The sequence below is a fragment of the Duganella flavida genome (assembly GCF_009857445.1).
GTDB lineage: Bacteria > Pseudomonadota > Gammaproteobacteria > Burkholderiales > Burkholderiaceae_D > Rugamonas > Rugamonas flavida.
Map to the genome: position 1 here is coordinate 1 of NZ_WWCN01000007.1, position 57,671 is coordinate 57,671.

Below are 57,671 nucleotides of genomic sequence, written 5' to 3' on the forward strand. Positions count from 1 at the left end.
AGTACATCCGCTATTACAATTACGACCGTATTAAGATGAAACTAAAAGGGCTGAGTCCTGTGCAATACAGAACTCAGCCCTTGCATGCCTAGCAAACTAAACCGTCCAACTATTTGGGGTCAGTTCACTAGGCAGCGGTTTTTACTTTTACCAACCCTTGAAGGCGTAGCCGATGCTGACGTTCACTGCCAGCGGATCCAGGCGTACTTCCTGGGTCTGGCCGGTCGAGTAGTGAGCCGTGGTTTTCAGCTTGGTCTTGATGACCGACGCATCCACGAACCATTTGTCGTTGATCTTCACCGTGCCGCCGATCTGGAAGCTGGCGGTCAGCTTGTCATCCAGCTTGAACGTTGCTGGCTGGCCGCCGGTGTTCAGCACTGCCGTCAGCTGGGCCGAACCACGTTCCTTCTGGAACATGGCGTAGGTCAGGCCCAGGCCGACGTATGGACGCACCATCGAGTCAGCCTTCAGGAAGCGGTACTGGATGAAAGCGGTCGGCGGCAGCACTTCTGCCGTCGCCAGCTTGCCGGTGCCGTTGATGGCGCCGGCGCCGGTCAGCTCGTGCTTGTACGGCAGGCCCAAATCCAGCTCGGCCGAAATGTTATCGGTCACCATGTAGCCAATCGTGAAGCGTGGCTTGGTGTCCGAACCGACGTCGGTCTTGGTGTGCGGCAGCGCTGGCGCCGACACGTCGCCCGAATCCACTTTTGGGGTGATCTTGTTGACGCCCAGCGTACCCAGCCAGGTGCCAGCCTCTTGTTGTGCCGAGGCTGCCGAAGCTACCGTCATTGCGGCGACCAGCGCCAGCAGTTTTACCGTGTTCTTCATATTGTCTCCGAATTGTGATGTGTGATTACAGCCAACCTTTGGTCACCAGCGCCATCGACACATAGCGTGCCAGCAGCAGGTTGTTGTATGGGGTTGGGTGCACATCGTCCGCGAAGGACCAGTGGCTGACATCGCCCGACTTCAGATTGCTGGCATTGCACACCAGCGAGCTACCCAGTGGGTTCTTGGCGGTGGTCAGGTCGCAAGCGGTTTCAGACACGTTGGTCAGGCCGTATGGCGCTGGGTTGGTGGCCTGGTCGTGGCTCACTGCAAACACGTCCACCAGCACCACTTTCGACTCGCCGGACAGACCGGTGCTCAGGGCGGTGTTGAAGGCGGTAACCATGGCGTTGATCAGGGCCTGGGTCGATGCATCCTTGGAACGGCCCGCTGGGGTGGTAGCCACATCCGGCAGGTTGTTCACCACCACGTAGTTGGCGCCGTTGGCGATCAGCTGGCTTTTCACCAGTGCCACCAGTTCAGTGCCGGCCTGGCCCATCGCGGTCACCAGATCGGTGCCGTGAGCAGCGGCATAGTCAGCACCGGCTTTGGCGCCGGCGGTGGTGGCAGTGGTCTTGGCGGTAGCGACGATAGGACCGTAGACAGTTGGATCAGCAACGCTCGAAGCGCCCGGCTGGATGGCGGTAGCGCCGATGGCCACCAGGGTAATGCTTTCCTGGGTGCTGCCAGTGCGTGCGGCTTCAACGCCAACGGCAGCGGTAATGGCGGCGGCAGCGGTGGCTGGGTTGGTGGCCTTGGCGGCCAACTGGCTGACCAGGCTTTGGACGTAGGCTTGACCGCCAGCGGTGGTGCCGGCTGCGGTGGCTGCCGCGCTCAATGCGCCCAGCTGGAACAGGGCGTCGTTACCGCCGGCCATCACCAGCACCAGCTCGTCGCCCTTGAATTTGCCGCCAACGGCTTTCAGGTGGTTGGCGATCTGGGTCGCGACCGGGTAGGTCAGCGCGCCCAGCGCGCTACCGGTCAGTTTGTTGCTCGGGCCGACCGGATTGGTCACGCGCGAACCGCCCATGGCGTAGCCGTAGCAGCCGGCGTGCGCCGTTGCTGGTACGGAGAAGCCTTTGGTGGCGTCGCCATCAAGGCCGGTCACGGCGGCGCATGGTGCGGCCGCACCGATCTGGGCGGCCAGCAGCTCAGTCCAGTTCTTGCCAGTGAAGGTGGAATTGACGGCGGTATTGTCGCCGTTGATGGTGAATTTACCGCCTTTCAGTGCGGCAACGGTGCCGACGGCGTAGGAACCGACGTCGGACAGGCTATCGCCAAACGACACCTGCGCGCTGTATTTGACTTTAACGGATTGATTGCCGGGTGCTGGGTCGGTACCACCACAACCCGCAAGGACGGCCAGGGCCATTGCAGCGAGTGCAAGTTTCGTGTGACGCATGTTGTCTCCTCAAGATATTTTTGGCTAGTGTTACGAACGGCCGTGCTATTCGCAACCCAACTAATATGCCAGTCTTGACAACACTTGTATAGAGGAACGCCACTAAAAACCGGGGTTTGTGAGCAAAAAAGAACGCTTGCTCGGCGGATATTAATCTATATCAAACATCCACTCACCGCGATGCTGCAGAATCAAAGAAGGTACGCGTCTCGCGCAGGCAGAACGGCGCCACCAAACCGGCGTGGTAGGAGTCTTTCACGGACTGGTCAGCTTCGGCCGCAGTGTTGCCCCGCTCCAGCGCAATGCGCCGCACCAGTGCCTTGGCAGTGGCAAATTCCGCCCGCGTGGTGCGGAAGGGACCGAGCAGCGAAGTGTCATCCACATTCAGCACCGTCAACTGCAAGCTGCTACTGCCCTGGGCGCGGAAATAATCGGCAGTGGCGGTCGTGTTGTTATATGGCACCAGCGGATCGGCGTCGCCGCCGCACAGGAATAGCGGCGCGGTCGGCGTGTAGGTACGCAAATCGTTTTTCACCAGCCACTTGCGCAGCGCTTGCCCCGGCGTGCAGCTGAGTGGCTTGGCGCTGCTGGCATTGCACGGATTGGCCTTGAGGTCAGCCAGGTAGGTGTCGCGGTAGCTGGTCTTGATCAGATGGTCGGGACCGAAGAAGCTGCCGTAGCCGGCCGCCTGCGGCAGCGAATCGGCAGCAAACAGCACATCATCCGGTAGCTTGCCTGCCGTCACCAGCTCACCCAGGCTTTGCGTGCCCGGCAACAGGTTCTCGATGCCGCCGGCGTACTTGCTTTCGTAGACGTCGGCAGTGCTGGTGTACAGCGCCGCGCTGGCGCGCTGGCCGGCGTTGATCAGCATGGGAATAAAGCCGGCCGAGCCGGTGGTCGGCGCGCCGCCGAAGATGCCGTCGCCGAACTGGCTCAGCGCATATGGCCCGGACAGCGGCGCCGCCGCCGTCACCGTGAATTCCGACGCGTACTTGGTTTGCATGGCGCGCTGCGTGGCCAACGCCACGAAGCCGCCCTGCGAGTAGCCGGTCACCATCAGCCGCGATGAGGCGCTGGCGCCGATGCCGCTGAAAGCGCTGCGGGCGGCGCGCAAGGCGTCGACCATGTCGGCCGATTGCTGCTCGGCGTCCAGGTAAGGGTGGTAGCCGGCGGTGGAGCCGGCGTAACCCACGTAGTTCGGCGCCACCACGATGTAGCCTTGCGCGGCAAACATGCCGGCGATCAGGCGCGTTTCGCTGGCGGACAGGTTGGCCATGTCGGTACTCTTCTGTACCGAGGTACCGTGCGCATACAGCATGACCGGACGGCTGCCCTGGCAAACGGCATTGCCGCCCGACGGAACGTAGATGGCGGCGCCGGCTGGCGTGTCGGCAGCCAGCGAATCGATGGTGTGGTATTTGATCGAATAGACCGTGATGGAGCAATTCGGGTTGCCGGTGACGGCGGTGCCGTAGTCGGTCTGCATGTCGAGCAGGGTCTTGAAGGCGGCCGAATCCAGGGTGTTGACCGTGACGCCGCTGCTGACCGTGATCGGTGCCACGGTGGCGCTGCCGATCAGCTGGCCACGCAGCGACACCGGCGTTGGCGGCGTGACCACCACGGCGTCGGTCTGGTTGCCGGAACTGCCGCCTCCACCACCACAGGAAGCCAACGTGAAAACCAGTGGAATCAGGGCCAAACGAGCGTCGCGCATAATGCATCCTTGCAAGATGGCCGGGCGAGATTTTCGGCCGGCAACGAAGTCATCTTATCAGGAAAGCAATGAGAGAACGACCGCTCGCGCTGCAACAATAAAAACTTATTTTTGCAGCAGCTGCTCGACGATGCCGGCCGAGCCGAACACCGAGCGGCGCAGGCGGTCATTGACGCCCAGCCAGGCGCTGTCTTGCGGCGGCGTTTCGACCAGAATCAGGTCAGAGCCGGTCTGGTCCATGTCGCGCAGGGCGGCGTACAGGCCGTAAGCGTAGCCGGCCGGGTCGGCTGGCAGTTGGCGCTGGGCCTTGGCCGGCGCGTCCAGCGCATGGCTGATCAGCGCCACTTTGACGCCCTTGGCTTGCAGCTTGGCCAGTGCGTCCAGCAGAGCCTCAGCGGCCAGCATGGTGACTGGGGTGCGCGGCGCGTAGTGCGATTCCAGTGTGCCGGAGGCGCGCGGTGCGGCTTGGTCCGGTGCGGCCGGCAACATGCCGATCACGTCGGCAATCTGCTGCGCGCTGATGTGTCCGGGACGCAGCAGCACCGGGCCGTGGGTGGTCAGGCGCGACATGTCGACAATCGTGGATTCGATGCCAACCTGGCTGGCGCCGCCTTCCAGCACCACGCTGAGCGCGGAAGCCGAGCAGGCGGCGTCGCCGTTGAGGGCGCCGTCGTCATGGGCGTCGAGGCCGAACTCGTCGCGCACGTGCTGCGCGGTGGTCGGGCTGACGTTGCCGAATTTGTTGGCCGACGGTGCGGCCACGCCGCCCTTGCCACCCTTGAAGGCGCTCAGCAAGGCGATCGCCACCGGATGCGACGGGCAGCGGATGCCAACCGAATCCTGCCCCGCCGAGACGGCATCAGGAATTTGCGGATGGCGTTTCAGGATCAGCGTGAGCGGACCGGGCCAGAAGGCTTGCACCAGCTTGCGTGCTGCTTCCGGCACATCGGTGACCCAGTAGTCGAGATCGGCGCCGGGCGCGACGTGCACGATCACTGGATGGTCATGCGGACGGCCCTTGGCTTCATAGATGCGCGCCACGGCAGCCGGGTTTTCCGCATCCGCACCGAGGCCGTAGACGGTCTCGGTCGGGAAAGCGACCAGACCGCCCTCTTCCAGCACGGCTGCCGCTTCAGCGATGGCCGCTTGATCGGCTACGGTGGCGGATGGCTGCTTCACGGTGCAATACCCAAAATCACGCAAGCGGCGTTGAGCTGCTGCTGCGCTTGTGCCAGCGTCGGCGCGATGAAGGTCAGGTGACCCATCTTGCGGGCGCGGCGTGGATCATCCTTGCCGTACAGATGCAGGTTGGCGCCTGGCAGCGCCAGCACTTGATCCCATGCCGGTTCACGCGCAGTCTCGCCTTCAACCGCACTATCGCCTTCGAACCAGACGTCGCCCAGAATATTGAGCATGACGGCCGGCGAATGCTGGCGCACATCGCCCAGCGGCAGGCGCGCCATGGCACGCACTTGCTGCGCGAACTGGCTGGTGACGCAAGCGTCCATGGTGTAGTGACCGCTGTTGTGCGGACGCGGCGCCATTTCGTTGACCACCAGCGAACCGTCGGTCAGCACGAAGAACTCGATGCACAGCACGCCCACGTAGCCCAGCTCGGCCACGATGGCTTGCGCCGCCTGCTGCGCTTTCAGGGCACTCTCGTCGGACACGTTCGGGCCCGGCACGGTGGTGGTGAACAGGATGCCGTCACGGTGGACGTTTTCAGCGATCGGGTAGACCACCGATTCGCCGTCATGGCCGCGCGCGGTCAGGACGGACACCTCGTAGGCCAGCGGCAGCATTTTCTCCAGCAGGCAGGTGACTTTGCCCATGGATTCAAACGCGGCCTGCACGTCGGCGCGCGATGTCACGCGTACCTGGCCCTTGCCGTCGTAGCCCATGCGTACGGTTTTCAGGATGCCCGGCAGCAGCTTGTCATCGATGGCGTCGATGTCTTCCTGCGAGGCGATCACCTTGTGCGGCGCCGGCATGACGCCAGATTTGTCCGCGCAGCCAACGAAGAAGCTCTTCTCGGCAATGCGGTCCTGCGCTACCGACACACCATGCGCGTTCGGCGCCACGAACACCGATTGCGCCAGGCGCGACAGGCTGTCCGCAGGGACGTTTTCAAATTCGGTGGTCACGGCGGCGCATTGGGCGGCCAGTGCGTCGAGGCCGGCGGCGTCGCTGTAGCCAGCGTTGACCAAGCGCTGCGCAACCTGGCCGGCAGGACAGGCGTCCGCCGGCTCCAGCACAGCAACCTGATAGCCCATGGCTTGTGCGGCTTGGGCAAACATGCGGCCCAGCTGGCCGCCACCCATCACGCCCAGCCAGGCTGGGGGATTGGCGGCAGGCAGGATGGACGTGTACTTCGGATCAGTCATCTTATTCCAGCGGCAGTTTCATGGCCTTGGCGGCCTCGGTTTGCGATACGCGGAAGGCTTCCAGCTTGTCGGCCAGGGCGTCATCAGTCGATGCAATCATGGCGACGGCGGTCAGCGCTGCATTGGCGGCGCCCGCCTCGCCGATGGCGAAGGTCGACACCGGCACGCCTTTTGGCATTTGCAGGATGGACAGCATGGAGTCTTCGCCGCGCAGGTATTTGGACGGCACAGGCACGCCCAGCACCGGCACGATGGTCATGGCAGCCACCATGCCCGGCAAGTGCGCCGCACCGCCGGCACCGGCGATGATGGCGCGCAGGCCGCGCGCACGGGCGCTCTTGGCGTAAGCGTACATCTCGTCCGGCATGCGGTGGGCCGAAATCACTTGCGCTTCAAACGGCACGCCGAACTGCTTGAGGATGTTGACCGCGTTTTGCATCACGTCCCAGTCCGAGGACGAGCCCATGATGACACCCACCAGAGGTTTGTTCTGATCAGTCATCGCTTAAACCTTCAGCTTTTCGCCGGTCAGGCGTTCGATGGCTTCGAAGTACTTGGCTTGGGTTTTCTCGATGACTTCCGCCGGCAGCGCAGGCGCTGGTGCGGTTTTGCCCCAAGTCAGGGTTTCCAGGTAGTCGCGCACGAATTGCTTGTCGAACGATGGCGGGGAGATGCCGGTAGCGTACGAGTCAGCAGGCCAGAAGCGCGAGGAGTCGGCGGTCAGCACTTCATCCATCAGGTGCATGACGCCGTTTTCGTCCAGGCCGAATTCGAACTTGGTGTCAGCGATAATGATGCCGCGGGTGGCAGCGTATTCCGAGGCTTCGGTGTACAGCTGGATGGCGACGTCGCGCATTTTGGCAGCCAGTTCGGCGCCGATGCGGGTTTCCATTTCAGCGAAGCTGATGTTCTCGTCGTGCTCGCCCAGGTCGGCCTTGGCGGCTGGCGTGAAGATAGGCTGTGGCAGCTTTTCAGCTTGTTGCAGGCCTTCCGGCAGCTTGATGCCGCAGATCGAGCCGGTGTCCTGGTAGTCTTTCCAGCCCGAACCGATGATGTAGCCACGTACCACGGCTTCCACCATGATCGGCTTCAGGCGCTTGGCCACCACGGCGCGGCCTTTGACCTGCTCCACTTCGTCAGCGGCAACCACGGACTCTGGCGCGACGCCGGTCAGGTGGTTAGGGACGATGTGGCCCAGTTTCGAGAACCAGAAATCGGTCATCTGGTTCAGTACCTTGCCCTTGCCGGGAATCGGTTCATTCATGACAACATCGAAAGCCGACAGGCGGTCGGAGGTGACGATGAGGATTTTGTCATCGCCGACAGCGTAGTTGTCGCGGACTTTGCCGTGGCCGAGGAGTGGCAGGGACTTGATGGAAGACTGGTAGAGGCTGTTCATAGCAGGGAATGTAATGAAAAAGCAAAAAACCGGCGGTGAGGAGTTCCCTCGTTCGCCGGTTGAAGAGTCGAGGTTAATCCAAAAGGACTAACCCGTTATTTTACTTCACAATCTGGGCCAACTCGCCGGCGGCGTAACGCGCAGCCATTTTTTCCAGCGGGATGACCTTGATTTTCGACGCCTGGCCTTCGCAGCCGAATGCCTGGAAGCGGGCGCGCACGATCTGCTCGGCGGCAGCGCGGGCTGGCTTCAGGAAGTCGCGTGGGTCGAATTTCGATGGGTTTTCGAACAGGAATTGTCGGGTCGCAGCAGTCATCGCCAGACGGATGTCGGTGTCGATGTTGATCTTGCGCACGCCATGACGGATGCCTTCTTGAATTTCTTCAACTGGCACACCATAGGTTTCCTTCATGTCGCCGCCGAATTCGCGGATGATGGCCAGCAGTTCTTGCGGCACCGACGACGAACCGTGCATCACCAGGTGGGTGTTAGGGATGCGGGCGTGGATTTCCTTGATGCGGTCGATGGCCAGGATGTCGCCGGTTGGCTTGCGGGTGAACTTGTAAGCGCCGTGCGAGGTGCCGATGGCGATCGCCAGCGCGTCGCACTGGGTGCGTTGCACGAAGTCAGCGGCTTGCGCGACGTCGGTCAGCAGCTGTTCGCGGGTCATCAGGCCGTCGGCGCCGTGGCCGTCTTCCTTATCGCCCTTCATGGTTTCCAGCGAACCGAGCACTCCCAGTTCGGCTTCCACCGTCACGCCGATGGCGTGCGAGAACTTCACCACTTCTTTCGACACGTCGACGTTGTACTCGTACGAAGCGACCGATTTGCCGTCGGCTTCCAGCGAGCCGTCCATCATCACCGAGGTGAAGCCGGAGCGGATAGCCGCCTGGCAGACTGCCGGCGACTGGCCGTGATCCTGGTGCATGACGACCGGGATGTGCGGATACGCTTCGATAGCGGCGTCGATCAGGTGGCGCAGGAAGGCTTCACCGGCGTACTTACGCGCGCCAGCCGAAGCTTGCATGATCACCGGTGCGTTCAGCGCATCGGCAGCGGCCATGATGGCCTGCACTTGTTCCAGATTGTTGACGTTGAACGCAGGGATGCCATAGCCGTTTTCAGCAGCATGGTCCAGCAGTTGGCGCATGGATACGAGGGACATGGTAATACTCCAAACAATAAAAAAACCTGTCACGCCGTCGCCCCGGCGCAAGCCGGGGCCCATACTTCAGCTGCCATTCCGGCGCAGCATAGGTTCCCGCTTTCGCGGGAACGACGACGGCTTAACTAAATTCGCCGACCTTGACGATACGCAGTGCGTTGGTGCCGCCCACCTGGCCCATCGGCGAGCCCCAGGTGACCACGATGGTGTCGCCCTTCTTGACGATACCCTTGGCTTCCAACAGTTGCTCGGCCTGCTTCAGCACGGCAGCGCTGCTACCCTCCTGCGCCAGATTGTAGCCCTGGACGTTGCGGTACAGCGCTACCTTGCGCAGCGTCGTGGTCGACGGCGTCAGCGCGAAAATCGGCGTGTCGATGTTGTGGCGGCTCATCCAGAGTGCGGTCGAACCGGACTCGGTCAACGCCACAATCGCCTTCACATCCAAGTGGTGCGCGGTGAACAGCGCCGCGTAGGCGATCGACTGGTCGATACGGCTGAAGGTCACATTCACGAAGTCGGCGTCGAGCTTGTTGTACTCGGACTGCTCGGCTTCCACGCAAATGGCGGCCATCATTTCTACAGTTTCAATCGGGTAGCGGCCCGACGCGGTTTCGGCCGACGTCATCACGGCGTCGGTGCCGTCCAGCACGGCGTTGGCCACGTCCGATACTTCGGCGCGGGTCGGCACGGCGTTGAAGATCATCGACTCCATCATCTGGGTCGCGGTGATCGCCAGCTTGTTCGACTCGCGCGCCATGCGGATCATGCGTTTTTGCAGCGCCGGCACGGCGGCATTGCCCACTTCCACTGCCAGGTCGCCACGGGCCACCATGATGCCGTCGGATGCGTCGAGGATCTCCTGCAGCAGCGGGATCGCTTCGGCACGCTCGATCTTGGCGATCATCAGCGGCTTGTGGCCGAATGGCTCGCCGGCGATGTTGGCCAGCTGGCGCGCCATTTCCATATCGGTTGCGCTTTTCGGGAACGAGATTGCCAGGTAATCGCACTGGAAACTCATTGCCGTCTTGATGTCTTCCATGTCCTTGGCGGTCAGCGCCGGTGCGGTCAGGCCGCCCCCCAGGCGATTGATGCCCTTGTTGTTGGACAGTTCGCCACCGATTTTCACGGTGGTGTAAATCTCGCTACCAATCACTTTGTCGACCACCAGCACGATCAGGCCATCATTCAGCAGCAGCTGGTCGTCCGGGCGCACGTCTTGCGGCAGCGCCTTGTAGTCGAGGCCGACGCGTTCCTGGTTGCCCAGTTCGCCGTTCTCGCCCCACTTCGAATCGAGGATGAAATTGTCACCCTTGGTCAGCTCGATCTTACCATTCTCGAATTTGCCGACGCGGATTTTCGGGCCCTGCATGTCCGCCATGATCGCCACTTCGCGGCCGCATTCGGCGGCGGCTTCGCGTACCAGCTTGGCGCGGTCGATGTGATCCTGTGCCTTGCCATGCGAAAAGTTCAGGCGCACGACGTTCACACCGGCACGGATCATTTTGACCAGTACGTTGAAGTCGGTAGAAGCTGGGCCGATCGTGGCGACAATTTTGGTGCTACGAGACATAGTATTCCTTAGCGGTAGGTCATGCGAACAGTTTCCACAGAGTGGAAACCCGGGAGATGCATTCGTTGTGATTTAGTCATCAAATCTGTAGATTTGCTACAGATTTGATGCTCTTCACAGGCATAACACGGATTCTACTGTTAATTTGCTACAAAGCACGACCGTACTATTTACCAGGCTTTACTTCGCTGCGGCGCGTTGGGTCAGGATCTCGACCGCTGGCAGGATTTTGCCTTCCAGGAACTCCAGGAAAGCGCCGCCGCCGGTGGAGATGTAGCCCACTTGCTCGCCGATGTTGTACTTGGCAATGGCAGCCAGGGTGTCGCCACCACCGGCGATCGAAAACGCCTTCGACTGGGCGATGGCCAGCGCCAGCGTCTTGGTGCCTTCAGCGAACTGGTCGAATTCGAACACGCCTACCGGACCATTCCACACGATGGTGCCGGCAGCAGCGATTTGCTGCGCCAGCAGGGCTGCGGTTTTAGGACCAATATCGAGAATCATGTCGTCATCTGCGACATCTTTGACTTCTTTTACGGTGGCAGCGGCGGTCGGCGAGAATTCCTTGGCGCAGACCACGTCCACTGGAATCGGCACTTGCGCGCCGCGTGCGGCCATGATGTCGATGATGGCTTTGGCTTCGTCAACCAGATCGTTTTCCACCAGCGACTTGCCAATGTTCAGGCCGACGGCCTTCATGAAGGTGTTGGCAATGCCGCCACCAACGATCAGGTTATCGACCTTGTCAGCCAGTGCTTTCAAGATCGACAGTTTGGAGGAAACTTTCGAGCCGGCCACGATGGCCAGCAGCGGACGGGCTGGTGCGCCCAGCGCCTTGCCCAGTGCGTCCAGTTCGGCCGCCAGCAGCGGACCAGCGGCTGCGATGGGCGCGAACTTGGCGATGCCGTGGGTCGAGGCTTCTGCGCGGTGGGCGGTGCCGAAAGCATCATTGACGTAAATGTCGCACAAAGCGGCCATTTTCTGCGCCAGTTCGTCGCTGTTCTTCTTCTCGCCCTTGTTCACACGGACGTTTTCCAGCAGCACAACCTGACCAGCTTGCAGGCCTTCCAGGCCAGCGCCGTCTACCCAGTTCTGCTTCAGTTCAACCGGCTGGCCCAGCAGCTCGGACAGGCGCTGGGCGACCGGCGCCAGGCTGTCTTCCGGCTTGAACTCGCCTTCGGTTGGACGGCCCAGGTGGGACGTGACCATGACCTTGGCGCCGGCGGCAACTGCTGCCTTAATGGCGGGAACCGAAGCGCGAACGCGCGTATCTTCGGTGATATTGCCGGCATCGTCCTGCGGCACGTTCAGGTCGGCGCGGATGAAAACGCGCTTGCCTTGCAGTGCGTTTTGATCGATAAGGTCTTGCAGACGGATGAAGTTCAGAACAGCGGACATGGCTACCCAAGGTCGAGTTGTAGGAAGAGCGCTATTTTACCGCAAGCCCGGGGTGATTTTTCTGTTATTAAGTTACATGCATCAGTCGTAATGCAGTGAAGAAAGCCATGCCGAAGACGATGGTCTCCAACATATTGCGTCGCAGCAAATAATAGATCGTCGCCACAATGCCGGATACCAGTTTCAGGTTGCTGACATCCAGCACTGGCTGGCCGTTCGCGGCGAGAATCAGGTCCGGCGCCACAATGGCGGCCAGCGCGCAGGCTGGCGCAAAGCGCAGCATTTCCTGCACCCGTTTCGGAATATTGATGTGCTGGCCCACCAGCCAGAACGAACTGCGCGTGCAGGCAGTGGCCAGCGCCAGCACCAGGATCACTAGCCAGATTTCCCAATCAGCCACGCTTGTTTCTCCATTTTTCAGCGGTTTCTTCAATGACCATCGCGCTTAGCATGCCGACCAGCACTGCCAGCAGCAAGCCCAGTTTGTACGGCAAACCAGCCGCCAGCACCGACACGGCACCAGCCACCAGCACGCCGCATAGCGCCGGACGGCCGACCATCAGCGGGATCATCACGCAAATGATGGCCAAGGTGCCGGCAAAACTCAGGCCCCACTCCGGCGGCACTGTGCTGCCGAGGAAGATACCGGCAATCGAGCCGATCTGCCACGAGGCCCAGTTGGGGTACAGCAAACCTTTGAGATACGATAATTTGCCGACTTGCGGCGCTTCGGATGGGTACTTTTGCAGGAACAAGGCCACCGTCATGTCACCAGCCACGTAGCCCAGCGTCAGGCGCTGGCGCCACGGCAAATGGGAAAAATGTGGGGCCAGCAAGGCGGAAAAGATCACAAAACGCAGATTCACCACCAGTGCGGTGGCAAATATCACCCAAATTGGGGCATCTGCGGCGATCAGCGGCAAAGCGGCCAGTTGGGCGGAGCCGGCAAACACGACCAAGGTCATGCCCAGCGCCTGCGGAATGGTGAGCCCGGACTTGACCATCGCAATGCCGACCACCAAACCCCATGCGCCAATGCCAAACAGCGACGGCAGGCCGGTTTTGACGCCTTCGCGCCAGGAGGGTTCGTGGTGGGCCGCGACACAGGGAACGCTGGCGGTGCTGCTCGATTCAGTCATGGATAGCGTGTGGCATTCCTGCCACAGGAGGGGCGGCGCCGGGGTTGTGGAGGCGCTATTTTACCGACGATTTTTGCTCGGTGCGCGAATCCGTTAAAATCGTGGTTTTCTCTCAGCCATCCGGAGCCACCAGAATGACCACCCCTAACACCGCCGCCGCTGTTGAACTCGATGGCAAAGACCTGCCGGCCCACTGCCCTAACCCAGCCATGCCGCTGTGGTCGTCGCACCCGCGCGTGTTCCTCGAATTCAACCACGGCGAAGCCAAGTGCCCATATTGCGGCACCGCCTACCGCCTGAAGCCGGGCACCGTGGTCGGCCACCACTAAGCCACCGCCACGTACCGGACGCCACCATGCCAGCCAAGAAAGCGCACTACGGCAGCGCCGCTGAAACTGAAGCGGCTTTCTACGATGCGCTCAACCGGGCTGACCTGGAGGCGCTGATGGCCCTGTGGGCCGATGACGACGAGATCGTCTGCGTACATCCGGGCGGGCCGCGCCTGATCGGGCACGCGGCGATCCGCTCCTCGTGGTCCGCCATCCTTGAGCATGGCGGCCTGCACATCCTGCCGTCGCAACTGCACGAAACCCATACCTTGATGAGCTCGGTCCATACCGTGATCGAGGGCAGCACCGCTGCCACCGGCGAGCCGGCGCATCTGGTTGCCACCAATGTGTATGCGAAAACGCCACGCGGCTGGCGCATCGTGCTGCATCATGTCTCGATCGCCCCCGGTCCTGCGCCGGTTGATACGAGCACGCCTATCCTGCACTGATATCTGTATTCATAAACTGCCGTGAAGTACACCGCACCGTTCTGGCTGCCTAGCGGCCATTTGCAAACCATTTATCCGGCGATTGCGATCACCAAGCCGGCGGTCACCTTTCGCCGCGAGCGCTGGGATACACCGGACGGCGACTTCATCGATGTCGACTTTGTCGACGGCCAACCGGGCAAACCATTCGTGGTGCTGTTCCACGGCCTGGAAGGCTCGTCCGACAGCCACTACGCGCGCGCCCTGATGGCCGACGTGCAGGCACGCGGCTGGTCCGGCGCCGTGCCGCACTTCCGCGGCTGCTCTGACGAGCCGAACCGCGCGCCGCGCTTCTACCATTCCGGCGACGCGGCCGAAATCGACTGGATCATTCGCCGCCTGCACGCCCAGCGTGAACAGACGGCACACGACAACGGCAAGTTCTACGCCACCGGCGTCTCGTTGGGCGGCAACGCCTTGCTGCGCTGGCTGGGCGAATCGCAGCACCGCGCCGATTTTGTCAATGCGGCCTGCGCCGTCTCCGCGCCGCTGGACTTGGCGCAAGGCGGCGTGTCGCTGTCGAGCGGTTTCAACATGATTTACACGCGCATGTTCCTGCAAACGCTGAAGCCAAAGTGCGTAGCCAAACTACAGCAGTTCCCCGGCCTGTTCGATCTGGACGCCCTGCACGCGGCGCGCGACCTGTATGCCTTCGACAACGTAGTCACCGCGCCGCTGCACGGCTACCGCGATACCGACGACTACTGGCACCGCGCCAGCGCCAAGCACGTGTTGACCGACATTACGGTGCCGACGCTGGTATTGAACGCAAAAAACGATCCCTTCCTGCCGGGCCGCCACCTGCCGCAACGTGCGTCGTCGCGCGTGGTGTTGGATTATCCTGAGCATGGCGGCCATGTTGGCTTTGCTGTCGGCGGGCCGCCGGGCCGCCTCAACTGGCTGCCCAAAAAGCTGCTTACTTTTCTCGAACAACATGGATGACATCGTCAAACAAGCATTGGCCAAGTGGCCTAATGTGCCGCACTGCTACGGCTGGCTGGCGCTCGACGCGCGCGGCAACTGGCGCATGCGCGACGAACGCGCCCAGCACTTCAACCTGCCCGGCGACAAGCTGAACAACGCGGCGCTGGTCAGCTTCATTACGCGCAATTACGCGGTGAATGAGCGCGGCTGCTGGTATTTTCAGAACGGTCCGCAGCGGGTGTTTGTGCAGCTGGAAGCCACGCCCTACATCGTGCGCACGGATCCAGCAGCTGGCTGGCTGCTGCACACCGGCGCGCCGCTGGGGACGCCAGAGGCAGTCATACTGACCGACACTGGCGCGCTGATCCTGCAGCGCGGCGAGGTGGTGGCGCAACTCGACGACCGCGATTTCGCCGACGTGCTGCCACGCCTGCGCCTCAACGGCGCAGCAGTGGAAGATGAAGTTTTGCTGGAGTGGATCGAAGGCCGTGTGCGAGGCGCGCTGACGCTGGACGACGTGGCCGTCGAGCGCATCGGCGCCGACCAGTTGGCGGCGCGTTACGGCTTCGTCAGCGTACCATCGGCGCCGGTCGAGCCCTGACGGAAACGGTCGAGCGGGCTGGCAAACGGATTGTTGCTGCTGTTCTTGGCTTCCGTGCCTGACTTCAGCTCGGCCTTGAAGGCCGGGCGCGATTCCGCCATATCTTTCTTGCCCTTGTCGCCCATCTCTTCACGGCGACGCGCTTGCAATTCGCGTTCGCGCGCATCGATCAGCGACTGGTCGTAGAACGACGCATCCGGCGATTTGCGCGCGTAGTTCAGCTGATCCAGCGCCGACATGGTGCCACCCTGCAGCGCGTACGACTCAGCCAGCGCAAGGTGCTGCAAGGCCAGCTTGCCCTGCTGCGAATACACGCGCGCCAGAATGTCGTAGACCTCGATATCTTCACGGTACAGCTGCGCCTGATCGCGCAAATACACCCCAGCTTCTTCCAGCTGGCCGGCCGCCAGCATCGCCTCGCCATACTGATGCGCGATGCCGCGCGACAGTGGGAATTTCAGGTGCGCCGCTTCCGCCTCTTTCACGGCCTTGGCCAGCACCGTCTTGTTATCTGGCTGCGCCAGCTTGATCTCGATCGAGGTGGCGGCAAAAATCGTTTCCGCCTTGTCGCGACGGACAACGCCCAGCACACCGGCAGGCGGCGGACGGTTGACCGTTTCCAGCGCTTTGTCCAGCCAGCTCTGCGCAGCCACCGTGTCGCCCTGCTTCATGCTCAGGAAGGCCATGCCATACTGGCCGGCCGCCTTCTGCTGCCAGCTCTCCTGCAGAATCTGGGCCTGGAAGAACAACTTGGCTTCGTTATAGCCGTTGGAAGTCTGGTCCTGCAGCACACGGGCGCGCGAACGCACCAGGAAAAAGTCCAGGCTGTCGGAGCGCTGCTTGTACGGCTGCTCGCGGATGCGGGCCTGGATGTCGGCGATACGTTCCGAGGTCAACGGGTGGGTCAGCAGCCATGCGGGCACCAGGTCGCTATAGTTGCGGGTCGACGCCTGCATCTGCTGGAAAAAGGCCACCATGCCCGAGGTATCAAAACCGGCCTCGCCCATGATCTGGAAACCGATGCGGTCGGCTTCGCGCTCAGCGTCGCGGCCAAAGTTCAGCTGACGCTGGATGGCCAGGCCCTGGCCGCCGAGGAATACACCGATCGCCGCGTCACCGCCCTGGCGCGACGCCAGCGCTGCGAGGATCATGGCGGCCAGCGGAATCAGCGCATCCTGCTTCTGCTGGCCGATGGAGCGGGCGATGTGCCGTTGCACCACATGGCCGATCTCGTGGCCCAGTACCGAAGCCAACTCGGATTCAGTCTGCGCCTGCAACAGCAGCGCCGAGTGCACGGCGATGAAGCCGCCCGGCAGCGCAAATGCATTCAGCTGCGGATCGCGCACCACAAAGAAAAAGTAATCATACTTGGCCTCGCCGCGCGCGCCGGGACGGGCGTCCACCAGCGCGTTACCGAAGGTGTTCATGTACTCAAGGATGGGGCCGTCGTCGAGATAATCGCGGTCGCGGCGGATATCACGCATGATCTCCTCGCCCAGCTTGCGCTCCATCAGCGGCGACAAATCCTGGCTTTCGGTGCCGCCGAGGGCTGGCAGGTTGGGAATCTTGGCCGGTGCGAGCACGTTTTGCGCCATCGCCATCGGCATGGCGAGCAGCAGGGCAGCGGCGACCGCGCGCAGGCGGAGTGGGTAGGAGGATTTTGCTTTCACAGTGATATGATATCCGCAACAGGGTTGCTAAAGCTTAGCGCCAGATTATGACTCATTTTACGCCGCCACCATGACCACCGAACACCTGACCCACTTTGACGCCACCGGACAAGCCCATATGGTGGACGTCGGCGCCAAAGCGGAGACCCACCGCATCGCCCTCGCCACCGGCTCGATCCGCATGAAGCCGGAGACGCTGGCCCTGATCCTGAGCGGCAACGCCAAGAAAGGCGACGTGCTGGGCATCGCCCGCATCGCCGCCATCATGGCCTCCAAGCGCACCAGTGATTTGATCCCCCTGTGCCACCCGCTGGCCCTGACCCGCGTGACGGTGGATTTCGACACCGATGTCGAAAATTCCAGCGTCCACTGCAAAGCCCAGGTCGAAACCTACGGCAAAACCGGCGTCGAAATGGAAGCCCTGACCGCCGTGCAGGTCGGCCTGCTGACCGTTTATGACATGGTGAAAGCCGTCGACCGCGGCATGGTCATGTCCAATATCCGCGTGATGGAAAAGCACGGCGGTAAATCGGGCGACTGGAGTGCAACCAGCTAGTTAACTAATTGTATTGTCTGATTGTTACCCAAACTTGGCGGGTATATAATTAATGCCGCAGGGACAATTTTTTCACCGAGAAAGAGCTGAATGAGTAGCAACCCTCCGCCAAGCGAAGCCAAGACTCAGGAATACGAGTTCGAGCAAATGAACCTGCAAGTAGGCGGCAGGATACAGTTCATCACTCACCGCACCATGAAGCCGATCCAGCATTTCTCCACCTTGATCGGCTGGGTCAAGGACGAGTACATGATCGTCAAGGTGCCGTTCGAAAACAACGCTCCGATCGCACTCAATGAAGGCGACAAGCTGACTATCCGCGTGTTTTCCGGCGTCAACGTGTGCTCGTTCTCCTGCGTGGTGCAGCGCGTGTTCGCGCGGCCGCTGTTCTATGTGCACCTGAGTTTCCCGGTATCGATCCAGGGCACCAGCTTGCGCGCGGCAATGCGGGTCAAGGTCGATATCCCGGCGCAGGTGACCAGCGCCTCCGGCGCCGCCACCTCGGTATTCCTGGTCAACCTTAGCGTATCCGGCGCGCTGATCGAGTCGCCCAAGCAGCTGACCGAGGGCGATGCTCAAGTTGGGCTATCGTTCTACCTGATCGCCCAGCCCGGCAACCGCCAGGTGCGCGTCAATCCGAATGCCACCATCCGCAACATCAACGTGGTCAAGCCGGCCGCCGGCGACAAGCCGGAAGTGTTCACCTACGGCGTGCAGTTCATCGACCTCGATCCGGTCCACTACACCATGCTGCAAAACCTGACGTATGAAGCATTGATCGCCGACCGCCAGAAAATCGTCTGATCCAATGAAAAAAGCCCGGCATTTGCCGGGCTTTTGCGATACAGGCTAAACGCTAGCCTTAGATGCTGTTTTTGGTGATGGCAGCTGCAGCAGCGGTGTTGGCGACATCGGTCGTGATGGTCCAGGTAAGCGACGAACCGCCCGCAGCCAGGTTTGGTTTGAAGGTGATGGTTTTGCCATCCACGCCCGAAGCCACGCCGGTGGACTGGAAGGTCAAGATGATCACGCCAGCCGAGGTAGCTGCTTTCGCCACTTCCTTGGTTGCGGTGAAATCGGTGTCTTTCGGTACGCCATTAGTACCCGAGGTGCAGCCGCTGACGTCGCCACCAGCTTCCTGGGCGCACAGCGCTACAGCAGTTTTCAGCGAATCAACAGCCGACATGGCGTTCGCCACTTTGGCCTTGGCGGTGTAGTCGCTGTAAGCAGGAATCGCTACTGCGGCCAGGATACCGATAATCGCCACGACGATCATCAGTTCAATCAGGGTGAAGCCGGCCTGGGCTTGTTTCTTCATCATTTTCATGGATTTCATTTTGCGGCTCCTTGGGGTTTAAACACATTGTTGGGTGGTACACCTTCCATAGTGCAATTGGTGTGCCAGCCTGTTTTCGCCTAAAATTTCAGCAAAATACCCTCAAAAGTGCCATTTTTTGTCAGTCCGGACCGCCGCAATTTGTCATATCCCGCCCGGCTGACAATTATTGTCAGGCGATTCGGAATGCCATTTCTGTCCCGCTGAGGTCGATCACGTCGCCGTGGTTCAAGCGTTCGGCCGTTTGCGCATCCAGCGCCACCCCATTCAGCAGCGGCGCGACCTCGCCCTCGGTGTGGGTAATGGTGTAAAAGTCCGGCTGGCGATGGATCACCACCACCTGTACGCCGGCGCGGCCCAGCGTGGTCTGCGGCTTGGTCAGTGCCACGTGTTTGCCAGCGTTGTTGCCATTCAGGATAGAAATCTCGGCCAGCACTGGCTGCGCTGCCGCCAGCGGGCGGATGCCGTCGGCCACAAAGGTCAGCTCGAACTTGGCCATCTTGATGGCGTCCTGGTGCTGCAGGAAGTGCTTGCCGATGCGGTGGCCATTCACAAAAGTACCGTTGGTGCTGTGCAGGTCTTCCAGGAAGGAATCGTCGAGGATGGTGACAATCGCCGCATGCTCGCCACTCACGGCCGGATGCGTCAGCACGATGTCGTTGCGCGGGTGACGGCCCAGCGTCATGCGCTCTTTGCTCAATTGTATTTGCTGTTCTACTTGTCCGTTGCGCGAGATGATGAGCTTGGCCAAACCGTATTCTCCAAAAAATAAAGGGGAGCACGAGGCTCCCCTTTATTATTCCACAACCGAAATTACAGCATTGCTTTCAGCAGGCGTGCCATTTCCGATGGGTTTTTGGTGGCTTTGATGCCGCACTCTTCCATGATGTCCAGCTTGGCTTGCGCGGTGTCAGCGCCGCCCGAGATCAGCGCGCCGGCGTGGCCCATGCGCTTGCCTGGAGGAGCGGTAACGCCGGCGATGAAGCCAACAACCGGTTTCTTCATGTTGTCTTTAACCCAACGTGCAGCATTGGCTTCGTCTGGACCGCCAATTTCGCCAATCATGATGACCGCGTCGGTCTCAGGATCTTCGTTGAACATGCGCATCACGTCGATGTGCTTCAGACCGTTGATTGGGTCGCCGCCGATACCAACTGCCGACGATTGGCCCAGGCCCAGTGCGGTCAGCTGACCCACTGCTTCATAGGTCAGGGTGCCCGAACGCGACACCACGCCGATGCGGCCCTTACGGTGAATGTGACCTGGCATGATGCCGATCTTGATTTCGTCAGGGGTGATCAGGCCTGGGCAGTTAGGGCCCAGCAGCAGGGTTTTCGAACCAGCTTTAGCCATGCGATCCTTCAGGGCCATCATGTCACGGACAGGAATGCCTTCGGTGATGCAAATTGCCAGTTCCAGTTCAGCTTCAACAGCTTCCCAGATGGCGGCAGCGGCGCCTGCTGGCGGCACGTAGATCACCGACACGGTGGCGCCGGTGTTCGATGCAGCTTCTTTCACCGAACCGAAAATTGGAATGCCTTCGAAGTCTTCGCCGGCTTTCTTCGGGTTCACGCCTGCTACGAAGGCGTTTTTGCCGTTCGCGTATTCGCGGCACATACGGGTGTGGAACTGACCGGTTTTGCCGGTGATACCCTGGGTGATGACTTTGGTGTCTTTGTTGATCAGAATAGACATATCGGTTCCTTAATTATTTACCAGCAGCGGCTGCAACAACGCTCTTAGCTGCATCTTCCATGGTGTCAGCGGCGATGATTGGCAGGCCGGAGTCAGCCAGCATTTTCTTGCCCAGATCTTCGTTGGTGCCCTTCATGCGGACTACCAGCGGTACTTGCAGCGAAACTGCTTTCGATGCGGTGATCACGCCTTCGGCGATCACGTCGCAACGCATGATGCCGCCGAAGATGTTGACCAGGATGGCTTTCAGGCCTGGGTTTTTCAACATGATCTTGAAGGCTTCGGTTACTTTCTCAGCAGTAGCGCCACCGCCTACGTCCAGGAAGTTGGCTGGCTCGCCGCCGAACAGTTTGATGGTGTCCATGGTTGCCATGGCCAGACCAGCGCCGTTCACCAGGCAGCCGATGTTGCCGTCCAGCGAGATGTAAGCCAGGTCGAATTTCGATGCTTCAACTTCAGCTGGATCTTCTTCGTCCAGATCGCGGTAAGCGACGATTTCTGGTTGACGGAACAGTGCGTTGGCGTCGAAGTTGAATTTCGCGTCCAGCGCGATGATCTTGCCCGAACCGGTCACGATCAGTGGGTTGATTTCAGCCAGCGACGAGTCGGTTTCCCAGTAGGCTTTGTACAGGCCTTGCAGGTTGGTGACAGCGTCAGGGATCGAACCTGCTGGTACGCCGATTTTCGCAGCGATGTCAGCGGCTTCAGCATCGGTCAGGCCAACCACTGGATCGATAGCGATCGAGTGGATTTTTTCTGGGTGGGACTCAGCAACTTCTTCGATGTCCATGCCGCCTTCCGACGAGGCCATCAGCACAACGCGCTGGGTCACGCGGTCGGTAACCAGCGATACGTACAGTTCTTGCTTGATGTCCGCGCCTTCTTCGATCAGCAGGCGACGTACTTTTTGGCCTTCTGGACCGGTCTGGTGGGTGATCAGCTGCATGCCCAGGATCTGGTCAGCGTATTCTTTAACTTGTTCCAGCGACTTGGCAACTTTCACGCCGCCGCCTTTACCACGGCCACCGGCGTGGATTTGAGCTTTTACAACCCAGACTGGGCCGCCCAAGGTTTCAGCAGCTTTCACTGCTTCTTCTACGGACAGGCACGGAATGCCGCGCGGTACCGTCACTCCGTATTTTCGGAGGATTTCTTTGCCTTGATACTCATGGATTTTCATGCTGGCTTCCCTTCTGATGCTGATGTGTATAAATCGGTTGAATGATTAAGCAGATAAGTTTGAGCTACGCGCTACCCGGTGCTGCTTTGTCCACCCAGCGCGGGTACAACTTGGCCGCTGCGCCGTAGTTCGGGCTCAGGGCTAAAAATTTGGGGTGCTTGATGCAGAGGGGGCCGCCATTATCCCGTGCGCCATCCTTGCTATGGATAGCACTTGCGCGCGTGAGCCGCAGCGCACGTCGGATAACTGGAGTTAGCAGAGACATAAGATCGATACCGTTCTCACGGCATTTCTATTAGTTAGCAGCCTGGCGCATTTCTCTTATTAAAAACGCACGTTGCCGCAGCTTCTACGGACAACCACCGCACCCGCGGTGCTGCAAAAACCCGTAAAGTGTAGCACACCCCGGACCGAAGGGAAATTACTCGTCGAGGTCAGCGCCTTTGATAACCTTCTGCACCACACGTTGCGAGAAGCCACGCTGCATCAGGAAACGGATTTGTTTATGTCGTTCTTGGGGGTCGTTGGCGACGGTGCCGAACTTGCGCTGCCACACTTCGTTTGCACGCGCGATTTCGGTATCAGCCAGGTTGGATTTGAGTTCTTGCAGCGCTTCACCATTGACGCCGTGGCTTTGCAGCTCGGCCACGATGCGGCTGTTGCCGTAGCGCGCGGCACGGCGGTGGATCAGCGATTCGGAGAAGCGTTCTTGCGACAGCCAGTTATTTTTTTCCAGCAGATCGAGGAGTGCGTCAACATCATCGCCCTCCTCGGCATACTTGGACAGCTTGCGGCCCAGCTCCAGCCGGCTGTGCTCACGCATGGACAGAAAGCGCAGTGCCCGCGCTTTCAGGCTGAGTTGTGGTGCTGGCATAAATTCCCCGCAGCGCGTCGCCCCGGCGGAGGCCGGGGCCCATGCTGAGCACGCGTTCTATGGACTCCCGCCTGCGCGGGAGCGACGATTACGCAGCGTCCGCTTCAGGCTTGGCTGGCTTCAGCTTAACCACGGTATTGTCGGTCGGCAGTGGTGGCAGTGCGCGCACGCCCAGCGATTCACGTACCTTGTTTTCGATTTCCCATGCCAGCTCAGGACGCTCTTGCAGGAAGATACGCGCGTTGTCCTTACCCTGGCCGACGCGTTCGCCGTTATAGCTGTACCACGAGCCCGATTTCTCGACGATCTTGGCTTCCACGCCCAGGTCCAGAATCTCGCCTTCACGCGACGTACCGGCGCCGTACAGAATGTCGAAGTGCGCTTCCTTGAACGGTGGCGCAATCTTGTTCTTCACAACCTTGACCTTGGTTTCGTTACCGATCACCTCGTCGCCCGATTTGATCGAGCCGGTACGGCGGATGTCCAAACGCACCGAGGCGTAGAACTTCAGCGCGTTACCGCCGGTGGTGGTTTCCGGCGAGCCGAACATCACACCGATCTTCATACGGATCTGGTTAATGAAAATAACCAGGGTGTTGGTGCGGTTGATCGAACCGGTCAGCTTACGCAGTGCTTGCGACATCAGGCGGGCTTGCAGGCCTGGCAGGGAATCGCCCATGTCGCCTTCAATTTCAGCGCGTGGAGTCAGCGCGGCGACCGAGTCAACCACCACCAGGTCCACCGAACCGGAGCGCACCAGCGCATCGCAGATTTCCAGCGCTTGTTCGCCGGTATCCGGCTGCGAGATCAGCAGTTCGTGCAGATTGACGCCCAGCTTCTGCGCATAGCCCACGTCCAGCGCGTGTTCCGCGTCGATGAAGGCGCAGGTGCCGCCCAGTTTTTGCATCTCGGCGATGGTTTGCAGGGTCAGCGTGGTTTTACCCGACGATTCCGGACCGTAGATTTCCACCACGCGGCCGCGCGGCAGGCCACCGACGCCCAGCGCCACGTCCAGACCCAGCGAGCCGGTCGAGACAACTTGCACTTCTTCAATCGGGGCACTGGCGTCCATGCGCATGACGGAGCCTTTACCGAATTGCTTCTCGATCTGGGCCAGCGCGGCTGCCAGCGCCTTGGCTTTTTCAGATGCAGGTACTACGCCTTTTTTATCGTCCATGATGTGCTTTCCGCCAGTGGGGTTGTTTAATTCAGGTAGCACTGTATAAAAAAACAGTGCTTAATGCAAGCGGGATTTTGTATTTCTTTGCGAAAGAACAAAAAGTCGCCAAAATAGGGGCTTGTGCTGCCGGAGTGTTTTACATGCGTATTTTACTTGCCGAAGACGATAGCGTACTGGCCGACGGGCTGACCCGCTCGCTGCGCCAGTCGGGCTATGCCATCGATTGCGTACGAAATGGGCAGGAGGCCGATACCGCCCTCTCGACCCAGGAGTTCGACCTGCTGATCCTGGACCTGGGCTTGCCCAAGCTGTCCGGGCTGGAAGTGCTGCGCCGCCTGCGGTCGCGCGGCTCGCTGCTGCCGGTGCTGATCCTTACCGCTGCCGATTCGATCGAGCAGCGCGTCAACGGCCTCGACCTTGGCGCCGACGATTACATGGCCAAGCCGTTTGCCCTGTCCGAGCTGGAAGCGCGAGTGCGCGCCCTGACCCGGCGCGGCGCCGGCGGCGGCGCCACCGTCATCAAACACGGCCCGCTCAGTTACGACCAGGTCGGTCGCAGCGCCTACATCAACGACCAGATGCTGGATTTGTCGGCACGCGAACTGGGCCTGCTGGAAGTGCTGCTGGCGCGCACCGGCCGCCTGGTGTCGAAAGAGCAGCTGGTGGACCACCTGTGCGAATGGGGCGAGGAAGTCAGCAACAACGCCATCGAAGTGTATGTGCACCGCCTGCGCAAGAAGATCGAAGTGGGCGGGGTGCGCATTGCCACGGTGCGCGGCCTCGGCTACTGTCTTGAGAAATTCAATGATGCCCGCGCCAGCGCGGAAGCCGGGGATAGCCACAAGTGAACCAGTCGCCGGAAGCCGAACTGGAATATCAGCCGCCGCCACCCGAGGCGGATGAAGATATCCAGCACTCGCTGTTCGGCGAAATCCTCGACTGGATGCTGGCGCCGCTGCTACTGCTGTGGCCGATGAGCATTGCCATCACCTACCTGGTCGCCAAGTCGATCGCCAACCAGCCCTTCGACCATGCGCTGGAAGACAGCGTCACCGTGCTGGCGCAGCAAGTGCGTTCGGTCGATGGCAAGGTGATCAAGAGCCTCAGCGGCTCGGCGCGCGATATTTTGCGGGCCGACGATATCGACAACGTCTACTTCCAGATCCAGGGCCCGCGCGGCGAACACATCGACGGCGATCGCGATATGCCGCAGCCGGTCATCGACGACGAAGACAAGACCAGCTCCGGCGGCGTGCGCTTCCGCAACGACGGCATGCACGGCACGCCGGTGCGTATCGCCTTCGCTTACGTGCAGCTGGAACGCGACGATGGCGGCACGCCGCAGTTGGCGCTGGTGCAGGTGGCGGAAACGCTGGAGAAGCGCGCCCAGCTAGCCAACGCCATCATCAAGGGTGTGATCCTGCCCCAGTTCATTGTGCTGCCGATTGTGCTGGCCTTGGTATGGTTTGCCTTGGCGCGCGGCTTGTCACCGCTGGCGCAATTGCAGGAACGGATACGGGCGCGCAGTTCGGAAGACCTGAGTCCGATCGCCTCCAACCAGGTGCCGGAAGAAATCTCGCCGCTGGTGCGCTCGCTAAACGAGATGCTGTCGCGCCTGTCGCTCACGATTGATATGCAGAAGCGCTTCATTGCCGACGCGGCGCACCAGATGCGTACGCCACTGGCCGGCATGCGTATGCAGTCCGAGCTGGCCTTGCGCCAGACCGACAACGGTGAAATCCACCGCTCGTTGGAGCAGCTGGCCAAGAGTTCGGAAGCGGCCACACGCCTGGTCAACCAGCTGCTGGCACTGGCCCGCGCCGAGAACCAGCCGCAGACTGGTTCCGCCATGCAGGCGCTGGACCTCGGCGACCTGGCGCGCACGGTGGTGCAGGATTGGGTGCAGGCCTCGTTCGCGCATCGCATCGACCTCGGCTTTGAAGCGCCAGCAGAACCGCTGACCATTACCGGCAATCCGACCATGCTGCGCGAGCTGCTGTCCAACCTGATCGACAACGCTATGCGCTACACGCCGGCCGGTGGCAGCGTCACCGTGCGGGTGCGCAGCGATGAGCTGGAGCATGGCTATCTGGAAGTCGAGGACACCGGCCCCGGCATCGCGCAGGCCGAGCGCGAGCGCGTGTTCGAGCGTTTCTACCGCATCCTTGGCAATACCGCCGAGGGCAGCGGCCTCGGGCTGGCCATCGTGCGTGAGATCGCGCAGCAACATGGCGCCGAGGTCGATATCTTCAGCAATCCGCGCGCCATGCAAGCCAAGCTGCCGGGCGCCCTGTTCCGCCTGACCTTCCCGCTGCCGCCGACGCAACCGGAACAAAATGAAGAACCACCACACTATGGATAAGCCCATGCCGCCAGCCAGCGAGACGCCGCACGGACGGCCGCGCCTGGCGCGCACCGCGCACTGGCGCAAGGCGCGCCGCCTGACCACCGCCTTGCTGATGCTCTGGCTATTGACTGGCTTCTGCGCCGCCTTCTTCGCGCGCGAGCTGGCCGGCTTGAGCGTATTCGGCTGGCCGCTGTCTTTCTATCTGGCCGCGCAAGGCGCCTCGCTGGTCTACCTCGGCATCCTGGCCTTCTACGCCTGGCGCATGCGCAAGCTCGATAAGGAATCCGCTTGAAACCAGCCCGTACCTTCTTCCAGCGCCTGCGCCATTACTACATCCTGTTCACCGCCGGCTTCGCCTGCTTCCTGATCGCGCTGGCCGCGCTGGAACAGGAAGGCATGCCGCGCGTGTGGATCGGCTATTTGTTCATGTTTGCCACCATCGTGCTGTACGCGCTGATCGGCGTCATCAGCCGCACCTCCAACGTGCTCGAATACTATGTAGCCGGACGCCGCGTGCCCGCCATGTTCAACGGCATGGCCACCGCTGCCGACTGGATCTCGGCCGCCAGCTTCATCAGCCTTGCGGGCGGGCTGTACCTGCACGGCTTCGACGGCCTCGCCTACATCATGGGCTGGACCGGCGGCTATTGCCTGGTCGCGCTCTTGATCGCACCCTACCTGCGCAAGTTCGCGCAATACACCATCCCCGACTTCCTGGCCGAACGCTACGGCGGCGCCGACAACGCCGAGCGCGGCGGCCGCGCCGTGCGCATTCTCGCGGTGGTGGCCACCATCTCGGTCTCGTTCACCTACGTGGTAGCGCAGATTTATGCGGTGGGCCTGATCGCCTCGCGCTTCACCGGCGTCGATTTCTCGGTCGGCATCTTCCTCGGCCTCGCCAGTATTCTGGTGTGTTCCTTCCTCGGCGGCATGCGCGCCATCACGTGGACGCAGGTGGCACAGTACATCATCATCGTGGTGGCATTCTTGATCCCGGCCATCTGGCTGTCGGCCAAACATAGCGACAATCCGATTCCGCAAGTCGCCTACGGCAAGCTGCTGCCCAAGCTGAGTGCACGCGAGCACGTGCTGCAGGACGATCCCAAAGAAGCCGAAGTGCGCGCCATCTTCCGCCAGCGCGCTGCCGATTACGAAGCCCGCATCAAGACCCTGCCGGCTTCGTGGGAAGCCGGCCGCACCGACCTCCAGCGCAAACTCGACAGCGTGAAAGCCCGCAACGCCTCGCTGCTGGAGATCCGCAGCGCCGAGCGCGAGCTGGTGGCCTATCCGAAAAGCCCCGACGACGCCGAACACGCCTGGACCGAAGCGCGCGAACAAAACCTGCAGCGCGCCGAACCGATCACGCCGCACGCCACGCCCTACCCCGGCGACAAGGAAACCTCCGACATCAAGCGCAATAACTTCCTCGCGCTGGTGTTTTGCCTGATGCTGGGCACAGCTGCGCTGCCGCACATCCTGATGCGTTCCTACACCACGCCGTCGGTGCATGAAACGCGGGTGTCGGTGTTCTGGACCCTGTTCTTCATCCTGCTGATCTACCTGACCATCCCGGCGCTGGCGGTGCTGGTCAAGTACGATATTTACAGCGCGCTGGTCGGCACTGATTACGCCCACCTGCCTAACTGGGTCTCGTACTGGGCCAATGTAGACAAGGTCAACCCGCTGTTCAGCATCAGCGACATCAACCACGATGGCGTGGTGCAGCTGGCTGAAATCACCATCGATGCCGACGTGCTAGTGCTGGCCACGCCGGAAATCGCCGGCCTGCCTTACGTGATCTCCGGGCTGGTGGCGGCCGGCGGCCTGGCAGCTGCGCTATCGACTGCGGACGGCCTGCTGCTGGCCATCTCCAACGCGCTGTCACACGACGTCTACTACAAGCTGGTCGACCGCAGCGCCTCCACTCAAAAGCGTGTGACCATCTCCAAGCTGCTGTTGCTGGCGGTGGCCTTCATTGCCGCCTACGCCGCGTCGACCAAGCCGGGCGACATCCTGTCGCTAGTGGGCGCGGCCTTCTCGCTGGCCGGCTCGACACTGTTCCCGGCGCTGGTGCTGGGCGTGTTCTGGAAGCGCGCCAACCACTACGGCGCGATTGCCGGCATGGTGACCGGCTTCACGCTATGCATCTACTACATGCTGCACACCAGCCCGGTGCTGGGCGGCGCGCCGGCCAACCAGTGGTTCCACATCGCGCCGATTTCGGCCGGCATCTTCGGCATTCCGGCCGGCGTACTGGCGATTATCGCTGTCAGCCTGCTGACGCCGGCGCCCGGCCGCCAGACCGCCGCATTGGTCGACTACATCCGCGCACCAGAACAATAAAATACATACGCCTTGTGGCGGATTTGATAACTTGATGCTATTGTGCTCTCGTTACCAATTTCGCAACCACCACAACCCGCATATGCGCCTCCACCACCTCCTGCGCGCCACGGCTCTGGCCGGCGCCATCCTCTGCGGTCAGTCGCTGGCAGCCGCAGCGGCCAAGCCGCCCATCGCCGACTTCTTCAATAATCCGGAATTCAGTGACGCCGTGCTGTCGCCCAGCGGCAAATACCTGGCGGTACGCCTCGGCGGCAAGGACAAGCGCGACATGCTGGGCGTGGTCGACCTGGAAACCAATGCGGTCAAGGTGGTGGGCAATTTTTCCGATGCCGACATCGGCCGCTATGCCTGGGTGAATGACAAGCGGCTGGTGTTCAACGCCACTGACAAGGACCTGGCGCAAGGCGATATGCGCTATGCGCCCGGCCTGTACGCCATCAACCGCGACGGCACTGGTTTCCGCCAGCTGGCCATGCGCGATGGCAAGCCCTTCATCACCTCCGGCAATCCCAACCTGCAGCGCGAACTGCTGCCGTGGCATACCTACCTGCTGGACCAGGACGGCGCCCAGGATAGCGACTTCATCTACGTGGAAGACAATAGTTACAGCGGACCGGGCCAGCTCAACCACATCGACCTGGTCAAGCTGAATACCGTCACCGGCCGCATCGCCGGCGTCACCGAGCGCCCCGGCGACAGCAAATACTGGCTGCTCGATGCGCAGGGCGAGCCGCGCCTGACCATCGCCTCCGACAAGGGCACCAGCAGCATGTACTACCGCGACCCGGCCACCAAAGCCTGGCGCAAGCTGGGCGACTACGACAGCTACACCGGTCGCGGCGCCGACTTCCGCCCGCTGGCCTTCGGCCCGGACGGCACGCTGTACGTGGTCGCATGGCGCGGTGGCGACACGTCGGCCGTCTACACCTATGACATCAACAGCGGCAAGCTGTCCGACAAGCCGCTGGTCAAGCTGGACGGCTACGACTTCCACGGCAAGCTGATCATGAACCAGGACAAGCTGGTCGGCGTAAAGCACCTGACCGACGCCATGGGCACCACCTGGATCGATCCGGCCATGAAAGCCATGCAGGAAAAGGTCGACACCATCCTGCCCAACACCGTCAACCTGCTGACCCTGCCCAAGCGGCCGGAATCGCCGTGGGTGCTGGTAACGGCCTATGCCGACATCTGGCCCAAGCGCATGATGCTGTACAACAGCCAGACGCAAAAGATGACCCTGATCGGTGAGTCGCATCCGCGCATCTCGCCCAACGACATGGCGCAAACCACGCTGGTGCACTACCAGGCGCGCGACGGCCTGACCATTCCGGCATGGCTGACCTTGCCACGCGGCGGCAGCAAGAACCAGCCGATGGTGGTGCTGGTGCACGGCGGCCCCTATGTGCGCGGCAGCAGCTGGGGCTGGGATCCGCAAGTGCAGTTCCTGGCCTCGCGCGGCTACGCTGTGCTGCAGCCGGAATATCGCGGCAGCACCGGCTTCGGTAACAAGCATTTCGTGGCCGGCTGGAAGCAGTGGGGCTTGAAAATGCAGGACGATATCGCCGACGGCACCCGCTGGGCCATCGCCCAGGGCTATGCCGACAGCAAGCGCATCTGCATTGCCGGCGCCAGCTACGGCGGCTACGCCACGCTGATGGGCCTGGTCAACGATCCCGACCTCTACAAGTGCGGCGTGGAATGGGCTGGCGTCACCGACATCAACCTGATGTACGACGGCAGCTGGAACTTCACCTCCGACATGCCGGACGGCTACAAGCAATTCGGTATGCCGCAGCTGGTGGGCGACCAGGTTAAAGATGCAGAACAGCTGAAAGCCACCTCGCCGCTGCAACAGGCGGCCCGCATCAAGCAGCCGCTGCTGATGGCTTACGGCACCGCCGACATGCGCGTGCCGCTGCCGCATGGCACTAAGTTCTACAAGGCCGTCAAGCAAACCAACCCGAACGTCGAATGGATTGAATACGACGAAGAGGGCCACGGCTGGAAACTGCCGAAAAACCGCATCGACTGGTGGGGCAAAGTCGAGCAATTCCTCAATAAGAACATCGGATCTCCTCAATGACTTTACGCTTTACCCTGGCAGCACTGAGCACCCTGGGCGCGCTGGCGATCTTGCCGGCCGCCGCGCAAACCTCGCCGACCGCTATCCCGGCGGCGGCCTTTTTTGAAAACGCCAGCTTCAGCACGCCGCGCCTGTCGCCGGACGGCCGGCTGGTGGCGATCAAGGTGGCTGGCAAGAGTGGCCGCGTGCGTCTCGCAGTGGTCGATGCCGCCACCCGCAAGACCAGGGTGGTGGCTGCCTTCGACGATGCCGACATCAACCGCTACCACTGGGTCAATGACCAGCGCCTGGTCTTCAACGTCGGCGACCTCGGTACGGCGCAAGGCGAGGTGCGCTGGGGCGGCGGCCTGTGGGCCGTCAACGCCGACGGCAGCGAACTACGCCAGTTGGTGCGGCGCGACAGCGCCCAGAACGACGGTATCAGCAAAATACAAAACAAACTGTTGCCGTGGAATACCTTTATGTACAGCGGCGTTGGCAACCTCGACAGCGATGAGATCTTCGTCACCCAATACGAATACGGCGCCACCGGCTGGATGAACCAGATCGCCCTGCTGCGCCTGAATACCAGCAACGGCAAGTTCAAGACCTACGCCCACCCGGCCAACACCATGGGCTGGGTGGTCGACCGCCAAGGCGTGCCACGCATCACGGTCGCCTATCGCGACAACCAGCAAGTCATTTTCCACCGCACCGCAGACGACCAGCCGTGGACCCAGCTGGCCAGCTTCAAGCTATACCCGAGCACAGCCGACAACTTCGAACCGCAAGCCTTCGGCCCGGACGGCACGCTGTACGTGCGCGCCAGCCTGCAGGGCGCCGACGCGCTCTACCCGTACGACATCGCCAACCGCAAGCTGGGCGACAAGCCCGCCATCAGCACGCCCGGTTATGACTTGCAAGGCCAACTGGAGTACAACCAGGACAAGGTGCAGGGCTATCACTACGAGGTCGACGCCAAAGGTACGTGGTGGGTGGATGCCACCATGAAGGCGGTGCAGCAGGCGGTGGATGCGGCGCTGCCGGCCACCAACAATATGATCAGCACACCGCTGCGGCCGACCGCACCCTACGTGCTGGTGGAATCGAGCTCGGACGTACAGCCGGCCGTCTACCGCCTGTACAACACCGAAACACACAGCCTGAGCATGCTGGGCGGCGAGCATCCCGCCATCGCACCGGAGCTGATGTCGACCAAGGCGATGGTGCGCTACAAGGCCCGCGACGGGCTGGAAATCCCGGCCTACCTGACCACGCCCAAAGCCAGCAAGGGCAAGAACCTGCCATTGGTGGTGCTGGTCCACGGCGGCCCGTGGGTGCGCGGCGTGCACTGGGACTGGGATGCGGAAGTGCAGTTCCTGGCCTCGCGCGGCTATGCCGTGCTGGAGCCGGAATTCCGCGGCAGCACCGGCTACGGCCACCAGCTGTTCACCGCCGGCTGGAAGCAATGGGGCCTGAAGATGCAGGACGACGTGGCCGACGGCGCACGCTGGGCCATCGCCCAGGGCATCGCCGACAGCAAGCGCATCTGTATCGCCGGCGCCAGCTACGGCGGCTACGCCACGCTGATGGGTCTGGTCAACGATCCCGACCTCTATAAATGCGGCGTGGCCTGGGCCGGCGTCACCGACCTGAATATCCTCAAGGACGGCCACTGGACCAGCGAAAACAGCTGGTCCACCGGCGGCGCCTTCGACCGCTTCGGCTTCCCGGTGCTGATCGGCGGCGACGCAGCGCAGCTGGCCGCCACCTCGCCGCTGCAGCAGGCGGCCCGCATCAAGCAGCCGTTGCTGCTGGCGCACGGCGGCGCCGACCAGACTGTGCCCATCATCCACGGCACGGCGTTTAAAGATGCTGTGAGCAAAAACAATTCCTCAGTGGAATGGGTGCTCTATGCTGACGAAGGCCACGGCTGGTTCTTGCCGCAAAACCGGATCGACTTCTGGGGCAAGGTAGAAAAATTCCTCGACAAGCACATTGGAGCCTCTGCACCATGAACCTTTCACGCACCGTCGCCGCCAGCCTGCTGCTGGCGGTCTGCATCGCGCCGCGCGCTGCCGAGCTGCCGCCGGCCAGCGCCTTCTTTGAAAACAGCCGCTTCGGCAGTCCCAAGCTGTCGCCCGACGGCCGCTACCTGGCGGCGCGGGTGTCCAAGCCGGGCGAGCGCTACCGCCTGTCGGTGGTCAAGCTGGACGACATGAGCGTCAAGGTGGCCGCCATGTTCGGCGACGCCGACGTGGCTTACTTCGAATGGGTCAACGACAACCGGCTGGTATTCAACGGCACCGACCGCCGTGCCACCTTCAGCGACGAGCGCTTTGCCGCCGGCCTGTTTGCCGTCAACCGCGACGGTAGCGGCTACCGCCAACTGACCAAGACCAACTTCCGCGAAGGCGACGATGCCGCCACCGGCAGCAAGATCAGCGAGCGCCTGCTGGACTATAACCACTACTTGCTGGGCCAGCCCGGCAAGCAGGACAGCGACGAGGTGTATATCGTCAAGTACCAGATTAATAACAACTACACCGAGATCACCAACCACGTGCTGCTGCGCCTGAACACCGTGACCGGCCGCACCACCCCGGTCAGCAGTCCGGGCAAGGCCAGCGACTGGCTGCTCGACCAGCAGGGCGAACCACGCCTCGCCGTCAACGACCTCGACAAGCATCACACGGTCTATGTGCGCGAAGGCGAGCAATGGAACAAGCTGCTGGAAAGCGATGCTTACGGCACCAGCAACAATAACTTCAGCCCGATCGGCTTCGGCCCGGACGGCGCGCTGTACGTCTCGGCCCGCAACAACAGCGACAAGAGCGCGCTGTACCGCTACGACCTGGCCAAGCGCCAGCCCGCCGCCGAGCCGCTGGTCGGCCTGGATGACTACGACTTCCTGCCCGACTTCAATAGCGGCGCCGATGACGACAGCCTGATCGTGCGCGACAACAAGCTGGTCGGCGTGCGCTACAACGCCGATGTGCGCGGCGTGGCCTGGCTGGACGCCAAGGGCAAGGCGCTGCAGGACAAGATCGACAAGCTGCTGCCCGGCCTGGTCAACGTGATCACCCTGCCGAAACGGCCGGAAGCGCCGTGGGTGCTGGTGGCCAGCTATTCCGACGTGCAGCCGCTGGTACATCTGGTCTACAACACCGAGACCGGCAAGCTGGTCAAGGTCGGCGCCAGCCACGACGCTATCCGTCCAGAGCAGATGGGCCATCAGGAACTGGTGCGCTACAAGGCGCGCGACGGCATGCAAATCCCGGCGCTGCTGACCATCCCGCGCGGCGCGGCGAAGAAAAACCTGCCGCTGGTGGTGCTGGTGCACGGTGGCCCGTACGTACACGGCAGCGACTGGGGCTGGAACGCCGACGCCCAGTTCCTGGCCTCGCGCGGTTACATGGTGCTGGAACCAGCGTATCGCGGCAGCACCGGCTACGGCTGGCAGCACTTCCGCGCCGGCTGGAAGCAATGGGGCTTGAAGATGCAGGACGATATCGCCGACGGCGCGCGCTGGGCCATCGCGCAAGGCTACGCCGACGGCAAGCGTATCTGCATCGCCGGCGCCAGCTACGGCGGCTATGCCACGCTGATGGGACTGGTGAACGATCCGGACTTGTACAAGTGCGGCGTCAACTGGGCCGGCGTGACTGACATCAAGCTGATGTACACCGGCGCCTGGAGCGCGGTGTCCGACATGAGCGACCGCTGGCTGGCCTATGGCGCGCCCACCATGATCGGCGATCCGGCCAGCGATGCAGCCCAGCTGGCCGCCACCTCGCCGCTGGTGCAGGCGGCCCGCATCAAGCAGCCACTGCTGCTGGCCTACGGCGGCGATGACCGCCGCGTGCCGCTGTACCACGGCGAAAAATTCCTCAGCGCCGTTAAAGTCGGCAACCCGGATATCGAATGGATCGTCTACGACAAGGAAGGCCACGGCTGGCGCCTGCCGCAGAACCGCATCGATTTCTGGAACCGCGTTGAAAAATTCCTGGATCATCAGATTGGAGCAGCACATTAAATGGTAGTACGTACACTGATAGCAAGCCTGCTGCTGGCAGCCGGCGCGCAAGCCCTGGCAGCCCCGCCGCCGCTGTCCGCTTTCTTCGATAATTCCCCCTTCAACGGCGCCATGCTGTCGCCGGATGGTCGCTACCTGGCGGCCTTCATTGGCGCCAACGACAAGCGCGATGGCCTGGCCGTGGTGGAGCTGGACACCCTGAAAGCCACCATGGTGGCGCAGTTTTCCGATACCGATATCGGCCAGGCACAGTGGGTCAACAACCAGCGCCTGATGTTCAGCACCACCGACAAGGCGAGCGGCCAGCGCGACATGCGCTACGGTCCCGGCCTGTTCGTGGTCGAACGCGACGGCAAGCGTTTCCGCCAACTGGCGATGCGCCGCAACGCTTTCATCCGCAACGGCAGCGACGACAACAGGGAAATGCTGCCGTGGCATACCTTCATGCTTGACGAACCCGGCGCGCAGGACAGCGACTACGTTTACGTCACCGACGCCTCCATTACTAAAGCCGGCACGCTGGTCGCGCTCGACTTGCTGCGCCTGAACACCAGCAACGGCACAGCGCTGCCGGTCGCCCATCCGGGCACCGCGCGCTCGTGGACGCTGGACCAGAACGGTGAACCGCGCCTGCTGCAAACGCTGGACCAGGATAGCGCCAAACTGCTCTACCGCGATCCGGCCAGCAGCGAATGGCGCACGCTGAACAGCTACCAGGGCTACACTGGCGAAGGCCAGAACTTCACGCCACTGGCCTTCGGGCCGGATGGCGCTTTGTACGTGATCAGCAGCCAGGGCCGCGACCGGAGCGCGCTGTACCGCTACGATCTCGAACACAACAAGCTGCCGCCCCAGCACGTGCTGGAGCTGGACGGTTTCGACTTCCGGGGCAAACTCATCATCAGCAAGGGACGCTTGCTGGGTGTGCGCGTGCATGCCGACGCCACCGGCACCGAATGGTTCGACCCGGCCATGAAGACCCTGCAGGCGCAAATTGATGCGCGCCTGCCCGGCACCATCAACCTGGTGACGCCGCCGGTCCGGCCGGAGAGCGCCTGGGTGCTGGTGGAATCGTATTCCGACAAGCAGCCGCTGCGCTACCTGGTGTACAACACCGAGACCCAAAAATTCAGCGAAGTCGGCCGCATCGCGGCGCAAATCAAGCCGGCCGACATGGGCCCGCGCGAGCTCTACTACTACAAGGCGCGCGACGGCCTGCAAATCCCCGTATGGCTGACCTTACCGCCGGGCGGCGCCAAGAAAAACCTGCCGATGGTGGTGCTGGTGCACGGCGGCCCGTGGGTACGCGGTGGCCGCTGGGAGTGGAATGCCGACGCCGAATTCCTGGCCTCGCGCGGCTACGCCGTGCTGGAGCCGGAATTCCGCGGCAGCACCGGCTACGGCAAGCAGCTGTTCCGCGCCGGCTGGAAGCAATGGGGCTTGAAGATGCAGGACGATATCGCTGACGGCGCGCGCTGGGCGGTGGCGCAGGGCTATGCCGACGCCGGCCGCATCTGCATCGCCGGCGCCAGCTACGGCGGCTATGCCACGCTGATGGGGCTGATCCGCGATCCGGACTTGTACAAATGCGGCATCAACTGGGTGGGCGTCAGCGACATCAACCTGATGTACGACGGCGGCTGGTTCTACAGCTCGGATTTGTCGAACGAGTGGAAGCGCTATGGCATGCCGGCGCTGATCGGCGACCAGGTCAAGGATGCCGAGCAGCTGAAAGCCACCTCGCCGCTGCTGCAAGCCAGCCGCATCAAGCAGCCGCTGCTGCTGGCCTACGGCGGCGCCGACCGCCGCGTGCCGATCAACCACGGCCTCAAACTGTACGATGCGGTCAAGGCCGGCAACCCGAACGTCGAGTGGATCGAGTACAGCGAGGAAGGCCACGGCTGGCACTTGCCGAAAAACCGCATCGACTTCTGGGGCCGGGTCGAGCGTTTCCTTGACAAGAATATCGGCACGCCCTGAAGTTCGCGTTATAGTGGTCGGATAACTTCACCAGAGGAGAAGCGAGCATGTCGTCGGGAAAAATTCTGGTCGCACAGGGAGGCGGCCCCACCGCCGTCATCAACCAGTCGCTGGCGGGGGTGGTGCTGGAGGCGCGCCGCTTCCGCGAGGTGACGCGGGTGTACGGCGCGCTGCACGGCGTGCGCGGCATCATCAACGAGGATTTGGTGGATCTCACGCGCGAGACCAGCCACAACCTCGAACTGGTGGCGGCCACGCCCTCCTCGGCGCTGGGCTCGACCCGCGACAAACCGGACGAGGCTTACTGCAAGGAGATTTTCAAGGTCTTGCAGGCGCACCAGATCGAGCAGTTCTACTACATCGGCGGCAATGATTCGTCGGACACCGTGCGCATCGTCAGCGAGCAGGCGCAGGCCGCCAACTACGCGCTGCGCTGCATGCACATCCCCAAGACCATCGACAACGACCTGGTCGGCAATGACCATACGCCGGGCTTCCCGTCGGCAGCGCGCTTTGTGGCGCAGGCGTTTGCCGGCGCCAATCTGGACAACGCCTCGCTGCCGGGCGTGTATGTGGGCGTGGTGATGGGCCGGCACGCCGGCTTCCTCACCGCCGCCGCCGCGCTGGGCAAGAAGTTCCCGGACGATGGGCCGCATCTGATCTACCTGCCGGAGCGCGTGTTCTCGCTCGAACAGTTTTTGGCCGATGTGAAGGCAGTGTACGAGCGCTACGGCCGCTGCGTGATCGCCGTCTCGGAAGGCATCCACGATGCCAGCGGCGAAGCGATCGCGTCTTTGCTGGCGAAAGAAGTGGAGCGCGATGCGCACGGCAATGTGCAGCTGTCCGGCACTGGCGCGCTGGCCGATTTGCTGTGCGATGAAATCAAGGCCAAGCTCGGCATCAAGCGCGTGCGCGGTGATACCTTTGGCTACTTGCAGCGCTCCTTCATCGGCTGCGTGTCGGATGTGGACCAGCGCGAAGCGCGTGAAGTTGGCGAGAAAGCGGTACAGTTCGCCATGTGGGGCAAGCAGGACGGCTCGGTCGCCATCAAGCGCACCGGCTTCTACTCGGTCGATTACGAGTTGATGCCCCTGAGCGCCGTGGCCGGCAAAACGCGCGTGATGGAAGACGAGTTCATCAGCGCCAGCGGCACCGACGTCACCGACGCCTTCCGCATGTACCTGCGCCCCCTGCTCGGCTCCGGCCTGCCGGACGCCTTCCGCCTGCGTCCATCGCCAGTGGAAAAAATCCTCAAGCGCTAGGCCGCATCCTCACGCTGCGAAAACACGAAAGGTCGAACCGTTCCTCCGGTGCCAGCGTAGCGGTCATGCTTCATCGTAGGAACAAACAAGCACCTCGTCAACGATACAGGACAATGTCATGAGATCGCCCTGGCGGTGCCCGGCGACGCTAAGTTTTACCGGGCTTTACAGCGCCTTGACCGCAACTAACAGATGCGCGCAAGATAATGGCAGCTCATTGTTATCGGGAGTTGTCATGAAGTTGATTAAGCATTGGATGCTGGGCGCGGTGCTGGCCGCATGCGCAGCGGGCGCTTCGGCGCAAAACGGCCAGCGTCCTGACGGTCCACGTCCGGACGGTCCGCCACCGGGGCCGCCGCCGGAAGCAGTCGCAGCCTGCAAAGGTAAGGCCGAAGGCGCCAAAGTCGAATTCAAAGGCCGCCGCGACGAAACCGTCAAAGGCACTTGCAAGAAAATGGGCGAAGTGCTCGCAGCATGGCCGGAAGGCGGCCCACCGCCACCACCACCGCCGTCCCAGCGCTAAATCAAGATGGCTTAGCGAGCAAATTTATGCATAAATTCGCTCGCGTCTTGGACGTCGTCCACGGCCGCCTCCCGGATCAGCCGCCATCCGATTTCGACCTGCTGAGCATCGCCTTGAGCCCCATAAGGGAGGTTGCGACCATGCTCATACTTTGCCTTGGCGTAACCTAATGACGCCGCTGTCTTGAAATATTTCGCGGCCTGTCGCTCGTCCTTCAACACGAGATCACCAATCGCATAGCAAACGCCCAAGGCATATAACGCTGGCGCATAGCCTAATTCTGCGGAGCGCTTCAGAAACTGCAAGCTTCTCTTTTCAAACCTACGCTCAGATTCCTCGTTCGGCAAACTGAAGGTCGATCGCAAAAATAATGCTTCTGCATCTTGAGTATCCAGATGCGGTTTCAGCAAATCAGCAGCAGCTTCACCTTCTCTCCCTTGGGACCTGTGCAACGACATTGCACATGATGCGTGGACTTCGCTCCAAGTTTTTGCTTTGCTATTTTTTCCGCAGCCCTTCGAGCCAGAACTGGCGTGCTGCCCGTACCAGTCCCTATCGCAAACTCCTTGTTGTTGTGCGAGTAGTTATCAGCGCATCGACCGTCCCCATTCGCACGACAATTGCAGGTCCAGCCTCCTTGCCAAATCGGCGGGTACGACACATGCTGCGCCGCAAGGCCACTAAATCCGAAGTACCTATAGTGCCACATACTTTCCTCCCGCGATTCGATATACCGTTGAATCTAGCGAGAAGGCTGCAAGCCACTTTGATGGCTATTCAAAAACCATAAAAAAAAACGGCATGCTTTTGCATGCCGTTTTTGCGTCGACTACAACTAAGTGTTTTACACGACGATGGTCTGGTGCTCGTCACCCACGCGGGTGCGGATTTTACCGATGGTGTAGACAGTTTCGCCAGCAGCTTCCAGCTGGGCCTTGGCCGCTGCGGCGTTTTCTGCCGAGACGATCACGGTCATGCCGATACCGCAGTTGAACACGCGGTGCATTTCAGCGTCAGCCACGCCGCCGTGCTGTTGCAGCCACTGGAACAGCGGTGGCAGGGTCCAGCCTTTCGAGTCCAGCTCGGCTACCAGGCCAGGCTGCAGCACGCGTGGGATGTTCTCAACCAGGCCGCCGCCGGTGATGTGCACCATGCCTTTGACTTCGATCGCTTCCATCAGCGCCAGCAGCGGCTTGACGTAGATGCGGGTTGGCGCCATCAGCACGTCCGACAGCTTACGGCCGTGGAAGTCGCCTTCCAGGTCCGGCTTCGATACTTCAATGATCTTGCGCACCAGCGAGTAGCCGTTCGAGTGCACGCCCGACGAGGCCAGGCCCAGGATCACGTCGCCCGGAGCAATCTTGGTGCCGTCGATGATTTTCGATTTTTCCACCGCGCCCACCGCGAAACCGGCCAGGTCGTACTCGCCGTCCGGGTACATCGATGGCATTTCAGCGGTTTCGCCGCCGATCAGCGCGCAACCGGCTTGTTCGCAACCCTGGGCGATGCCCTTGATCACGTTCGAGGCGGTCGCCACGTCCAGCTTGCCGCATGCGAAGTAGTCGAGGAAGAACAGCGGCTCGGCACCCTGCACCAGGATGTCGTTGACGCTCATCGCTACCAGGTCGATACCGACGGTGTCGTGACGGTTCAGTTCAAACGCCAGGCGCAACTTGGTACCCACGCCGTCGGTGCCGGACACCAGCACTGGCTCTTTGTACTTTTTGCTGATCTCGAACATGGCACCGAAACCGCCCAAGCCGGCCAGCACGCCTTCGCGCATGGTGCGCTTGGCGTACGGCTTGATTGCTTCGACTAAAGCATCACCTGCGTCGATATCGACGCCGGCGTCACGGTAGGACAGGGAAACATTAGTAGTTTGGCTCATGGTGTATTTCGCAGCGGAGGCGGTAAAATAGAAGGCGGAGACCTGTTTCGTGACAAAATCACACGGAAATGCGCAAAAATCAGCGCAAGGATGAGCACAAAACACCGGTCAATCCGCTATTTTATCAAAATTGCCCCGTCTAACCGCCTTTTTAACCATCAAATACATCCTCCATGCCATTTCCCCTCACGGTAGAGCAAAAGCAAACGGCATTCTGGTTGGCGGTGTGGGCGGCATTCTTCTTCCTGCTGGTGACGCTGGGCCCGGTGCTGACGCCCTTCCTGGCCGCCGCAATTTTCGCGTATGCGCTCAACCCCGCTGTTGACCGTCTCGACCGCGTCCGCTTCGGCCGCCGCTTCAATCTGCCACGCGCGCTGTCGGTGGTGATTGTGGTGACGCTGTTCTTCAGCGCCATCACCACGCTGGTGCTGATCGTGGTGCCGGTGCTGCAAAAAGAAATCCCGCTGCTGCAAGCGCAAATCCCCGCCTTCCTGGCCAAGGCCAACGACCTGCTCGGCCCCAAGCTGCAAGAACTGGGCGTGAAAGTGCGCCTCGACAGCCAAGGTATCAAACAACTGGCCTCGGAACAAGTGGCCGCTTCCGGTGACGCCATCTGGTCCGCCGTACTGAATTCTGCCCGCGTCGGCGGTACCGCAGTACTGGGCTGGCTGGCCACCGTAATCCTGATCCCGGTAGTGCTGTTCTACCTGCTGCTGGACTGGCACGCCATGCTGGCCCGCATCGCCAACTGCGTGCCGCGCCGCTACATCGACGCCACCGTCGGCATGGCGCGCGAGGTCGACTCCCTGCTGGCCCAATACCTGCGCGGCCAGCTGCTGGTGATGGTGGTGCTGGCCATCTACTACTCGGTGACGCTGGCGATTGCCGGTTTCGACGTGGCGCTGCCGGTCGGGATCATCACCGGCCTGCTGGTGTTCATTCCCTACCTCGGCTTTGGCCTCGGACTGGTGCTGGCGCTGATTTCGGCGGTGCTGCAATTTACCGACTTCAGCGGCTTGATCGCGGTGGCCGTGATCTACGGCTGCGGCCAGGTGCTGGAAGGCTTCTTCCTGACGCCGCGCCTCGTTGGTGAGCGCATCGGCCTCAATCCGCTGGCCGTAATTTTCGCGCTGTTGGCCTTCGGCCAGCTGTTCGGCTTCGTCGGCGTGCTGCTTGCCTTGCCTGCATCGGCGGTGCTGATGGTGGCCTTTAAACACCTGCGTCGCCACTATCTGAGCAGCAGCTTTTATAATGCATGATGTGAAACACGAAAACGTTATGCAAAAGACTACAGGACGAACGCCATGAAGCAGCTGGTGCTCGATTTAGGCGCGGAACCCACGCACAGCCTCGGCTCCTTCGAGGTAGGACAGAATGCCGAAGCGGCAGCGCTGATGAAGCAATTCGCCAGCCGCACGTCGCGCGAACATTTCGCCTACCTGTGGGGCGCGGTCGGCGTCGGCAAATCGCACTTGCTCAAGGCGCTGGCCAGCGCCGGCAGCGAGGAAGAGCAGCTACGCGCGCGCTACATCTCGCCGTTCTCGATCGAATCCGAATTCGTCTACTCGCCGGAGGTGGACCTGTACCTGCTGGACGACTGCGAGAAGCTGTCGCCGCTGGCGCAGATCGACGCCTTCGCCCTGTTCAACGAAATCCGCGCCAACAACGCCTTCATGGTCTGCAGCGGCAACGTGGCGCCGGCGGTGCTGCCGGTGCGCGAAGACCTGCGCACGCGCATGGGCTGGGGCCTGATCTACCAGATCCACGGCCTGACCGACGAAGAGAAGAGCGCCGCATTGGCAGCTGCCGCAGCGGCGCGCGGCTTGACGCTGTCGGCCGGCGTGATACCCTACTTGCTGTCTCACTTCCAGCGCGACATGCGGTCGCTGTCGACCATCCTTGATTCGCTGGACCAGTATTCCCTTGAAACCCGACGCCCTATCACTCTGCCACTGCTGCGCGAGTGGCTGCAGGCGGAAGCTAAAGAATAATGAATCGAATGAATCTGGCTCTTTTTGACCTTGATCACACCCTGCTGCCGATCGACTCCGACTTCGAATGGGGCCAATTCCTGGTGCGTACCGGCGCCGTTGACGCCGTCGAATACGACCGCCGCAACCGCGAGTTCTTCGCCCAATATCAAGCCGGCACGCTGGATCCGGTAGAATACCTCGAGTTCACGCTGGGTACCTTGGCCGCCTTCCCGCGCGCCAAGCTGGATGATATGCACGCGCAGTACATGGCCGAAGTGGTGGCACCAGCGCTGCGCCCATCGGCGCGCGCCCTGCTGCAAAAGCACTTTGACGCCGGCGACTTGGTCGCCATCGTCACCGCCACCAACCACTTCGTGACCGCGCCGATTGCCAAAGCACTGGGCGTGGAGCACCTGATCGCAGCGATGCCGGAAGTCGACGCCGAGGGTAACCTGACCGGCAAGCTGCTTGGCACGCCGACGCAAGGCGCGGGCAAAATCGTCCACACCAAGGCGTGGCTGGAAAAAATGGGGAAAACGCTGGAAGATTTTGGCACCGTCCACTTCTACAGCGACTCGCACAACGACCTGCCGCTGATGTCCATCGTCAGCCATCCGGTAGCGACCAACCCCAATGAAAAACTGAAAACGCACGCCGCCGCACATGGCTGGCCACTGATTGAAATATTCAATGATTAAAAAACTGATCCGCAAAATCCTCGGCACCAAGAGTAAAGCGGCCCGCGATGCGAATACGCCGGTGGTGCTGGGCCCAGAAGGCCACGGCATCGACCCGCGCCTGCTGTCGAACAACGCCGTGCGCGTCACCAGCACCCTGCAGGAAGCCGGCTACGAAGCATTCGTGGTGGGCGGCGCGGTGCGCGACCTGCTGCTGGGCGTGAAGCCAAAAGACTTCGACATCGCCACCAACGCCACGCCGGAGCAGGTCAAGCGCCTGTTCCGCCGCGCCTTCATCATCGGCAAGCGCTTCCAGATCGTGCACGTCATGTTCGGTAACGACCTGCTGGAAGTGACCACCTTCCGTGGTACCACCTCGGCCAACGCGCCGAAAGATGAACATGGCCGCGTTTTGCGCGACAACACCTTCGGCTCGCAGGCGGAAGATGCGGAGCGCCGCGACTTCACCATCAACGCCATGTACTACAACCCTGCGAATCAGCAGGTGCTGGACTACCACGGCGGTATTGAAGACATTCGTGCGAAAACGCTGCGCATCATCGGCGTGCCGGAAGCGCGCTACCGCGAAGATCCGGTGCGCATGCTGCGCGTGGTGCGCTTTGCCGCCAAGCTGAAATTCTCCATCGAGCTGGAAACCGGCGCACCGATCAAGGTGATGGCGCCGCTGATCAACAACGTGCCAGCAGCGCGCGTGTTCGACGAAATGCTCAAACTCCTGATGAGCGGCCACGCGCTGGCCTGCCTGCAGCAACTGCGCAAGGAAGGCCTGCATCATGGCCTGCTGCCGCTGCTGGACGTGGTGCTGGAACAGCCGCTGGGCTTCAAGTTTGTGACGCTGGCGCTGGAATCAACCGACTCGCGCATCCACGCCGGCAAGACCGTATCGCCAGGCTTCCTGTTTGCGTCGCTGCTGTGGCATCAAGTGCTGGAGAAGTGGGAAGCCTACCGCGCAGCGGGCGAGCAGACCATCCCGGCGCTGCATCTGGCCGCCGACGACGTGTTGGATTCGCAAACCGAGAAGCTGGCCTTGCAGCGCAAGATCGGCTCCGACATGCGCGACATCTGGGCCATGCAGCCGCGCTTCGAGCGCCGCACCGGCAAGGCGCCGCACAAGCTGCTGGAGCATCAGCGCTTCCGCGCCGGCTACGACTTCCTGCTGCTGCGCTGCGCCTCGGGCGAGATCGACGCCGAAATCGGCGAATGGTGGACTGACTTCTACGAAAGCGACGAAGCCTCCCGCGAAGATTTGATTTCTTCGGCCAGCCAACCTGCGGGCAGCGGTGCTGGCGGCGCGGCGAAACGCAAGCGCGGTCCGCGTCGCGGCGGCCGTAATCGCAGCGGCGGTGGCCGTGGCGGCGAAGGTGGCGGCTCCGATGCCGGCGGCTCGCCATCGCACGACGGCGGCGGCGACTAAGCACGCCCAATCGCATAATTGCATAATTGCATAATTGCATCATGAATACCGTCATCACAGCGGGCCTCGCGCCCGCAACCCCGCAAGATGAGAAGGCGCCATTCGCCTTCACCATCGCCTACATCGGCATCGGCGCCAACCTCGGCGACGCCCGCGCCAATGTGCTGGACGCGCTGGAACGCCTGCAACGCCAGCCCGGCTGCACCCTGATGGCGGCATCGGGCCTGTACCGCACCGCGCCGATCGACTCCAGCGGCGACGACTACATCAACGCCGTCGCCCGCATCGCCACCACGCTGGATGCGGAAGCGCTGCTGCAAGCGCTGCAAGCTATCGAGCAGGCGCATGGCCGCGAGCGGGCATATCGCAACGCCCCGCGCACGCTCGATCTCGATCTGCTACTGTATGGCGACGCCACCATCAACAGCGCTACGCTGACCGTGCCGCATCCACGCATGACCGAGCGCGCGTTTGTGCTGGTACCGCTGCTGGAACTGGCGCCATCGATTCATATTCCAGGCCACGGAGCGGCGGCACAATATGCCGCCGGCGTGGCCGACCAGGGCATCAGCCCGATTTAATACGTAAAGGATTTACCATGTCTGGATACCTGCAAGGCAACGAAATGGCCGCGAGCCAAAAGCCCGCCGACGCCAACGCACCTGCACCGGCCAAAGCGGTCGTATCGAAAGCCGTCACCATCAACACCCTGGCGACGCTGCGCAATGCCGGCGAAAAAATCACCATGCTGACCTGCTACGACGCCAGCTTCGCCTCGCTGATGGACCGCTGCGGCGTTGAGATCCTGCTGATCGGCGATTCGCTGGGCATGGTGTGCGCGGGCCACCAATCGACGCTGCCAGTCACCATGACGGATATCGTCTACCACACCGCCTCCGTAGCACGCGGCACCAAGTCGGCGATGATCATGGCCGACCTGCCGTTTGGCGCCTACGGTACGCCGGAAACCGCGTACGCCAACGCCGTACTGGCGATGCAAGCCGGCGCGCACATGGTCAAGATCGAAGGCGGTGCATGGCTGGCCGACACCGTCAAATTCCTGACCGAGCGCGGTGTGCCAGTCTGCGCGCATTTGGGCCTGACGCCGCAATCGGTGCACCAGCTGGGCGGCTACAAAGTCCAGGGCAAAACCACCGAGAGCGCCGACCTGCTGAAGGCCGACGCCCTGAAATTGCAGGAAGCCGGCGCTGCGATAGTGCTGCTGGAAGCCATCCCTGCGCAGTTGGGCAAAGAAGTGACCGAACTGCTGTCGGTGCCAACCATCGGTATCGGTGCGGGCCCGGATTGCTCGGGCCAAGTGCTGGTGATGCACGACCTGCTGGGCGTCTTCCCAGGCCGCAAAGCGCGCTTCGTGAAAAACTTCATGGACGGCCAAACCAGCATCGACGCCGCCATCACCGCCTACGTCACGGCCGTCAAAAACGGCAGCTTCCCGGCACTGGAACACTGCTTCTAACGCAGTCTTCAAACGCGGCAAGTAGCTGCTGCACATCCTCCGCCCTGGTCTGAGGGCAGACCAGCAGCATGTTGTGGAAGGGTGTGATGAGCAGGCCGCGGTTGAGCAGGTAAAGATGGATAGCCTGCTCCAACTCACTATCCATCGCAGCTTGTGCCTCGGTGCCATTGCGCGGTGCTGATGGCGTGAACTGGAATTCGGTGCGGGCGCCGATTTGGGTGACGCACCATGGCAGCTGGTGCCGCGCGATGATCTCGCGCAGGCCGTTTGCTAGCTGCGCCGCCAGCGCGAACATGTGCTGGTAGGCTGCCTCGGTCATGACTTCTTCAAGGTTGGCGCGCATTGCGGCCATGGCGAACATGTTGGCGCTCAGCGTAGTGCCAATGCCGGAGTGGCCCGGCGGTGCGCTGCGCTTGGCGTGTTCTACGCGGCGCGCCAGTTCTTCTGTAAATCCATACACTGCGCACGGAATGCCGCCGCTGATTGGTTTGCCGACCACCAGCGCGTCCGGCTGCATGCCGTTGGCGCGGGCGTAGCCTCCCGGGCCGCTGCTAATGGTATGCGTTTCGTCGATCACCAGTAACGCGCCGTGCTGCTTGATCAGCTGCTGCGCGGCTTCCCAGAAACCTTCTTGCGGCAGCACCATGCCGACGTTGGTCATTACCGGTTCGGCCAGCACGCAAGCGATATCGCCCTGCTTCAGCGCGGCCTCCAATGCCGGCAGATCGTTGAACTCCACTACCACCGTGTGATCCGTCAGCTTGTGCACTTGCCCGAGCAGGCTGTCGCGCTGCGTCGGCACGCCGTCGACCAAGTCCACAAATACGTCGTCCACAGTGCCGTGGTAGCAGCCGTTGAAGACCAGGACTTTGCTGCGCCCTGTCGCAGCACGCAGCCAGCGCAGCACGAAGCGGTTGGCGTCCGAAGCCGATAACGCGAACTGCCAGCAGGGCAGACCGAAACGACGCGACAGTTCGGCGGCCACCGGGCCAGCGTCCTCTGACGGCAGCATAGCCGTGTAGCCGCGTGTAGACTGGCGGGCGATGGCTTGCGCTACCGGTTGCGGTGCGTGGCCGAACATGGCGCCGGTGTCCCCGAGGCAGAAGTCCACGTACTCATGGCCGTCCGCATCGCGGAAGCGCGCGCCGGAAGCTTCGCGCACGGTCAGCGCGAATGGCGTGGACCAGTCGTTCATCCAATGCATAGGCACGCCGAAAAGCAGGTGTTGCGCGGCCTCTCCTGCCAATCGTGCAGATTCAGGATTGCGCGCGATGTAGCTGGAGCGTTCGGCGCCGGCCAGCGCTTGCACGCGCTGCCAGTCGAGGCCTGCGCGCGTATTCATACCAGCAGCATCAAATGTTCGCGTTCCCACGAGCTGATAACGCGGCTGTAAGTGGCGAACTCCAGCTCCTTCACCTCGCAGAACGCTTGCACGAATAGTTCTCCCAGCATCTCGCTCAAAGGCTTGCACTCACGCAGACGCTGGATGGCGTCCTCCAGATTGCGCGGCAATTGATCATGCACATGCTCCGCGCTGCCCGACGTCGGCGCCGATGGCTTCAGGCCTTCCACCATGCCGAGATAGCCGCAAGCCAGCGTGGCCGCCATCGCCAGGTAAGGATTGACGTCCACACCCGGCACGCGATTCTCGACACGGCGATTCAGCGGCGCAGAGTTGGGAATGCGGATGCCGCAGGTGCGGTTGTCGTAGCCCCAATGCACATTAGTCGGCGCAGACATGAAGCGCGACAGACGACGGTAGGAATTCACATGCGGCGCAAACAACAGCGTGGCCGGTGCGATGTATCTTTCAAGTCCTGCGATGTAGTTGAAGAATAGATCGCTGGCGTCGCCATCCTTGCGCGAGAAGATATTCTGCCCACTGGTGGTATCCAGTACGCTTTGGTGGATGTGCATCGCGCTGCCCGGCTCCGTCTCCATCGGCTTGGCCATGAAGGTGGCGAAGATGCCGTGCCTGAGCGCTGTCTCGCGCACAGCGCGTTTGAACAGGAAAACGCGGTCGGCCAGTTCCAGCGCTTCGCCGTGCGTGAAGTTGATTTCCATTTGCCCTGCACCGGCTTCGTGGATCAGCGTTTCGACCCCAAGATCGTGCTGCTTGCAAAAGGTCGACAGCTCAAGGAAGAAAGGATCGAAGTCATTCACCGCATCGATGGAATAGGACTGACGGCCGGATTCCGGCTTGCCACTGCGGCCCAATGGTGGCGCCAGCGGCTCGTGCGGATTGCTGCTGCGCGCGACCAGATAAAACTCCATCTCAGGAGCCACCACCGGCTGCCAGCCGCGATCCTCATACATCCGCAGCACCTTGCGCAGCACGGCGCGCGGCGAAAGACCAACCGGCGTACCGTCGAAATTCTGGCAATCGTGGATCACCAGCGCGACGTTTTCCGCCGCCCACGGCACTTGCCGCAGCGTGGCAAGGTCCGGCATGCAGATCATGTCAGGATCGGTCGCGCCGACGTAAGGTGTGTTGTTGGGCTGCTCGCCGTTGACAGTGTTCAGCAGAACACTCTTGGGCAAGCGCATCTCGCCTTCGCTGAGGAACAAGTCCTTGGGCAGGATTTTCCCGCGCGCGATGCCGGTCATGTCCGCGATAACGCATTCGACTTCATGGATGTTCCGCTCCCGCAGGAAGTCTTTCATCGTCTGGCTCATCGCGGTCTCCGGTTTAGAAGCGGTTCAGGTAGCGTTCAGTTTCCCATGCGCTGACATGCTGGCTGTATTCGATCCATTCTGCGCTTTTCAGCGCGGCGAATTCGTGGACGATGGTTGCGCCCAGTGATTCTGCCAGCACGGTGTCGGCCTTGAAGGCTTCCGCCGCAGCGCCCAAATTTTGCGGCAGCAGCTTCAGTCCCAATTCGGCACGCTGTGCTGCGCTCATTTCGTAGACGTCCTGATTTACTGGCTCACCAGGATCAAGCTGCCGGTCAATGCCATCCAGCCCCGCCGCAATCACGCCTGCCAGCGCGAGGTAGGGATTGGCCGAGCTATCAGGCAAGCGCCACTCGACGCGTCCGTGCACGGTGCGCGCGACCACGGTTCGGTTGTTATCGCCATGGCCGATAAAGGCCGGCGCCCAGCTGGTACCGGACAGCGATTCACCACACATCAAGCGCTTGTACGAATTGACTGTCGGCGCACACAGCGCCGTCAACGCCGGTGCGTGGTGCAGCAAGCCGCCGAAGAAGTGTTCACTGATTACGGACACCGGATTGCCGTTATCGTCTTCCAGCGACAGGTGGAAGTGCAAACCGCTGCCTGGCCGCTCTGCGAACGGCTTGGGCATCATGGAGAACAGCATGCCCTCCTCTTCCGCGATGTGATGCGCAGCCATCTTGAACAGCATGAAATTGTCCGCCGCGCGCAAGGCGTCGGCGTAGTGGTAGTTCACTTCAAACTGGCCGGTCGCATCCTCGTGGTCGATCTGGTAGACGCCAAGGCCGCATTCGTTCAGCGACGTGGTTAGCTTGTCGAGGAAGGAACGGCGGCGCAACAGGCTTTTCGTGTCGTAGGACGGCTTCTCCAGCGTGTCTCCAGCTTCAGCATCGTGACCGTTGGCGCCTTTTTGCAGCAGGAAGAATTCCGGCTCAAGGCCGGCATTCAAGCTCCATCCGCGCGCGGCGAGGCGGGCGACCTGCTTGCGTAGAACCTGGCGCGGACAAGCGTCAAACGGCTCGCCCGCCACATGGCCGTCCAGCACCACGCGTGCGTAGCCGGGCAGCCAAGGCATCGGCTGCAAGGTGGTCAGGTCCGCGCGGCCGTAGTACTCAGAGCGTGGACCGTTGCGCGGCAAGCCCGTGCCCCAGATCGACGGCCCAGAGAAGCCCGCGCCCGGCGACACGATATCGCCAAGGTTCGCCAGCGGCACCAGCTTGCCCTTGGCCGCACCGTGGATATCGGTGAACTGCGCAAACACGTAACGCACGCCTTGCGCAGCAAGCTCTCCCTGCAGCTCTTCTAACCTACCTGTATCCATGTGGTCTTCAATTCCGTGTATTTATCGAACGCATGCAGCGACTTATCGCGGCCATTGCCGGACTGCTTGTAGCCGCCGAACGGCACCGTGATATCGTCGCCATCGTACTGATTGACGTGCACCGTGCCGGCGCGCAAAGCACGCGAGGTCTGAATCGCCTTGCTCAAATCCGCCGTCCACACAGCAGCGTGCAAACCGTACGGCGTGGCGTTAGCCTGTTTCACCGCATCCTGCACATCGGTAAAGCTTAACACCGACAGCACCGGCCCGAAGATCTCCTCACGCGCAATCGTCATGCCGCTGTTCACCTGATCGAAAATCGTCGGCTCAACGTAGTAGCCGCCCGTTTCAGTGCGTGCCTGCTTGCCGCCTGCCAGCAAGCGCGCGCCATCCGCATGGCCCGCCTCGATGTAGCCCATCACCGTCTTCAACTGCGTGGCATCGACAATCGCACCCATGACGGTGTTGTCGTCCAGTGGATCACCGGGCGCGAAGTTCGGCACCAGCGCCAGCGCCTTCTCCAGAAAGCGATCCTTGATCGACTCCTCCACGAACAAACGCGAAGGCGCGTTGCAGCTCTCGCCTTGATTGAAGTAGATGGAGCCAATCGAAGCCTCCACTGCAGCATCCAGATCCGGGCAGTCCGCGCACACGATGTTGGCAGATTTTCCGCCCAACTCCGTCCACGCGCGCTTCAGGTTCGACTGCCCCGCCATCTGCATGATCTGCTTGCCGATGCGCGTGGAACCGGTGAAGCCGATGCAATCCACATCCATGTGCAGCGCCAGCGCCGCACCCGCTTCGTGACCAAAGCCCGGCAGCACATTGAACACGCCCGGTGGCACGCCTGCTTCCAGCGCAATCTCCGCCAAGCGCAGCGCCGTCAGTGGCGACTTCTCGGATGGTTTGAGCACCACGCTATTCCCCGCCGCCAGCGCTGGACCGATCTTCCATGCAGCCATCAGCATCGGATAATTCCAAGGCACGATGGCCGCCACCACGCCCACCGCCTCGCGCGTGATCAGCGCAAGACTGTTAGCCGCCGTTGGCGCGATTTCATCATAGATCTTGTCGATCGCCTCGCCGTACCAGCGGATGCAGTTGGCCGCGCTGTTCACGTCCACGGACTGGCTGTATTTAATCGGCTTGCCCATGTCCAGCGTTTCCAGCAGCGCCAATTCCTGGCCGTGTTTCTGCATCAGGTCAGCAAATTTCACCAGCACCCGCTTGCGCTGCGCCGGCGACTTGCGCGCCCAGCGGCCGTCCTCGAACGCAGCGCGCGCCGCAGCGACAGCGATATCCACGTCCACGCTATCGCAACGCGCCACCATGCCCAGCTTGCGCCCATCGATAGGCGACAGGTTCTCAAACTGCTGCTCCGATTTCGCCCATACCCGCTCGCCGCCGATAAAGGCGCGGCCATCAGCTTTCACCTCTGCGGCCTTGTCATGCCATGTCGTCATCTCAGTCTCCTTATAGCCAGCCGCGTTCTTTGACGTCGGCGTAGGTCAGGTCGAGGCAGTGGCGGATCTGCGTCACCATTTCGTCGATCTGCGCCGTGGTCATCACCAGCGGTGGCGCAATAATCATGCGGTCGCCCACAGCGCGCATAATCATCCCGTTGTTGAACATATAGCCGCGGCACACCATGCCGACAGCCAGCGATTCGTCGAAGGCCACGTTGTCGTGCACCGTCGCACCCTTGCTGCGCACCAGATTCAAGCCAGCCACAAAGCCGCAGCTGTCGGCGTAGCCGACCAGCGGATGGTCTGCCAGTTCAGCAAAGCGCTTTTTCAGATAAGGCCCGGTTTCTTCGGCCACGCGCTCGACCAGTTTTTCTTCTTCAAGAATGCGGATATTTTCCAATGCTGCCGCACACGCCACTGGGTGACCGGAGTAAGTGAAACCGTGATTAAACTCGCCGCCCTGCTCGATCAGCACCTTGGCCACCCGGTCGCCAACCAGCACGCCGCCTAGCGGTACATAGCCCGAGGTCACACCCTTGGCAAAGGTAATCAAATCAGGCTTGATGCCGAACAGCTCCGACGCGAACCAGCGGCCCAGACGCCCAAAGCCGCAGATCACTTCATCGGCAATCAGCAGGATGCCGTACTTGTCGCAGATGCGCTGGATCTCAGGCCAGTAAGTGGAAGGTGGAATAATTACGCCGCCCGCACCTTGAACCGGTTCGCCGATAAACGCTGCCACCTTCTCGGCGCCCACCTCCAGGATTTTCTTCTCCAGCCACGAAGCAGCTTCAATGCCAAACGCCTCTTCAGTCATCCCTTTGCCGGATTCCAGATAATTCGGTTGGCCGATATGCACGATGCCCGGAATCGGCAAGCCGCCCTGCTCGTGCATGCCCGACATGCCACCCAGCGATGCACCGGCCATCGTGCTGCCGTGGTACGCATTGTGGCGGCTGATGATGGTGTGGCGATCCTTGTAGCCCAACACGTCCCAATAGCGGCGCACCATGCGCACATTGGTGTCGTTGCCCTCCGAGCCGGAGCCGGTGAAGTACACGTGGTTGAACTGCGGCGGCGAAATCTGCGCCAGCTTGGTCGCCAACTGCACCGCCGGCACATTGGTGGTGTTAAAGAAGCTGTTATAAAACGGCAGCGTCTCCATCTGCTGGTACACCGCTTTCGAAATGCTGGTGCGGCCGTAGCCCACGTTCACGCACCACAGGCCGGACATGCCGTCGATGATCTTCTTGCCTTCTGAATCCCACAGGTAGATGCCCTCGCCGCGTACCATCACGCGCGCGCCTTTTTCGCCCAGTGCCTTGTGATCGGTGAACGGGTGCATGTAGTGCGCCGTGTCCAGCTTCTGGATTTCGTTAGTATCATAGTTGCTCATGGGTCGACTCCTTAAACGTGCAGCAGCAGGTGCTCGCGCTCCCACGGACTAATAACGGTCATGAATTCCTGGTGTTCCAGATCCTTGATGGCGGCGTAGACGTCGATGAAGCGGTCACCCAGCACGCTACGCAGCTTGTCCTCCGCGCGCAGCAGTTGCAGCGCTTCCGGCAGGCCTTGCGGCAGTTCGACTTTCAGGTCGTAGGCGCTATCCACCGTCATCGGCGTCGGCTCCACTTGGTCGATCATGCCGAGGTAACCGCAAGCCAGCGTCACCGCCAAGGCCAGGTAGGGATTGGCGTCCGCACCGATGATGCGGTTCTCGACGCGGCGATCCTGCACGCCGGATTCCGGTACGCGGAAGCCCACGGTACGATTGTCCATGCCCCACTGGATGTTGATCGGCGCAGCGGTGTGGCGCACGATGCGACGGTACGAGTTCACATACGGCGCCACAATCGCCATCGCCGACGGCATGTAGCGTTGCAGGCCACCGATGTAGTGCTTGAACAGCGGCGACGCCGAACCGTCCTCGGAACTGAAGATGTTCTTGCCGGTCTTGCTATCGACCACGCTCTGATGCACGTGCATCGCGGAACCCGGCTCGCCGGCCATCGGCTTGGCCATGAAGGTCGCATACATATCATGCTTGAGCGCCGCTTCGCGCAAGGTACGCTTGAAGAAGAATACCTTGTCCGCAAGACCCAGCGGCTCGCCGTGCAGGAAGTTGATCTCCATCTGGCCTGCGCCGATTTCGTGAATCAGCGTGTCGACGTCCAGTCCCATCAAATCGCAGTAATCGTAAATGTCCTCGAACAGTGGATCGAATTCATTCACCGCATCGATGCTGTAGACCTGGCGGCTGGTTTCTGCGCGGCCGCTACGGCCGATAGGCGGTTTCAAAGGCAGATCAGGATCGATGTTTTTTGCGGTGAGGTAGAACTCCAGTTCCGGCGCCACTACTGGCTTCCAGCCTTTGTCCGCATACAGCTTGAGCACGCGGCGCAGCACGGAGCGCGGCGCGAAATCGACCAGACGGCCGTCGGCGAAATAGCAGTCGTGTATCACCTGCGCGGTTGGATCATTCGCCCAAGGCACCATGGTGATGGTGGTCGGATCGGCCTTCAGGATCATGTCACGGTCAGTGCTGGAGATTGCGCGGTCGTAGCCTGCATCTTCCGTTGGATAGTTACCGGTCACGGTCATGCCCAGCACCGCTTCCGGAATGCGCATGCCACGCTCCTGCGTGAATTTGCCACGAGGGAGAATCTTCCCGCGCGCCACGCCGGTCAAGTCGGGCACTAAACATTCAATCTCTGTGACGTGCTTCTCGTTCAGCCACAGGTCCATATCGGTGTAAGTAAAATTTTCGCGAATTGCCATTTGCTTCTCTCATTTGTTTTTATCGGGTGGCCTTGTAGGCGCGACAGGCGTCGCCAAAGGCTCTGAATAATTTGACGGAATCCGGATTCTCGGCAAAGCGCCACTCAGGGTGCCACTGTACTGCCAGCGCAAATCCCTTGGCGTCCGCCACGCGGTAGGCTTCTACCAGTCCATCGTCGGCGCGCGCTTCGGCTAAGAGGCCTGGCGCCAGCTGGTTGATGCCTTGTCCGTGCAGCGAGTTGACTTGAATTTCGGTGGCTCCGTCCAGTATCTGCACCATGCGTCCTCCAGGATCCAGCAGCACGCGATGCGAAGGCGCGTATTGCTGGTCCAGTGTGTGTTCCTTGTTCTCGCGATGATCAGCCATGCCATCCACCGCATGCACGGCTTGATGCAGCGTGCCACCCAGCGCCACGTTGACTTCCTGGAAGCCGCGGCAGATCGCCATCAGCGGGATGCCGCGCTTGATGGCGGCGCGGATCAGCGGCAGCGTGGTGGCGTCGCGCGCTGCATCCTGCGGCAGCGATGGGTCCAGCACTTCTTCGCCGTACAAACTGGCGTGGACGTTGGATGGTGAGCCGGTCAGCATCACGCCATCGGCCAGCGACAGCAGCGCTTCGAAATCGGTGGAGTCACCGAGCGCCGGCACGATCAACGGTGTGCAGTGTGCGCCGTCGGCCACGGCGGCCACGTACTTGAGCTGCGCGGTGTGATTCAAATGTGCGCCGATCCGGTTGACGCATGCAGGGACTAAAACGACTGGACTACGCATAGAAGCTTTCATCTACAGGATTTAACTAAATCATATGCTTATTTTGGTATTATTGTGAGTGCCACTTTTTGAAACTTGATAGAACCACTTTTGTAGATGTCCCCGACTTCCGACCTGTTGGCCACCGCGCTGGCGCAAACCGGTGCACATCCGCGCCTCTCCCAGCAACGCAGGCTGTATGAAGCAGCGAAGGCTGCGATCCATCAGCAGCGGCTGGGCGCAGGCAGCAAACTTCCGTCCAGCCGTGATCTGGCGCGGGATCTGGGCATTGCGCGCAATACGGTGATTGCCGCGTTTGAGCAGCTGGCGGCCGAGGGCTACGTCATCACGTCGAAGGGCAGCGGCACCTACGTAGCTGATTTGCAGGCACACAACGCGTTGATGCGAGGTGTTGGCTCCGCGCCACAGGCACGCGTTGCGCAGCGCGCAGCATTGCCGTCCGTGCGCCTTTCGCGTCGCGGACAGGAGCTGACCAGCTATGCGGCTGGCCCACAATTCGAGATACAGCCTTTCGCACCGGGCGATCCTGATTTTTCCTCGTTCCCTTTCAAGCTGTGGCAACGGCTGCAAAACCGCGTGTGGCGCGAGGCGCGCAATGATTTACTGGACTACGGCCAGTCCGGCGGCCACCAGCCACTGCGCCAGGCCATCACCGAATACCTGCGCATTTCGCGCTCGGTGAAAGTGGAAGTGGAACAGGTGATGATCACCGCCGGCACGCAGCAATCGCTGGACCTGTGCGCGCAGTTGCTGGCCGATGCGGGTGATACCGCATGGGTTGAAGACCCGTGCTACTGGGGCGCGAGCCGCGTGTTCCAGGCGCGCGAACTGAAGCTGCGTCCCATCACCGTCGACCATGATGGCATGAAGCTGGACGACAAAGACCTCGCCACCAAACCGCGCCTGATCTACGTCACGCCATCGCACCAGTATCCAACCGGCGCAGTAATGAGCCTCGCGCGCCGCCGCGAACTGCTGGATGTCGCCGTGCGCAAGGACGCCTGGATACTGGAAGACGATTACGACAGCGAATTCCGCTACACCGGTCGTCCGCTGGCCGCGCTGCAAGGGCTCGATAACGATGACCGCGTGCTGTACATGGGCACCTTCTCCAAGGTGCTCTACCCCGGCATCAAGGTCGGCTACCTCGTGGTGCCGCCAGCATTGATTCCAGCCTTCCGAAGCGCGCTGTACGACTTGCAGCGCCCCGGCCAGCTGACGGTGCAAGCGACGCTGACAGACTTCATCACGCTCGGTCACTTCACCACCCACGTGCGCAAGATCCGCCAGACCTACGGTGCGCGGCGTGAGCTTCTGCGTCGCATGCTGGTACTCAGGCTACCGGCTGGCGTCACCATCTCAAAAGAGGAATCAGGCCTGCACCTCGTCATTGAACTGCCGGACAGCGTGGACGACGTAGCGCTGGCGCAGCGTGTGGCAGCGCTGGATATTTCGGTGAAAGCGCTATCCACCTACTACCTCAAGCCGCAAGTGCGGCGCGGCCTGCTGGTCGGCTATGCCTACTGCACGCCTGAGCAGATTACCGATTACGGCCGCCAGCTGGGCGCCATCATCGCGGCGGAGGTGGCGGCATGAGGAATATGCCTTGGCGTGATTTCACGGCGTTAGTGGCCAGCATCGGCGTAGTCGGCCTCGGGCTGGGCGCGACAATTCCATTGACCGCGCTGATGCTGGACCAGCGCGGCATCGGCTCCGGCATCATCGGCATGATTACTGCCATCAGCGCGTTTGGCATCTTGGGCGCTGCGCCTTTCGTTTCGCGCTGGGTGGCCGGGCATGGGCCGCGCGGGTGCATGATCGGCGCTATCTTCGCAGCGGCGCTGTCCACCGCGCTGATGGAAGCCACCGACAACCTGCTGGCATGGGGCGTGCTGCGTTTTGTGTTCGGCGCTTCGATGGGCGTGCTGTTCACCATCGGCGAGGCATGGGTCAACGACCTTGCACCGGAGAGTACGCGCGGACGCGTGGTAGCGATCTACACCACCGCCTTCACGCTGTTCCAGTTGATTGGCCCTGCACTGGTGGCAGCATTTGCCGACAAGGTACCGCTGCCCTTCGCCTCCTGCGGCGCGCTGTTCCTGCTTGCGATGCCAGGCATGCTGCTGATTAGCGGCGGCGCGCACAATCACGGCGATGAGCCGCCAGTCGCATGGCAACGCATCCTGCCGCGCATGTGGATGATCGCCATCGGTGCTGCCTTCTTTGCGATGTTTGATACGGTGGCATTGAGCCTGCTGCCGCTGTATGCCATGCGCCACGGCATAGCGACCGAGCTGGCGGTGCTGTCCGCCACGGTGGTGCTGGTGGGCGACACCGCGCTGCAATTTGCGTTTGGCTGGCTGGCGGATCACGTGGGGCGGCGCAAGGTGCATATTGGCTGCGGCATCGCCGTTTGCGTGCTGCTGCCCATGCTGCCTTTCGCAGCGGGCACTCCGTGGCTGTGGTGGACGCTGCTGCTGGTGCTGGGCGCAACCGCCGGTGCGATCTACATGCTGTCGCTGGTGGCATGCGGCGAGCGTTTCAACGGCCAGTCGTTGGTCGCTGCCAGCGCGGTGGTCAACGCCAGCTGGGGCATTACCAGCGCCGGCGGGCCTTTGGTGACGGGAGTTCTGATGCAAACGGCCGGCGTGAATGCACTGCCGGCCGTTCTGTGGGTTGGCGCTGCGATTTTCATCGCTAGCTCCGTGTGGGATAAAAATGAGCGGGGTTGACGCTGCTGGTCGCCGTAAAAGCTTGCGGCACCAACCCAACCCGCACACCGTTGGCGTCAGGGTCTGACCCCGTACGGGGTCAGAC

At 61.7% G+C, this 57,671-nt stretch carries 53 protein-coding genes; 25 read left to right on the top strand and 28 right to left on the bottom strand.

Going from position 1 to position 57,671, the window contains the following annotated elements; all coding sequences use genetic code 11:
* The coding region (locus GTP46_RS12275; RefSeq protein ID WP_161006927.1) for an IS3 family transposase at positions 1–92 on the top strand (92 nt) is incomplete at its 5' end.
* 55 nt (positions 93–147) lie between these two features.
* On the opposite strand, the gene GTP46_RS12280 is transcribed toward GTP46_RS12275, so the two are convergent.
* From GTP46_RS12280 to GTP46_RS12335, 12 genes are all read right to left on the bottom strand, one after another.
* Positions 148–828: an OmpW/AlkL family protein gene (locus GTP46_RS12280; protein WP_161006928.1), complete on the bottom strand. Its 681-nt coding sequence runs from the start codon at positions 826–828 to the stop codon at positions 148–150.
* 25 nt (positions 829–853) lie between these two features.
* On the bottom strand, positions 854–2,230 hold the full coding sequence (locus tag GTP46_RS12285; RefSeq protein WP_161006929.1) for an SGNH/GDSL hydrolase family protein: 1,377 nt from the start codon (positions 2,228–2,230) through the stop codon (positions 854–856).
* 172 nt (positions 2,231–2,402) lie between these two features.
* Positions 2,403–3,944: an alpha/beta hydrolase gene (locus tag GTP46_RS12290; RefSeq protein WP_202414246.1), complete on the bottom strand. Its 1,542-nt coding sequence runs from the start codon at positions 3,942–3,944 to the stop codon at positions 2,403–2,405.
* Between the two features lie 105 nt (positions 3,945–4,049).
* Positions 4,050–5,123, bottom strand: a complete 1,074-nt coding sequence (locus GTP46_RS12295; protein ID WP_161006930.1) for an L-threonylcarbamoyladenylate synthase — start codon at positions 5,121–5,123, stop codon at positions 4,050–4,052.
* Positions 5,120–6,328 carry a 5-(carboxyamino)imidazole ribonucleotide synthase gene (locus GTP46_RS12300; protein ID WP_161006931.1) on the bottom strand — a complete coding sequence of 403 codons (1,209 nt, stop codon included), beginning with the start codon at positions 6,326–6,328 and terminating at the stop codon, positions 5,120–5,122. Before GTP46_RS12300 ends, GTP46_RS12295 begins: the two co-directional genes overlap by 4 nt.
* Before the next feature lies 1 nt (position 6,329).
* Complete coding sequence (purE, locus tag GTP46_RS12305) at positions 6,330–6,830, bottom strand: 5-(carboxyamino)imidazole ribonucleotide mutase (RefSeq protein ID WP_161006932.1); 501 nt, start codon at positions 6,828–6,830, stop codon at positions 6,330–6,332.
* A gap of 3 nt (positions 6,831–6,833) precedes the next feature.
* Positions 6,834–7,727: a phosphoribosylaminoimidazolesuccinocarboxamide synthase gene (locus GTP46_RS12310; protein ID WP_161006933.1), complete on the bottom strand. Its 894-nt coding sequence runs from the start codon at positions 7,725–7,727 to the stop codon at positions 6,834–6,836.
* A gap of 100 nt (positions 7,728–7,827) precedes the next feature.
* The gene (gene fba / locus GTP46_RS12315; RefSeq protein WP_161006934.1) at positions 7,828–8,892 is read right to left on the bottom strand and encodes a class II fructose-bisphosphate aldolase; all 1,065 of its coding nucleotides are present in this window, start codon (positions 8,890–8,892) and stop codon (positions 7,828–7,830) included.
* Positions 8,893–9,013: 121 nt separating this feature from the next.
* Positions 9,014–10,462, bottom strand: a complete 1,449-nt coding sequence (gene pyk, locus GTP46_RS12320; RefSeq protein WP_161006935.1) for a pyruvate kinase — start codon at positions 10,460–10,462, stop codon at positions 9,014–9,016.
* Positions 10,463–10,642: 180 nt separating this feature from the next.
* Complete coding sequence (locus tag GTP46_RS12325; RefSeq protein ID WP_161006936.1) at positions 10,643–11,860, bottom strand: phosphoglycerate kinase; 1,218 nt, start codon at positions 11,858–11,860, stop codon at positions 10,643–10,645.
* A 67-nt stretch (positions 11,861–11,927) separates the two neighbouring features.
* Entirely contained in the window at positions 11,928–12,260 is a 333-nt protein-coding gene (locus GTP46_RS12330) for an AzlD domain-containing protein (RefSeq protein WP_161006937.1), read from the bottom strand.
* Positions 12,253–12,999 (bottom strand): AzlC family ABC transporter permease, encoded by a 747-nt coding sequence (locus GTP46_RS12335; protein ID WP_161006938.1) that lies wholly within the window; start codon positions 12,997–12,999, stop codon positions 12,253–12,255. The genes GTP46_RS12330 and GTP46_RS12335 overlap by 8 nt, the downstream gene beginning before the upstream one ends.
* Before the next feature lie 134 nt (positions 13,000–13,133).
* Here GTP46_RS12335 and GTP46_RS12340 point away from each other — a divergent pair, with 134 nt between their 5' ends.
* The 4 genes from GTP46_RS12340 to GTP46_RS12355 are packed head-to-tail and all read left to right on the top strand — an operon-like array spanning position 13,134 to position 15,341.
* Positions 13,134–13,328 carry a zinc-finger domain-containing protein gene (locus tag GTP46_RS12340; protein WP_161006939.1) on the top strand — a complete coding sequence of 65 codons (195 nt, stop codon included), beginning with the start codon at positions 13,134–13,136 and terminating at the stop codon, positions 13,326–13,328.
* A 26-nt stretch (positions 13,329–13,354) separates the two neighbouring features.
* Positions 13,355–13,777, top strand: coding sequence for a YybH family protein (locus GTP46_RS12345; RefSeq protein ID WP_161006940.1), 423 nt, complete (start codon positions 13,355–13,357; stop codon positions 13,775–13,777).
* A 21-nt stretch (positions 13,778–13,798) separates the two neighbouring features.
* Positions 13,799–14,758: a YheT family hydrolase gene (locus GTP46_RS12350; RefSeq protein WP_161006941.1), complete on the top strand. Its 960-nt coding sequence runs from the start codon at positions 13,799–13,801 to the stop codon at positions 14,756–14,758.
* The gene (locus GTP46_RS12355) at positions 14,751–15,341 is read left to right on the top strand and encodes a DUF2946 family protein (RefSeq protein WP_161006942.1); all 591 of its coding nucleotides are present in this window, start codon (positions 14,751–14,753) and stop codon (positions 15,339–15,341) included. The genes GTP46_RS12350 and GTP46_RS12355 overlap by 8 nt, the downstream gene beginning before the upstream one ends.
* Here the strand turns inward: GTP46_RS12355 and GTP46_RS12360 are convergent.
* Positions 15,299–16,948, bottom strand: coding sequence for a beta-barrel assembly-enhancing protease (locus GTP46_RS12360; protein ID WP_202414260.1), 1,650 nt, complete (start codon positions 16,946–16,948; stop codon positions 15,299–15,301). The two genes, GTP46_RS12355 and GTP46_RS12360, sit on opposite strands and share 43 nt — an antisense overlap.
* Positions 16,949–17,081: 133 nt before the next feature.
* Between GTP46_RS12360 and moaC the strand changes: the two genes are divergently transcribed.
* Positions 17,082–17,567 carry a cyclic pyranopterin monophosphate synthase MoaC gene (moaC, locus tag GTP46_RS12365; protein ID WP_161006943.1) on the top strand — a complete coding sequence of 162 codons (486 nt, stop codon included), beginning with the start codon at positions 17,082–17,084 and terminating at the stop codon, positions 17,565–17,567.
* Between the two features lie 90 nt (positions 17,568–17,657).
* The gene (locus tag GTP46_RS12370; RefSeq protein WP_161006944.1) at positions 17,658–18,371 is read left to right on the top strand and encodes a flagellar brake protein; all 714 of its coding nucleotides are present in this window, start codon (positions 17,658–17,660) and stop codon (positions 18,369–18,371) included.
* A 58-nt stretch (positions 18,372–18,429) separates the two neighbouring features.
* Here the strand turns inward: GTP46_RS12370 and GTP46_RS12375 are convergent, their stop codons facing one another.
* The 6 genes from GTP46_RS12375 to recA form a co-directional block, all read right to left on the bottom strand.
* A complete protein-coding gene (locus tag GTP46_RS12375) occupies positions 18,430–18,903 on the bottom strand; it encodes a pilin (protein WP_161006945.1) in 474 nt (157 codons plus the stop codon).
* Between the two features lie 172 nt (positions 18,904–19,075).
* Positions 19,076–19,654 (bottom strand): FHA domain-containing protein, encoded by a 579-nt coding sequence (locus GTP46_RS12380; RefSeq protein ID WP_161006946.1) that lies wholly within the window; start codon positions 19,652–19,654, stop codon positions 19,076–19,078.
* 62 nt (positions 19,655–19,716) lie between these two features.
* Positions 19,717–20,598, bottom strand: coding sequence for a succinate--CoA ligase subunit alpha (gene sucD, locus GTP46_RS12385; protein WP_154379791.1), 882 nt, complete (start codon positions 20,596–20,598; stop codon positions 19,717–19,719).
* Between the two features lie 13 nt (positions 20,599–20,611).
* A complete protein-coding gene (sucC, locus tag GTP46_RS12390; RefSeq protein ID WP_161006947.1) occupies positions 20,612–21,778 on the bottom strand; it encodes an ADP-forming succinate--CoA ligase subunit beta in 1,167 nt (388 codons plus the stop codon).
* Positions 21,779–22,199: 421 nt separating this feature from the next.
* Positions 22,200–22,652 carry a recombination regulator RecX gene (gene recX / locus GTP46_RS12395; protein ID WP_161006948.1) on the bottom strand — a complete coding sequence of 151 codons (453 nt, stop codon included), beginning with the start codon at positions 22,650–22,652 and terminating at the stop codon, positions 22,200–22,202.
* Between the two features lie 88 nt (positions 22,653–22,740).
* Positions 22,741–23,829, bottom strand: coding sequence for a recombinase RecA (gene recA / locus GTP46_RS12400; RefSeq protein ID WP_161006949.1), 1,089 nt, complete (start codon positions 23,827–23,829; stop codon positions 22,741–22,743).
* Between the two features lie 143 nt (positions 23,830–23,972).
* Here recA and GTP46_RS12405 point away from each other — a divergent pair, with 143 nt between their 5' ends.
* From GTP46_RS12405 to GTP46_RS29460, 10 genes are all read left to right on the top strand, one after another.
* Complete coding sequence (locus tag GTP46_RS12405) at positions 23,973–24,680, top strand: response regulator (RefSeq protein WP_161006950.1); 708 nt, start codon at positions 23,973–23,975, stop codon at positions 24,678–24,680.
* Positions 24,677–26,194 carry a sensor histidine kinase gene (locus tag GTP46_RS12410; protein WP_161006951.1) on the top strand — a complete coding sequence of 506 codons (1,518 nt, stop codon included), beginning with the start codon at positions 24,677–24,679 and terminating at the stop codon, positions 26,192–26,194. The genes GTP46_RS12405 and GTP46_RS12410 overlap by 4 nt, the downstream gene beginning before the upstream one ends.
* A 4-nt stretch (positions 26,195–26,198) precedes the next feature.
* Positions 26,199–26,471, top strand: a complete 273-nt coding sequence (locus tag GTP46_RS12415; RefSeq protein ID WP_229258923.1) for a DUF4212 domain-containing protein — start codon at positions 26,199–26,201, stop codon at positions 26,469–26,471.
* A complete protein-coding gene (locus tag GTP46_RS12420; RefSeq protein ID WP_161006953.1) occupies positions 26,468–28,522 on the top strand; it encodes a sodium:solute symporter family protein in 2,055 nt (684 codons plus the stop codon). The genes GTP46_RS12415 and GTP46_RS12420 overlap by 4 nt, the downstream gene beginning before the upstream one ends.
* Before the next feature lie 82 nt (positions 28,523–28,604).
* Complete coding sequence (locus tag GTP46_RS12425; RefSeq protein WP_161006954.1) at positions 28,605–30,611, top strand: alpha/beta hydrolase family protein; 2,007 nt, start codon at positions 28,605–28,607, stop codon at positions 30,609–30,611.
* Complete coding sequence (locus tag GTP46_RS12430) at positions 30,608–32,608, top strand: S9 family peptidase (protein WP_161006955.1); 2,001 nt, start codon at positions 30,608–30,610, stop codon at positions 32,606–32,608. The genes GTP46_RS12425 and GTP46_RS12430 overlap by 4 nt, the downstream gene beginning before the upstream one ends.
* Positions 32,605–34,626, top strand: coding sequence for an alpha/beta hydrolase family protein (locus GTP46_RS12435; protein WP_161006956.1), 2,022 nt, complete (start codon positions 32,605–32,607; stop codon positions 34,624–34,626). Before GTP46_RS12430 ends, GTP46_RS12435 begins: the two co-directional genes overlap by 4 nt.
* Entirely contained in the window at positions 34,627–36,606 is a 1,980-nt protein-coding gene (locus GTP46_RS12440; RefSeq protein ID WP_161006957.1) for an alpha/beta hydrolase family protein, read from the top strand. It abuts the gene before it with no gap.
* Positions 36,607–36,653: 47 nt separating this feature from the next.
* Complete coding sequence (locus tag GTP46_RS12445; protein ID WP_161006958.1) at positions 36,654–37,868, top strand: 6-phosphofructokinase; 1,215 nt, start codon at positions 36,654–36,656, stop codon at positions 37,866–37,868.
* Between the two features lie 235 nt (positions 37,869–38,103).
* A complete protein-coding gene (locus GTP46_RS29460) occupies positions 38,104–38,391 on the top strand; it encodes a hypothetical protein (protein WP_202414248.1) in 288 nt (95 codons plus the stop codon).
* A gap of 11 nt (positions 38,392–38,402) precedes the next feature.
* On the opposite strand, the gene GTP46_RS12450 is transcribed toward GTP46_RS29460, so the two are convergent.
* Together GTP46_RS12450 and purM are read right to left on the bottom strand one after the other, a co-directional pair.
* Entirely contained in the window at positions 38,403–38,801 is a 399-nt protein-coding gene (locus GTP46_RS12450) for a tetratricopeptide repeat protein (RefSeq protein ID WP_202414249.1), read from the bottom strand.
* A 434-nt stretch (positions 38,802–39,235) separates the two neighbouring features.
* The gene (gene purM, locus GTP46_RS12455; protein WP_161006960.1) at positions 39,236–40,279 is read right to left on the bottom strand and encodes a phosphoribosylformylglycinamidine cyclo-ligase; all 1,044 of its coding nucleotides are present in this window, start codon (positions 40,277–40,279) and stop codon (positions 39,236–39,238) included.
* A 173-nt stretch (positions 40,280–40,452) separates the two neighbouring features.
* Here purM and GTP46_RS12460 point away from each other — a divergent pair, with 173 nt between their 5' ends.
* The 6 genes from GTP46_RS12460 to panB are packed head-to-tail and all read left to right on the top strand — an operon-like array spanning position 40,453 to position 45,841.
* Positions 40,453–41,538, top strand: coding sequence for an AI-2E family transporter (locus GTP46_RS12460; RefSeq protein WP_161006961.1), 1,086 nt, complete (start codon positions 40,453–40,455; stop codon positions 41,536–41,538).
* A 45-nt stretch (positions 41,539–41,583) separates the two neighbouring features.
* Positions 41,584–42,270, top strand: coding sequence for a DnaA regulatory inactivator Hda (gene hda, locus GTP46_RS12465; RefSeq protein ID WP_161006962.1), 687 nt, complete (start codon positions 41,584–41,586; stop codon positions 42,268–42,270).
* A gap of 8 nt (positions 42,271–42,278) precedes the next feature.
* Positions 42,279–42,950 carry a histidinol-phosphatase gene (locus tag GTP46_RS12470; RefSeq protein WP_161006963.1) on the top strand — a complete coding sequence of 224 codons (672 nt, stop codon included), beginning with the start codon at positions 42,279–42,281 and terminating at the stop codon, positions 42,948–42,950.
* On the top strand, positions 42,943–44,364 hold the full coding sequence (gene pcnB, locus GTP46_RS12475; protein ID WP_161006964.1) for a polynucleotide adenylyltransferase PcnB: 1,422 nt from the start codon (positions 42,943–42,945) through the stop codon (positions 44,362–44,364). Before GTP46_RS12470 ends, pcnB begins: the two co-directional genes overlap by 8 nt.
* A 41-nt stretch (positions 44,365–44,405) precedes the next feature.
* A complete protein-coding gene (gene folK / locus GTP46_RS12480; RefSeq protein ID WP_161006965.1) occupies positions 44,406–44,945 on the top strand; it encodes a 2-amino-4-hydroxy-6-hydroxymethyldihydropteridine diphosphokinase in 540 nt (179 codons plus the stop codon).
* A gap of 17 nt (positions 44,946–44,962) precedes the next feature.
* Entirely contained in the window at positions 44,963–45,841 is an 879-nt protein-coding gene (gene panB / locus GTP46_RS12485) for a 3-methyl-2-oxobutanoate hydroxymethyltransferase (protein WP_202414250.1), read from the top strand.
* Here the strand turns inward: panB and GTP46_RS12490 are convergent.
* The 7 genes from GTP46_RS12490 to GTP46_RS12520 are packed head-to-tail and all read right to left on the bottom strand — an operon-like array spanning position 45,801 to position 54,854.
* Entirely contained in the window at positions 45,801–47,183 is a 1,383-nt protein-coding gene (locus tag GTP46_RS12490; RefSeq protein ID WP_161006966.1) for an aspartate aminotransferase family protein, read from the bottom strand. The genes panB and GTP46_RS12490 overlap by 41 nt on opposite strands.
* Positions 47,180–48,517, bottom strand: a complete 1,338-nt coding sequence (locus tag GTP46_RS12495) for a glutamine synthetase family protein (protein WP_161006967.1) — start codon at positions 48,515–48,517, stop codon at positions 47,180–47,182. The genes GTP46_RS12490 and GTP46_RS12495 overlap by 4 nt, the downstream gene beginning before the upstream one ends.
* A 13-nt stretch (positions 48,518–48,530) precedes the next feature.
* Positions 48,531–49,838 (bottom strand): type III glutamate--ammonia ligase, encoded by a 1,308-nt coding sequence (glnT, locus tag GTP46_RS12500; protein ID WP_161006968.1) that lies wholly within the window; start codon positions 49,836–49,838, stop codon positions 48,531–48,533.
* Positions 49,820–51,301, bottom strand: a complete 1,482-nt coding sequence (locus GTP46_RS12505; protein ID WP_161006969.1) for an aldehyde dehydrogenase — start codon at positions 51,299–51,301, stop codon at positions 49,820–49,822. The genes glnT and GTP46_RS12505 overlap by 19 nt, the downstream gene beginning before the upstream one ends.
* Before the next feature lie 10 nt (positions 51,302–51,311).
* Positions 51,312–52,700: an aspartate aminotransferase family protein gene (locus GTP46_RS12510; protein ID WP_161006970.1), complete on the bottom strand. Its 1,389-nt coding sequence runs from the start codon at positions 52,698–52,700 to the stop codon at positions 51,312–51,314.
* Between the two features lie 11 nt (positions 52,701–52,711).
* Positions 52,712–54,082, bottom strand: a complete 1,371-nt coding sequence (locus tag GTP46_RS12515) for a glutamine synthetase family protein (RefSeq protein ID WP_161006971.1) — start codon at positions 54,080–54,082, stop codon at positions 52,712–52,714.
* A 19-nt stretch (positions 54,083–54,101) separates the two neighbouring features.
* Entirely contained in the window at positions 54,102–54,854 is a 753-nt protein-coding gene (locus tag GTP46_RS12520) for a gamma-glutamyl-gamma-aminobutyrate hydrolase family protein (RefSeq protein WP_161006972.1), read from the bottom strand.
* Between the two features lie 96 nt (positions 54,855–54,950).
* Between GTP46_RS12520 and pdxR the strand changes: the two genes are divergently transcribed.
* Positions 54,951–56,450 (top strand): MocR-like pyridoxine biosynthesis transcription factor PdxR, encoded by a 1,500-nt coding sequence (pdxR, locus tag GTP46_RS12525; protein WP_161006973.1) that lies wholly within the window; start codon positions 54,951–54,953, stop codon positions 56,448–56,450.
* Positions 56,447–57,586 (top strand): MFS transporter, encoded by a 1,140-nt coding sequence (locus GTP46_RS12530; protein ID WP_161006974.1) that lies wholly within the window; start codon positions 56,447–56,449, stop codon positions 57,584–57,586. The genes pdxR and GTP46_RS12530 overlap by 4 nt, the downstream gene beginning before the upstream one ends.
* Positions 57,587–57,671: the final 85 nt, after the last annotated feature.

What these genes read in the sequence shown, in the direction of transcription:
- pcnB (WP_161006964.1), top strand. Translation starts at nt 42,943, where the DNA reads ATGATTAAAAAACTGATCCGCAAAATCCTCGGCACCAAGAGTAAAGCG.
- GTP46_RS12375 (WP_161006945.1), bottom strand. Translation starts at nt 18,903, where the DNA reads ATGAAATCCATGAAAATGATGAAGAAACAAGCCCAGGCCGGCTTCACC.
- GTP46_RS12300 (WP_161006931.1), bottom strand. Translation starts at nt 6,328, where the DNA reads ATGACTGATCCGAAGTACACGTCCATCCTGCCTGCCGCCAATCCCCCA.
- GTP46_RS12440 (WP_161006957.1), top strand. Translation starts at nt 34,627, where the DNA reads ATGGTAGTACGTACACTGATAGCAAGCCTGCTGCTGGCAGCCGGCGCG.
- fba (WP_161006934.1), bottom strand. Translation starts at nt 8,892, where the DNA reads ATGTCCCTCGTATCCATGCGCCAACTGCTGGACCATGCTGCTGAAAAC.
- recX (WP_161006948.1), bottom strand. Translation starts at nt 22,652, where the DNA reads ATGCCAGCACCACAACTCAGCCTGAAAGCGCGGGCACTGCGCTTTCTG.
- pyk (WP_161006935.1), bottom strand. Translation starts at nt 10,462, where the DNA reads ATGTCTCGTAGCACCAAAATTGTCGCCACGATCGGCCCAGCTTCTACC.
- GTP46_RS12285 (WP_161006929.1), bottom strand. Translation starts at nt 2,230, where the DNA reads ATGCGTCACACGAAACTTGCACTCGCTGCAATGGCCCTGGCCGTCCTT.
- GTP46_RS12335 (WP_161006938.1), bottom strand. Translation starts at nt 12,999, where the DNA reads ATGACTGAATCGAGCAGCACCGCCAGCGTTCCCTGTGTCGCGGCCCAC.
- GTP46_RS12510 (WP_161006970.1), bottom strand. Translation starts at nt 52,700, where the DNA reads ATGAGCAACTATGATACTAACGAAATCCAGAAGCTGGACACGGCGCAC.
- GTP46_RS12290 (WP_202414246.1), bottom strand. Translation starts at nt 3,944, where the DNA reads ATGCGCGACGCTCGTTTGGCCCTGATTCCACTGGTTTTCACGTTGGCT.
- GTP46_RS12310 (WP_161006933.1), bottom strand. Translation starts at nt 7,727, where the DNA reads ATGAACAGCCTCTACCAGTCTTCCATCAAGTCCCTGCCACTCCTCGGC.
- GTP46_RS12520 (WP_161006972.1), bottom strand. Translation starts at nt 54,854, where the DNA reads ATGCGTAGTCCAGTCGTTTTAGTCCCTGCATGCGTCAACCGGATCGGC.
- GTP46_RS12360 (WP_202414260.1), bottom strand. Translation starts at nt 16,948, where the DNA reads ATGCCGATGGCGATGGCGCAAAACGTGCTCGCACCGGCCAAGATTCCC.
- recA (WP_161006949.1), bottom strand. Translation starts at nt 23,829, where the DNA reads ATGGACGATAAAAAAGGCGTAGTACCTGCATCTGAAAAAGCCAAGGCG.
- GTP46_RS12405 (WP_161006950.1), top strand. Translation starts at nt 23,973, where the DNA reads ATGCGTATTTTACTTGCCGAAGACGATAGCGTACTGGCCGACGGGCTG.
- moaC (WP_161006943.1), top strand. Translation starts at nt 17,082, where the DNA reads ATGACCACCGAACACCTGACCCACTTTGACGCCACCGGACAAGCCCAT.
- sucD (WP_154379791.1), bottom strand. Translation starts at nt 20,598, where the DNA reads ATGTCTATTCTGATCAACAAAGACACCAAAGTCATCACCCAGGGTATC.
- GTP46_RS12415 (WP_229258923.1), top strand. Translation starts at nt 26,199, where the DNA reads ATGCCGCCAGCCAGCGAGACGCCGCACGGACGGCCGCGCCTGGCGCGC.
- GTP46_RS12340 (WP_161006939.1), top strand. Translation starts at nt 13,134, where the DNA reads ATGACCACCCCTAACACCGCCGCCGCTGTTGAACTCGATGGCAAAGAC.
- GTP46_RS12345 (WP_161006940.1), top strand. Translation starts at nt 13,355, where the DNA reads ATGCCAGCCAAGAAAGCGCACTACGGCAGCGCCGCTGAAACTGAAGCG.
- GTP46_RS12505 (WP_161006969.1), bottom strand. Translation starts at nt 51,301, where the DNA reads ATGACGACATGGCATGACAAGGCCGCAGAGGTGAAAGCTGATGGCCGC.
- GTP46_RS12430 (WP_161006955.1), top strand. Translation starts at nt 30,608, where the DNA reads ATGACTTTACGCTTTACCCTGGCAGCACTGAGCACCCTGGGCGCGCTG.
- GTP46_RS12515 (WP_161006971.1), bottom strand. Translation starts at nt 54,082, where the DNA reads ATGGCAATTCGCGAAAATTTTACTTACACCGATATGGACCTGTGGCTG.
- folK (WP_161006965.1), top strand. Translation starts at nt 44,406, where the DNA reads ATGAATACCGTCATCACAGCGGGCCTCGCGCCCGCAACCCCGCAAGAT.
- sucC (WP_161006947.1), bottom strand. Translation starts at nt 21,778, where the DNA reads ATGAAAATCCATGAGTATCAAGGCAAAGAAATCCTCCGAAAATACGGA.
- GTP46_RS12425 (WP_161006954.1), top strand. Translation starts at nt 28,605, where the DNA reads ATGCGCCTCCACCACCTCCTGCGCGCCACGGCTCTGGCCGGCGCCATC.
- purM (WP_161006960.1), bottom strand. Translation starts at nt 40,279, where the DNA reads ATGAGCCAAACTACTAATGTTTCCCTGTCCTACCGTGACGCCGGCGTC.
- purE (WP_161006932.1), bottom strand. Translation starts at nt 6,830, where the DNA reads ATGACTGATCAGAACAAACCTCTGGTGGGTGTCATCATGGGCTCGTCC.
- GTP46_RS12530 (WP_161006974.1), top strand. Translation starts at nt 56,447, where the DNA reads ATGAGGAATATGCCTTGGCGTGATTTCACGGCGTTAGTGGCCAGCATC.
- GTP46_RS12355 (WP_161006942.1), top strand. Translation starts at nt 14,751, where the DNA reads ATGGATGACATCGTCAAACAAGCATTGGCCAAGTGGCCTAATGTGCCG.
- GTP46_RS12325 (WP_161006936.1), bottom strand. Translation starts at nt 11,860, where the DNA reads ATGTCCGCTGTTCTGAACTTCATCCGTCTGCAAGACCTTATCGATCAA.
- GTP46_RS12470 (WP_161006963.1), top strand. Translation starts at nt 42,279, where the DNA reads ATGAATCTGGCTCTTTTTGACCTTGATCACACCCTGCTGCCGATCGAC.
- GTP46_RS12495 (WP_161006967.1), bottom strand. Translation starts at nt 48,517, where the DNA reads ATGAGCCAGACGATGAAAGACTTCCTGCGGGAGCGGAACATCCATGAA.
- GTP46_RS12445 (WP_161006958.1), top strand. Translation starts at nt 36,654, where the DNA reads ATGTCGTCGGGAAAAATTCTGGTCGCACAGGGAGGCGGCCCCACCGCC.
- hda (WP_161006962.1), top strand. Translation starts at nt 41,584, where the DNA reads ATGAAGCAGCTGGTGCTCGATTTAGGCGCGGAACCCACGCACAGCCTC.
- glnT (WP_161006968.1), bottom strand. Translation starts at nt 49,838, where the DNA reads ATGGATACAGGTAGGTTAGAAGAGCTGCAGGGAGAGCTTGCTGCGCAA.
- GTP46_RS12490 (WP_161006966.1), bottom strand. Translation starts at nt 47,183, where the DNA reads ATGAATACGCGCGCAGGCCTCGACTGGCAGCGCGTGCAAGCGCTGGCC.
- GTP46_RS12370 (WP_161006944.1), top strand. Translation starts at nt 17,658, where the DNA reads ATGAGTAGCAACCCTCCGCCAAGCGAAGCCAAGACTCAGGAATACGAG.
- panB (WP_202414250.1), top strand. Translation starts at nt 44,963, where the DNA reads ATGTCTGGATACCTGCAAGGCAACGAAATGGCCGCGAGCCAAAAGCCC.
- GTP46_RS12280 (WP_161006928.1), bottom strand. Translation starts at nt 828, where the DNA reads ATGAAGAACACGGTAAAACTGCTGGCGCTGGTCGCCGCAATGACGGTA.
- GTP46_RS29460 (WP_202414248.1), top strand. Translation starts at nt 38,104, where the DNA reads ATGAAGTTGATTAAGCATTGGATGCTGGGCGCGGTGCTGGCCGCATGC.
- pdxR (WP_161006973.1), top strand. Translation starts at nt 54,951, where the DNA reads ATGTCCCCGACTTCCGACCTGTTGGCCACCGCGCTGGCGCAAACCGGT.
- GTP46_RS12460 (WP_161006961.1), top strand. Translation starts at nt 40,453, where the DNA reads ATGCCATTTCCCCTCACGGTAGAGCAAAAGCAAACGGCATTCTGGTTG.
- GTP46_RS12435 (WP_161006956.1), top strand. Translation starts at nt 32,605, where the DNA reads ATGAACCTTTCACGCACCGTCGCCGCCAGCCTGCTGCTGGCGGTCTGC.